This window comes from Rothia sp. HMSC061C12, assembly GCF_001815755.1.
Taxonomy (GTDB): Bacteria; Actinomycetota; Actinomycetes; order Actinomycetales; family Micrococcaceae; genus Rothia; species Rothia mucilaginosa.
Window position 1 is genome coordinate 130,686 of the sequence record NZ_KV821867.1, and the last position, 41,181, is coordinate 171,866.

The 41,181-nt window shown below is 61.1% G+C and carries 27 protein-coding genes and 1 riboswitch; of the genes, 17 read left to right on the top strand and 10 right to left on the bottom strand.

The genetic code is table 11. The annotated features are described in order from the left end of the window. Positions 1-425: 425 nt before the first annotated feature. Positions 426-1,880, top strand: coding sequence for a 30S ribosomal protein S1 (rpsA, locus tag HMPREF3055_RS05070; RefSeq protein WP_005506223.1), 1,455 nt, complete (start codon positions 426-428; stop codon positions 1,878-1,880). Between the two features lie 224 nt (positions 1,881-2,104). Here the strand turns inward: rpsA and coaE are convergent, their stop codons facing one another. Next, a complete protein-coding gene (coaE, locus tag HMPREF3055_RS05075) occupies positions 2,105-2,740 on the bottom strand; it encodes a dephospho-CoA kinase (RefSeq protein ID WP_070738348.1) in 636 nt (211 codons plus the stop codon). A gap of 58 nt (positions 2,741-2,798) precedes the next feature. Between coaE and HMPREF3055_RS05080 the strand changes: the two genes are divergently transcribed. Together HMPREF3055_RS05080 and HMPREF3055_RS05085 are read left to right on the top strand one after the other, a co-directional pair. Continuing rightward, positions 2,799-3,485, top strand: coding sequence for an IMPACT family protein (locus HMPREF3055_RS05080; RefSeq protein WP_070690205.1), 687 nt, complete (start codon positions 2,799-2,801; stop codon positions 3,483-3,485). Between the two features lie 311 nt (positions 3,486-3,796). Then, a complete protein-coding gene (locus HMPREF3055_RS05085; RefSeq protein WP_246826899.1) occupies positions 3,797-4,999 on the top strand; it encodes a 2-oxoglutarate dehydrogenase in 1,203 nt (400 codons plus the stop codon). 152 nt (positions 5,000-5,151) lie between these two features. Here the strand turns inward: HMPREF3055_RS05085 and HMPREF3055_RS05090 are convergent, their stop codons facing one another. The 3 genes from HMPREF3055_RS05090 to HMPREF3055_RS05100 all read right to left on the bottom strand — a co-directional run bounded on the left by HMPREF3055_RS05090 (position 5,152) and on the right by HMPREF3055_RS05100 (position 8,562). Further along, a complete protein-coding gene (locus HMPREF3055_RS05090; protein ID WP_246822826.1) occupies positions 5,152-6,303 on the bottom strand; it encodes an ABC transporter substrate-binding protein in 1,152 nt (383 codons plus the stop codon). Between the two features lie 160 nt (positions 6,304-6,463). Continuing rightward, entirely contained in the window at positions 6,464-7,420 is a 957-nt protein-coding gene (locus HMPREF3055_RS05095) for an ABC transporter ATP-binding protein (protein ID WP_083309167.1), read from the bottom strand. Further along, positions 7,420-8,562, bottom strand: a complete 1,143-nt coding sequence (locus tag HMPREF3055_RS05100) for a FecCD family ABC transporter permease (RefSeq protein WP_083309168.1) — start codon at positions 8,560-8,562, stop codon at positions 7,420-7,422. Before HMPREF3055_RS05100 ends, HMPREF3055_RS05095 begins: the two co-directional genes overlap by 1 nt. Positions 8,563-9,003: 441 nt before the next feature. Here HMPREF3055_RS05100 and uvrB point away from each other — a divergent pair, with 441 nt between their 5' ends. The 3 genes from uvrB to HMPREF3055_RS05115 all read left to right on the top strand — a co-directional run bounded on the left by uvrB (position 9,004) and on the right by HMPREF3055_RS05115 (position 13,769). Continuing rightward, positions 9,004-11,172, top strand: coding sequence for an excinuclease ABC subunit UvrB (uvrB, locus tag HMPREF3055_RS05105; protein WP_070629632.1), 2,169 nt, complete (start codon positions 9,004-9,006; stop codon positions 11,170-11,172). Positions 11,173-11,420: 248 nt separating this feature from the next. Continuing rightward, entirely contained in the window at positions 11,421-12,200 is a 780-nt protein-coding gene (locus HMPREF3055_RS05110; RefSeq protein ID WP_246822827.1) for an ornithinee aminotransferase, read from the top strand. 363 nt (positions 12,201-12,563) lie between these two features. Continuing rightward, positions 12,564-13,769 (top strand): TerC family protein, encoded by a 1,206-nt coding sequence (locus tag HMPREF3055_RS05115; protein ID WP_070629634.1) that lies wholly within the window; start codon positions 12,564-12,566, stop codon positions 13,767-13,769. A 115-nt stretch (positions 13,770-13,884) separates the two neighbouring features. On the opposite strand, the gene HMPREF3055_RS05120 is transcribed toward HMPREF3055_RS05115, so the two are convergent. After that, complete coding sequence (locus HMPREF3055_RS05120; RefSeq protein WP_049341330.1) at positions 13,885-15,336, bottom strand: alpha/beta fold hydrolase; 1,452 nt, start codon at positions 15,334-15,336, stop codon at positions 13,885-13,887. A 93-nt stretch (positions 15,337-15,429) separates the two neighbouring features. Beyond that, positions 15,430-18,030, bottom strand: coding sequence for a DEAD/DEAH box helicase (locus HMPREF3055_RS05125; protein WP_070738351.1), 2,601 nt, complete (start codon positions 18,028-18,030; stop codon positions 15,430-15,432). Between the two features lie 394 nt (positions 18,031-18,424). Here HMPREF3055_RS05125 and HMPREF3055_RS05130 point away from each other — a divergent pair, with 394 nt between their 5' ends. The 3 genes from HMPREF3055_RS05130 to HMPREF3055_RS05140 all read left to right on the top strand — a co-directional run bounded on the left by HMPREF3055_RS05130 (position 18,425) and on the right by HMPREF3055_RS05140 (position 24,222). After that, positions 18,425-20,305: an ABC transporter transmembrane domain-containing protein gene (locus HMPREF3055_RS05130; protein ID WP_070738352.1), complete on the top strand. Its 1,881-nt coding sequence runs from the start codon at positions 18,425-18,427 to the stop codon at positions 20,303-20,305. A 1-nt stretch (position 20,306) separates the two neighbouring features. After that, positions 20,307-22,055, top strand: coding sequence for an ABC transporter ATP-binding protein (locus HMPREF3055_RS05135; protein WP_070738353.1), 1,749 nt, complete (start codon positions 20,307-20,309; stop codon positions 22,053-22,055). Positions 22,056-22,277: 222 nt separating this feature from the next. Beyond that, positions 22,278-22,476, top strand: a riboswitch (TPP riboswitch). Beyond that, positions 22,465-24,222 carry a bifunctional hydroxymethylpyrimidine kinase/phosphomethylpyrimidine kinase gene (locus HMPREF3055_RS05140; protein ID WP_083318013.1) on the top strand — a complete coding sequence of 586 codons (1,758 nt, stop codon included), beginning with the start codon at positions 22,465-22,467 and terminating at the stop codon, positions 24,220-24,222. It overlaps the preceding riboswitch by 12 nt. 457 nt (positions 24,223-24,679) lie before the next feature. Here HMPREF3055_RS05140 and HMPREF3055_RS05145 read toward each other — a convergent pair whose 3' ends face one another. The 4 genes from HMPREF3055_RS05145 to HMPREF3055_RS05160 form a co-directional block, all read right to left on the bottom strand. Further along, the gene (locus HMPREF3055_RS05145) at positions 24,680-25,390 is read right to left on the bottom strand and encodes a YoaK family protein (protein WP_158676578.1); all 711 of its coding nucleotides are present in this window, start codon (positions 25,388-25,390) and stop codon (positions 24,680-24,682) included. A gap of 252 nt (positions 25,391-25,642) precedes the next feature. Further along, a complete protein-coding gene (locus HMPREF3055_RS05150; protein WP_005506196.1) occupies positions 25,643-26,416 on the bottom strand; it encodes a slipin family protein in 774 nt (257 codons plus the stop codon). A gap of 285 nt (positions 26,417-26,701) precedes the next feature. Continuing rightward, complete coding sequence (locus HMPREF3055_RS05155; RefSeq protein WP_005509140.1) at positions 26,702-27,544, bottom strand: transposase; 843 nt, start codon at positions 27,542-27,544, stop codon at positions 26,702-26,704. 2 nt (positions 27,545-27,546) lie between these two features. Beyond that, positions 27,547-29,964, bottom strand: a complete 2,418-nt coding sequence (locus HMPREF3055_RS05160; RefSeq protein WP_070738354.1) for a nitric-oxide reductase large subunit — start codon at positions 29,962-29,964, stop codon at positions 27,547-27,549. Between the two features lie 630 nt (positions 29,965-30,594). Between HMPREF3055_RS05160 and HMPREF3055_RS05165 the strand changes: the two genes are divergently transcribed. The 8 genes from HMPREF3055_RS05165 (at position 30,595) to HMPREF3055_RS05195 (ending at position 41,116) form a co-directional block, all read left to right on the top strand. After that, a complete protein-coding gene (locus HMPREF3055_RS05165; RefSeq protein ID WP_044150489.1) occupies positions 30,595-31,275 on the top strand; it encodes a lysophospholipid acyltransferase family protein in 681 nt (226 codons plus the stop codon). Between the two features lie 150 nt (positions 31,276-31,425). Then, complete coding sequence (gene uvrC, locus HMPREF3055_RS05170; RefSeq protein ID WP_070738355.1) at positions 31,426-33,366, top strand: excinuclease ABC subunit UvrC; 1,941 nt, start codon at positions 31,426-31,428, stop codon at positions 33,364-33,366. A 153-nt stretch (positions 33,367-33,519) separates the two neighbouring features. Beyond that, on the top strand, positions 33,520-34,725 hold the full coding sequence (metK, locus tag HMPREF3055_RS05175) for a methionine adenosyltransferase (protein WP_005506182.1): 1,206 nt from the start codon (positions 33,520-33,522) through the stop codon (positions 34,723-34,725). A 33-nt stretch (positions 34,726-34,758) separates the two neighbouring features. Next, a complete protein-coding gene (locus tag HMPREF3055_RS05180) occupies positions 34,759-37,227 on the top strand; it encodes a primosomal protein N' family DNA-binding protein (protein ID WP_070738357.1) in 2,469 nt (822 codons plus the stop codon). Between the two features lie 112 nt (positions 37,228-37,339). Further along, positions 37,340-38,362: a hypothetical protein gene (locus HMPREF3055_RS09390; protein WP_246826900.1), complete on the top strand. Its 1,023-nt coding sequence runs from the start codon at positions 37,340-37,342 to the stop codon at positions 38,360-38,362. Continuing rightward, on the top strand, positions 38,340-40,016 hold the full coding sequence (locus HMPREF3055_RS05185; RefSeq protein WP_246826901.1) for an aconitase: 1,677 nt from the start codon (positions 38,340-38,342) through the stop codon (positions 40,014-40,016). Before HMPREF3055_RS09390 ends, HMPREF3055_RS05185 begins: the two co-directional genes overlap by 23 nt. 230 nt (positions 40,017-40,246) lie before the next feature. Next, positions 40,247-40,498: a hypothetical protein gene (locus tag HMPREF3055_RS05190; protein WP_012903606.1), complete on the top strand. Its 252-nt coding sequence runs from the start codon at positions 40,247-40,249 to the stop codon at positions 40,496-40,498. Between the two features lie 375 nt (positions 40,499-40,873). Further along, on the top strand, positions 40,874-41,116 hold the full coding sequence (locus HMPREF3055_RS05195) for a hypothetical protein (protein ID WP_049341314.1): 243 nt from the start codon (positions 40,874-40,876) through the stop codon (positions 41,114-41,116). The last annotated feature ends 65 nt before the right edge of the window (positions 41,117-41,181 follow it).

Here is a 41,181-nt window from a genome sequence, read left to right on the forward strand (position 1 = left end):
GCGGGTGCCCCTGTAGGAACGAGGACGAACGCCGTCCCCTCCTCAACACCCCACTGCAAATCACAATCCAAAACCGCAAATAAGTACGGGAATTCCGGCCGCGTAACCATTGACGACACGCCCGGGATTCCCGTACACTATTAATCGCGTGTACCAACGTACAGGTTTTCTATGCTCTTTTTCTCTTCGGAGAAATGAACATGAATTGCCTGTACACCCTGCTTGAAGCATCTGCTTCCGGTGGGTGGTACACATTGTAAGTATCCGTCAGCTCGACGTTTCCTCACCTCATTCAAAGGCGTTAGCGGCCCTATGCCGTGCGCGCCGGGGTGAAAAAGTGAGCCGGTCGGCGCCTCCACTCGGGGGTGTTGAACGGCGAACCGGCAGCGTCGACCTATTAGAAATCCAATTGGAGCCCTCACTACATGAGCACCAACATCCCTCAGGTCGCAATCAACGACATCGGCGACGAGCAGGCATTCCTCGAGGCAGTCGAGAAGACCATCAAGGTCTTCAACGACGGCGATCTCGTCTCCGGCCAGGTCGTTAAGATCGACCACGATGAGGTTCTGCTCGACATCGGTTACAAGACCGAAGGCGTCATCCCCTCCCGCGAGCTGTCCATCAAGCACGACATCGACCCCTCTGAGGTTGTCGAGCTCGGCTCCGAGGTTGAGGCACTCGTCCTCACCAAGGAGGACAAGGAAGGTCGCCTGATCCTCTCCAAGAAGCGCGCACAGTACGAGCGTGCATGGGGCGACATCGAGAAGGTCAAGGAAAACGACGGCGTCGTTACCGGTACCGTTATCGAGGTTGTCAAGGGTGGCCTTATCCTCGACATCGGTCTGCGTGGCTTCCTGCCCGCATCCCTCGTTGAGATGCGCCGCGTCCGCGACCTCGCACCTTACATCGGTCAGCAGATCGAAGCTAAGATCATCGAGCTGGACAAGAACCGCAACAACGTTGTTCTGTCCCGCCGTGCATACCTGGAAGAGACTCAGTCCGCTGTTCGCTCCTCCTTCCTCAACGAGCTGGAGAAGGGTCAGGTCCGCGAGGGCGTTGTCTCCTCCATCGTCAACTTCGGTGCATTCGTGGACCTGGGTGGCGTGGACGGTCTGGTTCACGTTTCCGAGCTGTCCTGGAAGCACATCGACCACCCGTCCGAGGTTGTCGAGGTTGGCCAGCCCGTTACCGTCGAGGTTCTCGAGGTGGACCTGGACCGCGAGCGCGTGTCCCTGTCCCTCAAGGCAACCCAGGAAGATCCGTGGCAGGCATTTGCTCGCACCCACGCTCTGGGTCAGATTGTTCCCGGCAAGGTCACCAAGCTCGTTCCCTTCGGTGCATTCGTGCGCGTTGAGGACGGCATCGAGGGCCTCGTCCACATCTCCGAGCTGGCAACCCGCCACGTTGATCTGGCTGAGCAGGTCGTCTCCGTTGGTGAAGAGGTCTTCGTTAAGATCATCGACATCGACATGGACCGCCGCCGCATCTCCCTGTCCCTCAAGCAGGCAAACGAGGGCGTTGACCCCAACGCTACCGAGTTTGACCCCGCTCTGTACGGCATGGCTGCAGAGTACGACGAGGCTGGCAACTACAAGTACCCCGAGGGCTTCGACCCCGAGGCTAACGAGTGGCTGGAAGGCTTCGACGCACAGCGCGAGGCTTGGGAAGCACAGTACGCAGAGGCACAGGCTCGCTTCGAGGCTCACAAGGTTCAGGTTGCTAAGGCTCTCGAGGCTGACGCAGAGGCTGCAGCAGCAGCTCCCGCAGCAGCTGAGCCCGCACCGACCTCTTACTCCTCCGAGGAGCCCGCTTCCGCAGGTACCCTCGCATCGGATGAGGCACTGGCTGAGCTCCGCAAGAAGCTGACCGGCAACTAATCTGCCGCTCAGATGAGCACTCATCAGGCGTAATAGCCGATAGGTAACCCCCGCGTGGGGTGCCTAGAGCAGAGGAACCCCCTCACCTCCCGTTTGGGAGGTGAGGGGGTTCTTTGCGTTATTGGGGGCCGGGTGAGTCGGGGTTGGGGGACGTTGGGAGCCGGGGTACGTGCCCGGTGTTGCTGTGCTCTGTATTGCTGCGCCCCGTGTTGCTGGGGAGGATTTTAGGCGGCGGTCATCTGCTCCCAGACGGCGCGCACCTGCTCGGCGGTTTCCTCCAGCGAGCCGCCATTATCGATAATCCAGGTTGCGACCGCCTCACGCTGCTCGTCGGTTGCCTGCGCGGCGATGCGGGCGCGCGCATCCTCCTCACTCATGCCGCGTGAAGATACGAGGCGCTGCAGGCGAGTCGCCAGGGGAGTGCGCACCACGACCACGCCCTCAAAAGCGGACGGGTCGCCGGTCTCCACGAGCAGAGGAATATCCTCCAGCACCACGCCGCTAAAACCGGGTTCGGACTGCGCCTGCTCCACCAGCTGTGCGGCACGCTCACGAATAGCGGGATGCACAATTGCGTTCAGACGCAGGCGCGCCTGCTCATCATTGAACACGATACGCGCCAGGGCGGGGCGGTTGAGGCGGCCGTCCTCATCGAGCAGATGCTCACCGAACTCCGCGACCGTGCGGGCGAGCACCGCCTCGCCGGGCTCCATGAGGGAGCGGGAGATAGCGTCCGCATCCACCAGGAACGCGCCCTGCTCAACGAACAGGGAGGCGATGGTGCTCTTGCCGCTGCCGATACCGCCGGTCAGGGCGTAACGGCGCAGGGGAGTAGAAGCGGGGGAAGAAGGCTGGGACATGGACGGTGCTCCTGACGGGCTGTGCCACAATAGATAGGTACTGATTAGAGGAGGACACATGCAGGAAGAAACTCGCGCCAACCGCTACCTTGTGCCGCGCGGCGATGAGCCCTATGAGAGCCTCCTCGAAATTAAGCGTAGCGAATTTATCGGTCACATCAAGCGCGTGAGCACCGTCGAGGAGGCGCGCGCCTACATTGAGTCGGTGCGCAAGACCTACCACGATGCCCGCCACGTGTGCTCGGCGTTCATTATTGGTGCCGACCGCGATATTCAGCGTTCCTCCGATGACGGTGAGCCCGCCGGTACCGCCGGTGTGCCGATGATGCAGGCGCTGCTGGCGCGTCAGACCCGCGAGGATGGCACTACTGACCTGTCGGATGTGGTTGCGGTGGTCGTGCGCTATTTCGGCGGCATTAAGCTCGGCGCGGGCGGTTTGGTGCGCGCCTACACTGATTCGGTGGTGCAGACCCTGGACTCGGCCCAGTTCGATTCGCGTGAGCGTCTGCGCGTGGGTCAGGTGCCCAGTTCGCATGCGGACGCGGGCCGCCTGGAGAACGAGATCCGCGCCGCCGGACTGAACGTGCTGGGTACCGAGTACGGTGCGGAGGGTGCCACGATTTCTCTGGGCGTGTTTGATCGCCCCGAGGAGCTCGAACGTGCCGAGGAGCTGGTGGTGAGCCTGAGTTCCGGTGCAGCGAGCGTGACCTGGGGCGATACTCAGTGGGTGGATTTGCCGGTGTAGGTTACCGCTCCCTATATTCTCGGTCTTAGATTTCCGGTCCCAGATTTTCGGGCTAGAGCGCCTGCCTAAAGCCCCCAAAACCCAAAAGATAGTCCAACCTTAGTTAATAGTTACTCTAACCCTAGTAATTGACTGTTTTTGTTGCTAGGGTAGAAGGAGTGCCAAAAGGCTTATCCAATATCTGAGGTCGTGAAAACGTGACGCAGCCGGGAACCTACCGAGAACAAGCAGGCAAAAACTCATCAGAGCAGTCCGCGGGCAGCCGCGGCGGCACCGCAACTCTCAACCGCCAGGGAGCGCGCCTCCCCAAGATGGGCACTGCCGAGCAGCTTGAACCCGCCACCGTCGCCCAGCTACTCAACGCCTACCGCCAGCAGAACCTCGGCACCCTCCTGGGCGTGCTCACGCAGCGTCCGGCGGAGTTTGCCCGTCAGCTCGGCAGACTCTGCCGCGTCTTCCCCGAACACGTTCACGCTATCGCTCAGGCGTTCGGCGCCGTGGGCCGCGCCCTGCCCATTGACGAGCTGGTGCGCCTGCACAACCGCTACTCCAACGCCGCCCGCGGAGTTGGCGAACACCTCAGCCTGGACAACTCCGGCGTGGCGCACCTGGTTCAGAGCCCAGCACTGAGCCGTGAAGGTGCGGGCCACCTGCTCATGGCGGTTGAACTCTGCCTCGCCGGCAGGATGCGCGGGCTCACCATCGCCATGCCCTCCACCGAGGCGTTCACCCCGGCTGATCAGGCGCCGAGCCTCGGCTCCTGCAACCCCGCCCTGGACGGTGCCCTCAACGCTTTTGAACCGGCAGGCTGGGAGCCGTTCTCCCTGGACGGCAGCGAAGTGCTGCTCGCGACCGGTGTGCGCGATGTGCCCGATGGCTACGAGCTGTCCCTCTGGCTGCTCGACGACGACTACCAGTGCCGCGCCCGCATTGAGCGCGGCGCCCCGCAGGTATGCGTGGCAAGCTTCTACGATGAAGAAGTCATCACCCGCACCGTGGAAGAAACCGGGTCGGGCGAGGCCGGTCTGGTCGAAAACTACCGCGTGGAGGAGTACGCGGAACTGGACTTCCTCAACGCCATGGACCGGCAGGTACGCTACGTGGCGGTCACCGCCGCGGTGGGGGAGCCGCTGCTGTCTGTGCTGAACGAGAAGAGCGCGGTGCCGAATAGTATTCCCGACCCTGCCGCTTTTGCGAACGGTGCGAGCACCTCCCGGTTCGCGAGGAGCGCCCGCCCGGATATCCGCACCGCCGCCGTGGTCGGTAAGGGCCTGCGCACCATCAATCACCGCGGCATGCTGCCGGTGTTGGACGTGCCGAACCGCACCGTGTGCGCGGTGATTGACCTGTACAAGCAGCGCATCTGCGTGCCGGGTGTGGGCATTCCGCGCGGGCTGAGCGTGGAGGATGAAGAGCGCACCATGCAGCTGATTTTGAGCGCCCTGAACGGGTACCTTCCGCTAACGAACCGGGCGCTGATGAGCCTCGCCGGAGCCACCGTGGAGGTGCGCTAGCACTGCGGTCAACTAGCGCTGCCGTCAACTATCACTGTGGCGCCCCACGGCTACAAACCAATAAAATACCGCCCGGAATCGTGTTGTGAGCACGGTTCCGGGCGGTACGTGTTTAACGAACTAACCAATCGCCAGGCGAGCTAGTTGCCGGATTAGCTAGCCGCGGGACCCTGACCGTTGATGATGCGCTGCGCCTCATCCTCGGTCAGCTGGTAGCCGTAGAAGGTCGAGTAGAACTCGCGGGTCTCCTTCACCAGGTCAACGTCGGAGAACTTCTCGGGATGGAACAGCTTCGCCGCCCACAGAATCTGCAGAGCCTCCTCGGCGGAGTAGCGGTCCCAGTTGAAGGTGCCGACCGGGTTCTTAATAATTTTGCCGTTCTTCACCGCCGGAACGTCAGCCCACGCGGCGTCCGCCTTAATCGCGTCCACGCCCTTCTGCGCATCCGCGCCGCCAATGATGATGTACTCCGGCTGTGAGGCAATAATCTGCTCCAGGGAAATGTTCTTCAAGTTCTCCACGCCGTCCAGGGAGTTCTTCGCACCCGAAAGCTTCATCCATTCACCAATTAGGGAGTTCGAGCCGTCCACCTTCGTCAGGTCAGAACCGCCCGCAATGTGCAGAACCTTCGGGGACTCGGTGACGCCCTGCAGGCGCTCCTTGATGAGGTTCTCGTTCTTCTCCAGGTACGCCAGGTACTTCTCGGCACGCTCAATCGCCTCATCGGTGCCAATGACCTCGGCGGTCAGCTCAACGGTGCGCTTCAGATCCGCGAAGTTCTGGAACTCCACGTGCACCGCCGGGATACCCGCCTCAGATGCCTTCGCAATCTGCTCCTTCGAGGAGGCGAGTAGCACCTCCGGCTTATCGGCAAGCAGCTGCTCCATGTTCACGTCGGTGCCCTTCACCGGCGCGTCAACCTTCTCAATACCGGGGTACACCTGCTTGAACCATGCCAGGGACTTCACGGTAGAGGTGGTGGACACCAGCTTCTCAGCGCCGCCGAGCAGCAGAACCACCTGGTTGTTTGCGTGCCACAGGTCAGCGATGCGCTCCGGGGTGGTGGGTACGGTGACCTCCTTGCCGTCAATGTCCTTAATGACCTTGGTGCCGTCACCGTTATCCTTCACGAAGAAGCTGGTGTGCTTCTTCGAGCTCTGAGAGGAGGCGGAAGCGGACACCGAGCTCGAGGCGGAACCCGATGCAGAGGAGGAGGCGGTGTTCGCGGCACCGCAACCGGTCAGCGCAGCCAGCAGCAGGGAAGTGGTCAGGGCAATGCCGGTGTGGAACTTCGTAATCTTCATGATGTGTCTTTCTGTGTCGATAGGGTGGGTGAATAACCCGGCGGCGGCCTGGGTGGGGCAGGCGTGCTAGGGACACGCCTCCCACAAGACAAAGGGCACCTCTACCGTATCTCTTGTGTGCCACCCAAACCACCGCCGGAAATCTAAACGCTGCGGAGCCTCAGATATCGAGGCTCGTCATGTGCACGCTGGAACGACCCAGCTCGGGGGAGTAAGCCACCGTCAGGCCGGTATTGAAGGTGCGGGAGAGAACCTCGCTCGTGAGCACCTTGGAGGCGCGGCCCGTCAAAAGTTGAGCCGGCGCATCTGCAGGTACCTCCGGCGTTGCGTTTGGCACGGTATCGGGCATATCGCGCGCACCAAGCAGGGCGACGGTCGCATCCAGCATGAGGGCGTGATCCGGGTTGTGGGTCGTGAAGATGACCCCGTACCCGGCATCGCGCAGCTGCCGAATTTTCCGCAGAACCTTCGCCTGATTCGCCACATCGAGGGCGCTCGTCGGCTCGTCCAGAACGATGAGCGGGGCGTCTTGCACCAGGGTTCGGGCAATACCCACCTGCTGACGCTGACCGCCGGACAGCTGATCCAGCGGGGAGTGCGCCAGGTCGAGCAGCCCCAGCTCCTCCATCACGGTGTGCACCTGCTCACGGTCACGATGCGAGGGCGAAGAGAACAACCCGATATAGGGTGCGCGACCCATCAGCAGGTACTCGGTCACGGTGTAGGAGATGCCGTGACCTTCCATCTGCGGAAGGTACGCGATGCGGCGGGCACGCTCAGTCGCGGTCAAAGAATCCAGCGGCTCACCGCCCAGGTGGACGGTGCCCTCGGTGAGCGAGTGCAAACCAATCAGGGAGTTCAACAGGGTGGACTTACCCACACCGTTGCGACCCAGAATGGCGAGGACCTCACCGCGTCGCACCTGCAGGTTCACGTTGCGGAAAATCCAGCGGCTGGAGCGGTGCCCGGAACGGTGCAGACCAGCGCGGTGATCCGTGCGGCGGCGCTTGATGTGCCCGCCCCGGTGGCCGTAACGGAAGCCCGCACCGTCCAGGTGTAGCAGAACCTCGGCGCTCGCATCCGTGCGGTGCTGAGCATCGGGAATGGAAGACGACATTACTTCACCCGAACCTTTCCAAACAGCAGTAGCGCCACGTACAGGGGTGTGCCAATGAAGCCGGTCAGTACGCTCAAAGGCACCTCCGCACTGGTGAGGCTACGTGCCAGGGTATCGACGAACATCATGAACGAAGCACCCATCAGAATGGACAGCGGCATGAGCTTGGTCGTGTCACTACCGACCAGCAGGCGGCACAGGTGCGGAATGACCAGGCCAACCCAAGAAATCGGGCCGCCAATACACACGCTGGTCGCGGTGACCAGGGTTGCCAGCAGAATGGTGATACCGCGGGTGCGGGTCAGGTTAATGCCGAGGGTGCGCGCCTCATCGTCACCGAGCGAGAGGATATTGATGCGCCAACGCATCGCCAAGAGCAACAGAATGCAGGGCACCGCCACCAGCGCAAACTGCGTGAGTGCTTCCGCGCGTACGTCCTGCAGGGAACCCATCTGCCAGAACACGATCTGTGCCAGCTGAGTTTCAGGGTTCGCAATGAACTTCAACGCACCCAGCGCGGCGGTGCCAAAGCCACCCACAATCACGCCGGAGAGCACCAGCATGAGCGTGGACTGATTCTTGAGCAGACGCGGAATGCTCACGGTCAGTAGCACGGCGGCAAGACCACCGGCCAGGGCAGAACCCTGAATGGCGATGCTCGTGCCCACACCCAGTAGAATGGCGGAGGCGGCACCCACCGACGCACCCTGCGAAACACCCAGCAGGTACGGGGAGACCAACGGGTTACGGAAGACCGCCTGGAAGGTGGCACCCGCAATGGCGAGGGCGGCACCGATGAGCCCGGCGGCGAGCAGACGCGGAATACGCACGGTCAGCAGCATGTTTTCGGCGGGCTTGTAGACTTTCAGGTCCATGCCGAACCAGTTCTTACCGAGAATGCGGAAGAGCTCGTCCAATTCGAGCGGGTACCTGCCGGTGATGAGTGAGAGGTAGGTGACGCCCAACAGAATGGTGAGGGCGATGAGCAGAATCAGCGGGTACGAGGACGCGAAGAGGGTGCTGCGATGCTCGGCCTTGGCAGCTAAGGTGGCAACCGGCGCGCCGGTGGGGTTCGCCTCCGGGTTCGCTTCTGTGGATTCGTTCGGAGTTGCCTGTGAAGCTGTCTCCGTGGTCGTGCTCATGGAGTCCTTCCGTGCGCTCTTGTGGTCCCGTTCTGTCTGCGTGTATGCGCTCTAAACATATGTGAGCCACATCAAGGAGGCAAAGGGGGTGAGTGCGGAGCGCCCGTCATAAGTCTTTATGTGTTGCCGCTTATCTTCTGCGGTGCGGTGCCCGTGAGCGGCGGCGGCTGCGGGGGAGAGCGGCCACCCCTAAGAGCACTGTTCCTAAGAGCACCGTTATCGTGCGGGAGAATGCTCCCGCTCGCCTCCTGCCCGGTAGCGCAGATGAACCAGTCGAAAGACCCTTATCTTTTGCGCCACCTCTTTTATGAACTTGGGCACTTTCATGGTGATGGCTTGTTACCTGTCGTGTCTGGGCTATTGCACGTCATTGTATTGCGCCAGCAGAAAAGGGTGACCAATCCTGGGGCGCATTGGGCGGCTTTCCCCTAGGATGGATACATGAGCTACGCACCCGAAATTAACCGCATCGTCGCCCCCTTTGAAGTGGTCAGCCCCTTCCAGCCTGCCGGTGACCAGCCAAAGGCTATCGCCGAGCTCACCGAGCGTGTGCAGAACGGTGAGAAGGACATCGTGCTGATGGGCGCTACCGGTACCGGTAAGTCCGCGACCGCAGCCTGGCTGATTGAGGCGGTGCAGCGTCCGACTCTGGTGCTCGTGCAGAATAAGACTCTGGCGGCGCAGCTGGCGAATGAGCTGCGCGAGCTGCTACCGAATAATGCGGTGGAGTATTTCGTCTCCTACTACGACTACTACCAGCCTGAGGCGTACGTGCCGCAGACCGATACGTTCATTGAGAAGGACTCCTCCATCAATGAGGAGGTGGAGCGTCTGCGCCACTCGGCGACGAACTCCCTGCTGACTCGCCGCGACGTGGTGGTGGTTTCGACCGTGTCCTGCATTTACGGTCTGGGCACGCCCGAGGAGTACATTGAGCAGATGGTGACTCTGCGTCGCGGTGAGGAGATTGACCGCGACGAGCTGCTGCGCCAGTTCGTGGCGATGCAGTACGCGCGTAATGACATGGACTTTCACCGCGGCACGTTCCGTGTGCGCGGCGATACCGTCGAAATCATCCCCATGTACGAGGAGAACGCGATCCGCGTTGAGTTCTTCGGTGATGAGATTGAGGCGATTTACACCCTGCACCCGCTGACCGGAGAGGTGATTCGCGAGGAAGAAGAGATGTACGTCTTCCCCGCAAGCCACTACGTTGCCGGCGCCGAGCGCATGGCGAAGGCTATTACCTCCATCGAGGATGAGCTGCGTGAGCGCCTGCAGACCCTCGAATCCCAGGGCAAGCTGCTGGAGGCGCAGCGTCTGCGCATGCGCACCACCTACGACCTGGAAATGATGGAGCAGATGGGCTTCTGCAATGGCATTGAGAACTACTCGCGCCATATTGACGGTCGTGCCGCCGGTAGCGCCCCGAACTGTCTGCTGGATTATTTCCCGGATGATTTCCTGCTGATTATTGACGAGTCGCACGTGACGGTCCCGCAGATTGGTGCCATGTATGAGGGCGATATGTCCCGTAAGCGCACCCTCGTGGAGCACGGTTTCCGTCTGCCGTCGGCGATGGATAACCGCCCGTTGAAGTGGGAGGAGTTCCTGGAGCGTATCGGTCAGACGATTTACCTCTCGGCGACCCCCGGCAAGTATGAGCTGTCGCAGGCTGATGGTTATGTGGAGCAGATTATTCGCCCGACCGGCCTGATTGACCCCGAGATCGTGGTCAAACCGACCAAGGGTCAGATTGATGATTTGCTTGAGGAGATTCGCGTGCGCGTTGAGCGTGATGAGCGTGTGCTGGTCACGACCCTCACTAAGCGCATGGCGGAAGATCTGACCGAGTACCTGCTGCAGCACGGCGTGAAGGTGCAGTACCTGCACTCTGACGTGGACACCCTGCGCCGTGTGGAGCTTCTGCGTGAGCTGCGCCTGGGCACCTTTGACGTGCTGGTCGGTATTAACCTGCTGCGTGAGGGCCTTGACCTGCCCGAAGTGTCCCTGGTTGCGATTCTGGATGCCGATAAGGAAGGCTTCCTGCGTTCGACCACTTCGCTGATTCAGACCATTGGTCGTGCGGCGCGTAACGTGTCCGGTCAGGTGCACATGTACGCCGATAAGATTACGGATTCTATGCGCGTGGCGATTGATGAGACGAACCGCCGCCGCGAGATTCAGCAGGCGTACAACCACGAGCACGGCATTGACCCGCAGCCGCTGCGTAAGAAGATTGCCGATATTACGGATGTGCTCGCCCGCGAGGAAGAGGACACCCGCGAGCTTCTGCAGCTGCGTAAGAGCGGCAAGAAGGGTGCCCGTACGGTGAGTGCGGGTGCGAAGACCGGTTCTGCGACCTCGTCGAAGATTGCCACGAGCACCCCGGAGTCGGAGGAGCTTCTCGCCCGTGCGGAGGCGCGCGTTCGCGCCGACGGTCTGGCTGCGGCACCCGCCGAGGATCTGCTGGATTTGATTGAGCAGATGAACGAGCAGATGCGCGTGGCGGCGGAGAACCTGCAGTTTGAGTTGGCGGCGCGTCTGCGTGATGAGCTTGCCGATTTGAAGAAGGAGCTGCGCCTGATGAAGGAGGCGGGTCACGCCTAAACCCGGTGCTCTAACCCGGTGCTCTAACCCGGTGCTCTAAACTTGATGCCCTAAACACCGTGCTCTAAGCCCGGTGTTCTAAGCCTGGTGCTCTAAGCCCGGTGTTTAGGGGTCTGACTTGGGTTTTTCGCCATGAGATAATTCATTGCTCGTGAAGTTCCACTGAGTGCAGATAGATACTGTAGACTATCAAGGTGTTTTACGTATCAAATAACACCGTGATGCTTCCGAACGATAAAGAAAAATCTGTGACTATTTCGAATAACTCTTCAGACGAACACACTACGGGAGCTCGTTCCGTTACCCGCCGCAACCTCACCCGCGGCGCGCTTTGGGCTGTGCCCGCTATTGCCGCCTCTACGGCGGTACCCGCATTCGCTGCTTCGGCTGATGATTGCAAGACGGTACACGGCCCGGACTTCACCCAGGTCGGTGGCTGGATGATTACCAATCCCGCCAGTGGCGCCCTGCAGTCGCGCACCAAGAACAAGCCCGTGACTGCGCCGGAGACCGGTCAGGCGTGGTGGTCCATGGAGAACGCAACCTCACCGAACCCCGCAACGATTCGCCTCATGTCCGTGTACGAGGCGACTCACGGCCCCGAGGGCGACCTCAACCTGAACTGCGGTGAGTTCGTGATGACTTACAACGTCTCCGCGCTGGAGGCGACGACCGGCACCACGCACCTGCACCCGTCCATGGACATTTACCTCTTCTCGCCCGAGGGTAAAATCATTGACCGCCAGATTTTCACGACTGACCCGACCGGCAAGGCAACCGTTATGACCCGCAACGGCAAGACTCAGACCGTTCAGGGTCAGGTCATTCCGTTTGCGTCGAGCGTGAATGATAAGGCGACCGGCATCTCCGCGCGTTTTGCGCTGCGTGGCGATAAGCTCATGGAAGGCATGTACCAGTTCGAGGTGGTTATTACCGTCCCGACGATTCAGGAGAACGGCACGCTTGATACGAACAAGCAGGTGAACGCGATTGCTTTCACCCCGCCGACCTTCAACATGGTCTCCTAACTGAATGAAAGGTAGCCCTCCCCGTAATAGTTAACGGGGAGGGCTACCTTTATGTGGGCTTGCGGCGCGGTGTCGATCTGTGCGTGCTGATTTGCAATACACCACGTTCTACACCGCGCCTTTTTTGCGCTGTGCCTTTTTACACTTCGGCGTGCCTCGCTCCTGAAAAACCCTCCGGAGGGGCTCCTGTGCGAAAACCTCAACCTGCTGTATAATCGTTCACCGAGCAAGGGAGTATCCCACCAATCGACTCATCGTCAGCACGTTAGCCGAAGGCGCCTAACCGGTGAATCGAGCCGACCTCCATTCAGATCGGCGGGAGAGACTTGTGGTCCTGTACGCACACCACAAGAAAGGCTCCCCATGGAAGTTACCGGGTTGCAATGGTTGGTTACTATTCTCATCATCGCGGGTCTGTTGGCCTTCGATTTCGTGTTCCACGTTCGTAAGGCGCACGAACCCTCCGTCAAGGAAGCGGCCATCTGGTCGAGTATTTACATCGGCATCGCGCTGCTGTTCGGTCTGTATATTTTCGTGACGAACGGCCCCTCCGCCGCCACTGAATTCTATGCAGGCTACATCACCGAAGAAGCTCTCTCGGTCGATAACCTCTTCGTCTTCATGATCATTATGGGCACCTTCCGTGTCGCCCGTGAGAATCAGCAGAAGGTCCTTCTCTTCGGTATCGTCTTCGCGATCCTGGCGCGCGGCTCCTTCATCTTCGCTGGCGCGGCGATCATCAACTCCTTCGCCTGGGTATTCTACATCTTCGGCCTGGTCCTGCTCATGACCGCAGGTAACCTGCTCAAGGACGAAATCACCGAAGGCGACGGTGACGACGAAGCCGACAACATCATGGTCCGCCTCGCCAAGAAGTACCTGAAGACCAGCGACCACTTCGACGGCGACAAGCTCTTCACCATCGAAAACGGCAAGCGCGTCATGACCCCCATGATGCTCGTCATGGTCGCTATCGCCGGTTCCGACCTGCTCTTCGCACTCGACTCGATCCCCGCGATCTTCGGCCTCACCCAGTCCGTCTACATTGTGTTCACCGCGACCGCGTTCTCCCTCATGGGTCTGCGCCAGCTGTACTTCCTCATTGACGGCCTGCTGGACCGCCTCGTCTACCTCTCCTACGGCCTGGCGACCATCCTCGCGTTCATTGGTGTGAAGCTCATCCTGCACGCAATGCACGAGAACAACCTGCCGTTCATCAACCACGGCGAGCCCGTGCACGTCATCGAAATCAGCACCGAAATGTCGCTGATGGTCATCGTGGGCGTTCTGATCATTACCGTGCTTGCCTCGCTGCTCAGCCCCAAGGGGCGCGCACTGCAGACCATTCAGCGTGTTCAGGCGCTCTCCGAGAAGTACCTGGCACTGCCCGAGGATGCACCTGCCGCCGAGCGTGCGGACATCACCGCCCGTTGGCAGCAGGAAACCGAGAAGCTCAACGCCATTCCCGCCAAGCTGCGTGAAGAGCTGATCGAGAAGGAAGACGAATACCACGCCCTCGTGATGCGTGCCCGCACCGCACAGGATGCGCACGCTTCCTCCTCGAAGTAGTAGTTTGAGCTACTGAGCGTGCAGCCTCACCAGGCTAAACGCTAACACTAAAGCCCCTCACACCGGATCAACCGGAGTGAGGGGCTTTAGCTATATCAGAGATATTTCAGAAGAATTACTGGTTGTGAACCTCAGCCAGCATGTTCTTCAGGTGACCCAGAATGGTCAGCGAGTCAGAACCGAAACCGTCGTGGTGGTGGGTCTTCGAGGTCCACACCTGAGTGTTGCCGACCCAGCGAGCGGTCTCCATGGAGTGCTCAAAGTCCACGTACACGTCCGGGTTGTACGCCGCAGCCACCACGGGAACCTCGTTCTTGTGCAGCTGTGCGTGGTCGTACAGGCGACCCCAGTCCTTCTTCTCAGCCAGCAGGTTTGCAACCTCAGCCAGCGGACGCAGCGAGGGATCCTCCTCGTAGTACCAGGGGAAGATGTGCTCGCCGGTGAAGAGCAGACGGTCCGCATCCGGTGCGAACTCGGGGCGGGAAGCCGCCACGCGAGCAGCAGACCAGTTGGTCGGCGCGGGGGAGGGGGACAGCTCGTAGCCGGGGATGCCGGGCAGAACGCCGTCAGCGGGGCCGTCAGCGTAAATGGTCTCGTGCATCAGGGCGTACAGCGGGTTCGCCTGGAAGGTCACCTCGGCACCCATAGCGGTCAGGAACTGATCGGACAGGTGGTCGTTACCCTCAGCGAAAGCAGTCTCCAGGAAGTAGTGCAGACCGCGCTCGCGCCAGCGGCCACCCAGGAAATGGCCGGCCATCTGGAAGCGGTGATCGGTCAGACGCTCACCGGTGGGCAGGTACTCCTTGTGGGTGCGCAGGTGCTCAGCAATGCGGGTAGCGAGCTCAGCGTCCTCGGGGAACCAGCTGTAGTACTCCTCAACACGTTCCTTCATGCGGTCGAAGGTGTGCTGGTAGACGTTGTCCACGGAGGTGCGAATCGGCGCCAGGCCCGCGGTGATGCGGCAGTCACGCAGCGACTGCGGTGCGAACGACAGGTAGGACAGGGTCAGGAAGCCACCGAAGGACTGACCAATGGTGGACCAGCGCTTGTCGGCACGGTCAGCCAGCAGCACCTCGCGGACAGCCTCCGCGTCAGCAATGATGGAGTCCGCACGGAACAGCTCAGTGTACTCAGCCTGAACCTGCGCGTCACCCACAGCGGTGATGTTGCGAGCAGACAGCGGGGAAGACATGCCGGTACCGCGCTGATCCAGAAGAACCACGCGGTGAGACTTCGCCAGCTCAGCAATCCAGCCGCCAATGGAGCCGGTCTTCGGCGAACCGAAACCGGGGCCGCCCTGCAGGTACACAATGTAAGGACGCTTATCAGCCGAAACGGTCAGAGTCTCGTTGGTGCTCACAACCTCGCGGGCGAACACGGTGATGGTCTGGTCCGCGAAACGGGAGGAGAGAGCGGCATCCTTGCCCTTGGAGAAAATCAGACCGTGGGTCAGGGGAACCTGGAACCAGTGGTCGGTAATCTCGTAGCCGTCGTGCTTGACGACCGAACCCTTGCGGTACTCAACCTTGGGAAGCGAAGAAACGGTCAACGGTGAACCTTCTTTCATTCAAATAGATAGATACTCTGTATTCTAGCCCACTACGGGCAACATCGTGGCAGAGCCTCGGGCGGAGTCTCAATCGGAGTCTCAGTTGGAGCCTTAGAACTCGCCCACGCTCAGAATCTTCAGCACCGGGTACCCCGCCTCATCGGATGCCGCCAAATCAACCTCGGCACGAATACCGAAGTCAAAGTTATCTTCGGGGTCGGCGAAGCTCTGCTGAACCTTCCACACGCCCGGGTGAGCGGCGGTGTCCTCATCCATACTGACCAGGCGAGGCGAGCGCGCGTCGGCGTCCGTGTAGATGTCGTCGTAGGTGTCGAAGTAGTCGTCCATGGCGTCCGCCCAGCGGTCGGCATCCCATCCGCACCATTCGTCCAGAGCGCCCAGGGCGCGGTCACGCTCATCAGCGAAGAGCTCCACGCGGCGGAAGAGGGCGTTGCGCACCATCACGCGGAAGGCGCGCAGGTTCTTCGTCACGGCGGGAGGCTCTTCCTCCTCGATGGAGGCGTGCTCGGCGGCAATGGTCGCGGTGTCTTCGCCGGCAGCCAGCTTCTCCCACTCGTCCACCAGGGAGGAGTCGGTCTGGCGCACGAGTTCGCCGAGCCACTCGATGATGTCGTCGAGCTCGTCGGTCACGGCAGAATCGGGGATGGTGTGGCGAAGCGCCTTGTACGCGTCAGAGAGGTAACGTAGAAGCACACCCTCGGCACGTTCGAGCGAGTAGTACTGCACGAAGTCGTTGAAGCCCATTGCGCGTTCGTACATGTCACGTACGATCGACTTGGGGCGCGGCTCAAAACGTGCAACCCACGGCGCGGACTGCTTGTAGGTCGTGTACGCCTGATCAATGAGCTCCGCCAGAGGCTGCGGGTAGGTGACCTTGTCCAGCTCGTTCATGCGTTCGGTGTAGTCCACACCGTCCGCCTTCAACTGTGCCGACAGCTCGTTCTTCGCCTTGCGTTCCTGCGCGTACAGCACCTGGTTCGGTGATTCCAGGGTCGCCTCGATGAGGGAGAGCGCGTCCAGTGCGTAGCTGGGGGATTCGGGGTCGAGCAATTCCAGCGCGGCGACCGCAAAAGCGGACAGCGGCTGGTTCAGGGCAAAGTTATCCTGCAGGTCCTCGGTCAGGCGCAGGTAGGATCCGTGCTCGTCCGGGGTGTTGGTTCGCTCAATCACGCCGCCGGTCAGCAGCTCCTTGTAGATGCCGATTGCCTTGCGCAGCAGCTCGCGGCGGCGCGCGGGGCTCTCGTGATTCTCCTGAATGATGCGGTATGCGGCAATGACCGGGTTCTCCGGGCGGTGCATCAGGTTCAGCAGCATCGAGTGGGTGATGTCGAAGGAGGAGGTCAGCGGCTCCGGGGCGGCTTCTACTAGCTGGTCGAAAGTCTTCTCGGACCAGCCAACGAAGCCTTCCGGCGCCTTCTTACGCTTGGAGGACAGCGACTGGTTAATGCGCTTGGTGTCGTCACCGAACTTCGCCTGAGCCTTAGCCAGCAGACGAGCGTTCTCAATATCGTGCTCGGGTGCCTGAACCACCACGGTGCCGGCGGTATCAAAACCGGCGCGGCCGGCACGTCCAGCAATCTGGTGGAACTCGCGGGCACGCAGACGGCGGCTACGGGCACCATCAAACTTCGACAGCGCCGTAATCAGTACGGTACGGATGGGCACGTTAATACCTACGCCCAGGGTGTCGGTACCGCAAATGACCTTGAGCAGGCCCTCCTGAGCCAGCTGCTCCACGAGGCGGCGGTACTTGGGCAGCATGCCCGCGTGGTGAATACCGATACCGGCACGCACCAGCTTATTCAGCGCCTTACCGAAGCCCGGACCGAAACGGAACTTCGCAATCAGCTCTGCAATGCGTTCCTTATCTTCCTTCGAAGCAATAGCCACCGACAGCAGCGCGTTCGCCTGCTCCAGCGCCGCCTTCTGCGAGAAGTGCACAATGTAGACCGGAGTCTGCTTGGTCTGCACGAGCTCCTGCACGGTTTCCTGAACCGGGGTGGTGGAGTAGTAGAAATGCAGCGGAATGGGACGCTCGGAGTGAGCCACCAGGTCACTCTCACGACCGGTCAGCGCCGTCATCTCCTCCTGGAAGCGAGTCGTATCGCCCAGGGTTGCGCTCATCAGCAGGAACTGCGCCTGCGGAAGCTCCAGCAGGGGAAGCTGCCACGCCCAGCCGCGCTGCGGGTCAGAGTAGAAGTGGAACTCGTCCATGATGACCTGGCACAGGTCCGCATCCTTACCCTCGCGCAGGGCAATATTGGCGAGAATTTCCGCGGTGCAGCAGATAATGGGCGCCTCCGTATTAATGGCGGAGTCGCCGGTAATCATGCCCACGTTCTCGGCGCCAAAAATATTGATCAGGTCAAAGAACTTCTCAGACACCAGCGCCTTAATGGGGGCGGTGTAGTAGGAGCGCTGACCGGTCGCCAGGCCCGTAAAATGCGCGGCAACAGCCACGGTGGACTTACCGGAACCGGTCGGGGTTGCCAGCACCACGTTATGTCCGGCTGCAATGCTCAGAACGGCCTCGTCCTGGGCGGGGTACAGGGTCATGCCGCGGGTCGAAATCCACTCGGTGAAGGATTCATAGATTTCTTCGGCGGTGAGGGGGTTGCCCTTAAAATCGCGTCGATTGTAGTCGCCGGGATTCTCACCCAGCGTGGGAGAAAGAAAATTCAAAATACTCATGAGGATTCCAGTCTATCGGGAATAGGGCGGGCGCGGGGGCGTTATCGTTACGAGGGAACAACTCGGCATAGGTGCAAAGTCGCGTGCTCTAATGCGGGAAAACCTAAAGTTCAGGTAGGGTGGAATAAAGCGTTTTAGATGCAGTGATGCACAACCTGGCGCTCAGAAGGTCAAAGGCACAGGGCTCCACACTGCAGAGCCTCACACCGCAGGGTTCCATGCCGCATAAATTACCGCCTAGGTTCAAGTCCGCCGATTGATGCCGGACCATACTGTGCGGTCGATACACGCCCCAAAATAAGTTGCATAAATGACGACACGCCCATCTATTGCGTAAATAGTGTTGCGTGCCACATTGATAAAGGAATAGGGTAAGAGAAAGGAGAGACGTTGAATGACTGAATACAACGCTGACAAGGCACAAGAAAACGCCGCGCGTGAAGAAGCTACGCATGAAGAATCCATGCATAACAAAACCACGCAGGAAAAAGCCGCTCAGAAAAAATCTGCACCGGAAATAACCGGCAGCGAACTGCGCAAGGCCGAAGAAGAAGCCCTCAAAAAGCGCCTCGCCCTGCGAGTCACCGCGCCCGGACACAAATACCCCTGGCACCGCTGGGCAATCCCCGTCGCGGGTGAAACCACCGCGGGTACCGGTGCGATTCTTATCCCCGTCATGGTGGGTCAATTCATCAACCAGCACATCGCCGGCAAAGCCCCCGACGCCTGGCCCATGTTCTGGGTGGTCGTCGCAGCCATCACCTTCATCGTGATTAATGAGTTCTTCGGCTGGGGCACCTCCATGACCCTCAGCGCGGAACTTAGCCGCGACTGGCGTATCTACATCAACCGGCTCATGGGGCGCACCCGCGCTGGCGTAGACTCCGGCGAAGCGGTCACCGTCATGAACAAAGACGTACGCCGCATTACGGATGTCTACTTCTCGTTGCCGCTATTCGTCAACGCCATGATCATCGCGACCCTCGGTGCCGTGCAGCTCTGGCTCATCAACCCCGTCACCGCGGTCGTCACCCTTATCGGCACGCTCATTGTGGTCGGCGTCATCGCCTGGTACTCGACCTTCCTCGAATCCAAAATCGGCGAATACCGTGAAAAGGACGGCGAAGCCTCCTCACGCGCCTCCGACATCGCCACCGGTCTGCGCACCATCGCCGGCCTCGGCGCCGAAGAACAGATGCGTGAACGCTACCACCGCGGTACCGACGAAGTTTTCGACAGCTACATGCGCTACGAAAAGACGCACCGCTGGATGTTCCTCATCCGCGCGCTACTCGGTGGCGCCGTGACCCTGCTCGGCATCGGCTTCGCCCTCACCGGCCACGTCGAAAACGGCCGCTGGGTATCCGATACGCCCGCCGCGTCCCTGGTGACCGTCGCCTCCATTATCGCGATGATGGGCGGCCCCATCTGGATTACCCAGAACTTCCTCACCGCATGGCGATACGCCAAGATTGCGCTCGCCAAGGTCGCCCGCCTCGAAGGTCACGCGGGCGTACGCCAGGGCGTGCTGAAGAGCCCGCGCACCGACGAAGAAATGGCGCAGCTGGCACGCGCCGAACAGGCAGTCGAGGCGAGCACCCTCGAGGTGCCCGTACCCGTCGCCCCCGCCGGTGCAAGCAACCCGCGCATCGTGTACGTCAACCCGCGCGACTACAACCTCACCGCGCAAGACTACGCCGAGGCGCTTGCCCGCACCCTGCGACGCGGGGGAGAGGACCTCAAGGACGCAACCGGTCGCCGCGTGCTGCTGAGCGAACCCAACCCCATGATTTTCGCGGGAACCCTGCAGGAGCACCTGCGCTTGGGCACCGTGCCGAACCCCGACGAGGAGCTGGCACAGGCAAAGGATGAGGAACTGCTGAAGATTACCGACTCCCGCGAAATCGCCTACCGACTGGGCGGACGCAACCCCGAAGACTACTTCGCCGCCCGCATCACCAGCGAAGGCGCGAACCTCTCCGGTGGTCAGCGTCAGCGTCTGGCGCTCGCCCGCGCACTCGCACAGGACGCGCAGGTGCTCATCCTGACCGAGCCGCTGAACTCCGTGGACGAACCCAGCCAGCGCTACATCTACGATGCGATGGAAACCCAGATCGGTAGCGACCGCCTGCCCGTCGGCTACCCCGGCCTGCTACAGGATTTGGAGCAGGTCTACGTTGTCTCCACAACCGCGGAGACGACCCGCCGCATGGAACGCGACGGCTACCCGGAAACCACTCAGTCTGAAACCACTCAGAATCAGGAGGTGAACTAGCATGGCAAAGCAGCTCCCCATCGAAACCCCCGCCTACGTGGCACGCCGCATGTGGAACTACCTCGCGGCGCATAAGGGGCGAGCCCTCTACACCTTCGTCATCTACATGGTCAGTACCCTCATGGGTGCGGTGGTGCCCCTGCAGATTGGTGCCACCGTGGACGACGTGGTGGCGGGCAAGTTCTCCAGCTACCCGTGGCAGCCGATTCTGATTATCCTGGCGGCGTTCATCGTGCAGGCAATAACCCTCATGGTCTCCTCGTACAGCGCGGCGCGACTGGGTGCGCTCGTCACCCGTGACGCCAACCAGGACACCCTCGACGGCACCCTCGACCTGGACGCACGCACCGTGGAAGAAGCCGGCAGCGGCGACCTGCTCACCCGCGTGACCGACGACCTGTCCTCGGCAGCCAAGTCCGTCAGTGAGGACCTGCTCGGCGCGATTTACGTGCTGCTGTACTTCCTGATCTCCACCATCTCGCTAGCGGTTGTGAGCCCGGCTATGGGCCTGATTATGCTACCCATGATTGCCGGTCTTGCCCTCATCATGTCGAAGATGCTGCCGCTCATGGCGGCACGCAACCAGACCACCCAGGAGCGCGTGAGCGACCTCAACAGCGTGCTGACCGAGAACATTCGCGGCACCTCCACGATCCGTGAGCTGGGCGTTCACACCGCCCGCGAAGACGCCTTCGCCGGCGAGAACAAGCGCCAGTTCGCCGCGCAGCTGGGCATGGTGCGCATCCGCCAGCTGTACTTCACCGTGGACGCTATCAACGCCTGGATCCCCACGGTTCTGTGCATGCTCTGGGGTGCCGCCTGCGTGGCTCTCGGCTGGGCAAGCTGGGGCGCCGTAGCGACCGCCTCGGTCATGGTTTTCAGCCTGCGAACCCTCGCCGACATGCTGAACCACCACGTCAGCAGCCTGCGTATCATGCTCGTGAACATGGGCCGCGTGTTCGGTGTGGTCTCCCTGGCGAAGAAGCAGCGTGAGGCGCGTGCACAGCACCGCGCCGAAGCGTTCGCCGCCGTGTCTGATGAAGCCGTGAAGAACCCGGAGTACGCCATTGACTGCACCGACGTCTCCTACGGCTACTCGCCGGACGCCCTCGTTCTGGAAGGCATCAACCTGAAGATTCGCCGCGGTGAGGCGCTTGCCCTGGTGGGTCGTTCCGGTTCGGGTAAGACCACCCTGGCTCGTCTGATTGGTGGTTCGCTGACCGCCCTGGACGGCACCATCACCGTGATGGGTCGCCCGGTCGGTCACGGCGACTTCCCGACCGATGCCGCCGCCGACGGCCGCCCGCGCCTGCTGGTCTGCACCCAGGAAGCGCACGTCTTCTTCGGTACTCTCGCCGATAACTTTACGGTGGTCGTGCCGGATGCAACCGTCGAGCAGATGCGCGAGGCGCTGGACGCTATCGGTGCCCGCTGGTGGCGCGACCTGCCGCAGGGCATGGATACTGTCGTGAGCGGCGCGGATTCGCCGCTGACTCGCGATCAGATTCAGCAGCTGGCACTGGCACGTATTGTGCTTGCTGACCCGCACGCCGTGATTCTGGACGAGTCCACCACCCAGCTGGAGCTCGCGGACGCAACCGAGTCCCTGAGCGCCGTGCTGGCGAACCGTGCGGTGCTGATCATTTCGCACGATGCGCGTATCGCCTCGCTGGCTGACCGTGCGGTCCTGCTACACGAGGGTAGGATCATTGCGGAGGGTTCACCGGCAGAGATTTTCGCCCTGACCTAAGCTCTGACCTAAGCCCGGAGGAGAAGCCCGGCTGATAGTGCCCGGCACTGCGTGAAGCGGTGCCGGGCACTACGTGTTTAACGGGTGGTTTCCGTACAAGGGTGCACTGAAATCGGCGGCGGGGAGCCCTTGCAGTAACGCAGGACTCAAACGAAAATTTCGGAGAGATTCACTTGTCACCCGCAAAACTTTCAGTTACTAAGAATCATTGTGATAACCTGGCAGAGCGATATGGGGTGCCTTGAGACGCCCGCGACCCGCTAACCCGCCCAACTGACCGCCCAACGAAGGGCTACGGCACAGCGAAGAGCTACGGCACAGTGGGCGCACGAAACGGTGTAAGAACACTCAAGGCTGAGAGAATCACCCATTGAACCTGCTCTAGTTCGAACTAGCGAAGGGATTATCGATGATGGCAGAGCAGCCTACCGCGCCCGCGTGCGCACCCACTACCAACCCTGTACCCGGCGCGAGCGCCTCCGGAACCTCCCGGGCACCCCAGACAGCTCAGGTACCTCAGGCAGCTCGGGTGCCGAGGGTTCTCTCCATTGCCGGAACCGACCCCTCCGGCGGTGCAGGTATTCAGGCGGACCTCAAGTCCATTGCCGCATCCGGCGGTTACGGCATGTGCGTGACTACCTCACTGGTCGCCCAAAACACGTGCGGGGTTCGTGAAGTATTCACCCCGCCCCTGGAATTTTTGACCGCGCAGCTTGCCGCCGTTTTTGATGACGTCACGGTTGACGCCGTGAAAATCGGCATGCTCGGCGACGCAGACACGATCCGCACCGTCCGCACCTGGCTGAGCGAGCATCCGGTGCCCGTGGTTGTGCTCGACCCGGTCATGATTGCTTCCAGCGGTGACCGCCTGCTGCAGGCGGAAGCGGAGCAGGCGCTGCGCGATCTCGTGCCGCTCGTGAATGTGATTACCCCGAACATTCCGGAGCTTGCCGTGCTCTGTGAGAAGGAGCCCGCCCAGACTTTCGATGAGGCGCACGAGCAGGCGGCGAACCTTGCGGCGGCGACCGGAACTACCGTGATTGTGAAGGGCGGCCACCTGTGTGGTCAGGACGCCGGTAACACCGCGGTCTTCCCGGACGGCACCTGCGCGCACGTGCGCACCCCGCGTCTGGACAGCCGCAATACGCACGGCACCGGATGCTCCCTATCCTCTTCGCTGGCAACCCGCCTGGGAGTGGAGCTGCTCCAGCACGCCGAAGTCGCAGAACACACCGCAGAGCAGAGCGTTCTGACCAGCGAAGACACCCACCGCGCCCTGCAGTGGAGCACCCGCTGGCTCCACGAATCCATTGCCGCAGGTGCCGGGCTACAGGTCGGCTCCGGTGAGGGCCACGGCCCGGTGGACCACGCCGCCCGTGCCCGCCGCCTGGAGGCTGCCGCCTCCGCATACCCGTGGCATCACCTGCTCGCCACCACCGACTCTGAGGGCAATACTCTGGACGGCACCAGCCCGGAGCGTCTGCTGCCGGTCAGCCCCGTGCCCGCCGGTGAAGCCGTCGTAAAGCCCGCCGGTCCCTGGACCGCCGCCCTCTGGGCAGCCGGTGGCGAAACCTGGCACCAGATCCTGGACCTGCCCTTCGTGCGTGCCCTCGGTGACGGAACCCTCGACGAGGACCTGTTCGCCTTCTACCTGGACCAGGACGCCCTTTACCTGCGCGACTATTCGCGTGCGCTCGCGACTCTCTCGGCACGTGCTGATGCCGCTGAGGCGCAGGTGCACTGGGCCGCCGGTGCGCATGAGGCGATTGCCGCCGAATCGCAGCTGCACGAGGGCTGGCTGGCGAACCGTGCGCGTCTGGGTGGGCCCTCGCCGATTACGATGGGGTACACGAATTTCCTGCGTGCCTCCGCCGCTGGTGATGATTACGTGGTCGGTGCCGCCGCTATCTTGCCCTGCTACTGGCTGTACGAAGAGGTGGGCGCTGTGCTCTCCTCGCAGAATCATGCGGACCACCCGTACGCGGAGTGGCTGAGTATGTACGGTGGCGAAGAGTTCGCCGCCGACGTGGCGCGTAGCCTCGCGGAGGTGGAGCGTGCGTTTGAGGCGGCTTCACCGGCTCAGCGTGTGCGTGCGGCGCGGGCGTACCTGTCGGCGTGCGTGTACGAGCGTGAGTTCTTTGACCAGGCACACCGAGCATTGCGTTAGTTCGTCGGGCGCTGCGCTAGAGGCTCGCGCGGGGTTTGGGACGCCGGTGCTTTAGGTGCCGATTTTGGGGCTGAATACCGCCCCGGCATGGCGTGAGATGGGTGATTGATGCTTCACTCAACCTGCCGCCGGTTCGGGTGCCTTGCCGGTTATGCTTAAGGCGTCGGTGAAAACCGTTAGCGGCAGGATTCCGGCCCTCACCCAACTGGCTGATGTACCTGCCGCGCCCGCACCTCTACGGCGTGTAACCGACCAGTTTGGCCCGTCGCAACCACCTCATCCAACCCCCGCGGCGGGCCAAACGCCTTCCTTCCCAGTTTTCGGGGCTTCGTTTGAAAGCGTGTGGCGTGTAAATCCCGCATAGAAATATCCCGTGCAGATACTCTCATCTGCACGGGATATTTTGCTGTTCTGTTTTCTGCTCTGCCCTCGTCTATAGCCGCAGATTGGGTGAATCTTATGCGCCCTGGTTCTCACGAACCTCTTTCTTTTCCGCCTGGTAGCCGAAGCAGAACGCAGCGCCCGCGATCAGCGCCGCCAACCAGATGGAAAATACGCCAAACCATCGGGTGACAAGCGCCATGAGAATCACGCCAGCTATGAAAGAGGCGACTACGAGAGAGTAATCAATGGCTTTGAGCAGAGCCGTACGGCGCTGTGCCTTCGCCTCATTTTTTGTGTCTCCGTCGGGGGTTTTCCGCGTGAGGTACAGCGAACCGGCGGTGTACCAGGCACTGAGCATTTTGCGCCAGTTGCCGCTGGTCATGAAGAGCGAAAAGGGGTTTTCGCCAATGCGTGTATCCGCGAGGGCGTGAATCATCAGACCGACGGTGAACGCCAGCGCGCCCACCTGAAAGCTATTGCTCAGAGTTCTATCCATGAAGGGTACCGCGAAGCAGACCAGAAGGAACGGCAGGAGTGTGCCGATGCGCCAGTGTCTCATCCGGGCACGTTGACCGAGTAGATCATGAATGAAATGCCCTGCCAGATACCCGAAGCTGAAAAGAATAACGGAGAGCCAGCGCAGGTGCACCACATGCGGTGCGTCACGGTGCAGATCGGCGATGAGCAGAATAAAGTTACCGGTCTGCGTGGCAACGAGCGCTTCATAGTGGATGTGCGAGAAGACGTCCACTGCGCCGCCCAGGGAGGCGAGGAGCAGAGCCATGACGCGCCCGTAGCGTCGAGGTGCTGGGATGCGGTGTAGCATCTCGCGGAGGTGGTGTAGCATGCGCCTTCTCTCACGGTGGGTGGGTCTGTGCGTAGCAGTAATGCCGCTGGTTCCATGCTACGGCATAAGTCAGCAGGGTACCGGAGAGGATAAGCACCCCGCCGGGTAACCCCTGTTAAAGCGAAGGCCCCGAGCAGGTGTCTGCTCGGGGCCTGCATACTATTCGGTTTTTAGCTCGGGGAGAGTAGCTTACTTGCTCTCGCCCTTGAGTGCACCCACGAGCGGACCAATCACGTCCATGGGCAGCGGGAAGACCACGGTCGAGTTCTGGTCGGCACCCAGCTCCAGCAGGGTCTGCAGGTAACGCAGCTGCAGGGAGGCGGGGGACTGGCTCAGAATGTCGGATGCTTCCTTCAGCTCGCTGGAGGCCTCCAGCTCACCGCGTGCCGAAATGATCTTTGCGCGGCGCTCACGCTCAGCCTCAGCCTCGCGAGCCATGGCGCGCTGCATAGCCTCGGGAATCTCAACGTCCTTGATTTCGACGAGCTCCACCTGAATACCCCACGGCTCGGTGCGCGAACCGATGATGGAGCGCAGGTCCTCGTTCAGGTCCTCGCGGTGTGCGAGCAGGGTGTCCAGGTCAACGCGGCCGAGCAGGGAACGCAGGGTGGTCTGCGCAATCTGGCTGGTGGCAATCGGGTAGTTCTCAACCTCAAGCACGGCGTTCTTGGCGTTGGTCACGCGGAAGAGGACCACGGCGTTCACGCGGGCGGGAACGTTGTCCTTGGTGATGACTTCCTGCGGGGGAATGGTCAGGGTGATAACACGCATATCAACGCGCTGCAGGGAGTCGACGAGGGGGAAGACGACGTTCAGGCCGGGCTTCAGCTCCGAACGCAGGTGACCGAAGCGGAAAGAGATGCCACGCTCGTATTCGGGGATGACGCGGAACATACGAATCAGAATAAAAAGAACAATGACGGCAACTGGGATGAGGATAGTTGCCAAAGTGACGGGATCCATGGTTTTCCTTCACAAATATTGGGGGAGGACGGTATGTGTGCCCACCTGCCCGCGCCTCGTACGGTGCAGGTAGTAGGGGTGCCCGGTACCGGGCTAAGTTTTAGGGAGTTTGGGGAGGGGAATTTTCCGTCCCGGCGCACATCGCGGCGGTCGGTGCTTTAGCGGCACCCCGCATGGAAAACTCAAAAGAGGAATAAAAGAGAAATCCACACGGGGTCGCCGCCGAAGCTAACAGACGGGACCAATCAACCGGTCAGCCGCCGGAACGGAAAAACTTGTGCAGCGCTACTTCTTCGCCATCTGCTCTGCCAGCTTTTCGGCAGCCTCAACCTCAGCCAGGTTCTGCTCCTGCAGGACCTCATTCGTGGTCTTGTGCAGTCGCTTAACCGAGGTGCCGGTACCGCTCCATGCGGGGCGGTCCGGGTCGAGGGCAGAGGTACGAACCGGCAGGGTTGCATCCGCAATCATCTGCTTGCGGGTCTGCTCGGTACGGCGCTTACGCTCATTCGAAACGCCACCCCACTTCGCCGCGAAACGGTCCATCTTCACGTTCACCGATTCGTCAGCGGTGGATGCGTGAATATGCTTCGGATCGTTCTCGAAGTTCGCGGGGGAACGCATGAGCTTCACAGCCAGCGGGTAGGTCAGTGACAGGCAGACCACCGCGGCGGCACCCTCCACCAGAAGCTCCAGCGGGGAGTGCCAGACGATGGCGGCACCAATCAGGATGACCACACCCAGCAGCGAGACAGCAACCGCCAGTCCGCGGTGGAAACGACCCGACTCGGAGTAGGGCCATTCATCCACTTCGCGGGTGAGCTCGCGGCCGTTCGCCGAGACGGTGCAGCTGTCCTTAATCGGGCAGGTGTTGCACACGCTGGGCTTGGCGCGGTAACGCATCACTCGGTTATCCGAGTCGAATGCGGTCGCCCACAGCCACTGGTCTTCGGGGCAGAGCCACGCGTCGCTCTCTTGGTGGTAGGTGAACCCGAAGGTTCGCGCCGCCACCATGCGCTGGCTGGTGCGCTTGGCGAGAATATCGAAGCCCCAACCCACGGCGACCAGGCCGAGCGCGTACACGCAGGCCAGCCACACGAGGAAAGAAACTCCAGCAATCTGCTCAGGCATGGTTAGCCTCGACGATCGCTACGGTAGGGGCTGGTCTGCTCGGGCAGTTCCTCGGCAGCCTTAGTGCCGGCGAACTCTGCGATGCGAGCGTCCTCAACCACCTCGTACAGCGGCGGTTCGGGCAGCTCCAGGACGGTTTCCTTAGCGTTCTTGGAGAAGATCTCCTTGATACCCAGCAGCGCCAGCTTAATCAGCGGGATAATGCCGACCAGGAAGATCACGTCACCGGGCATACGCATCCAACCCATCACGGCGGAAGCACCGTCGTGAATGAACGCGAAGGAACGAGCCTCGTAGTAGCCCTCACCAACGGACTTGTACAGCTGAGCAATACCCAGCGGCAGCAGCGAGATGAAGGACATCCACAGCAGACCAATGTTCAGGGTCCAGAAGGAGAACTTCAGACCCTTCTCAGGCCACTTGTTCTCCGGGAGCAGGTAGCGCAGACCGAACACCGCGAACGCGATCGCGAGCATACCGTACACACCCATCATGGATGCGTGTGCGTGGTTTGCGGTCAGCGCGGTACCAATCTCGAAGTAGGACACGATCGGCAGGTTGATCAGGAAGCCGAACACGCCCGCGCCGAGGAAGTTCCAGAAGCCCACAGCAATCAGGAACATAACAGCCCAACGGTGCGGGAAAGGCTTGGTGCGGTTGGAGTACTGGCGAGCACCCAGCTGCATGAAGCCCCACGCCTCAACGGTCAGGAAGGTCAGCGGGATAACCTCAGCTGCGGAGAAGAACGCACCGAATGCCATCTGCTCGGAGGGGGTACCGACGAAGTAGGTGTGGTGCAGAGTACCGATCACACCACCGACGGAGTAGAGCACGGCGTCCATCATGATGATGGAGATCGCGATGCGCTCGCGGACCACGCCGAGCAGCACGAAGATGTACGCCACCATGACGGTGGTGAACAGTTCGAGGAAGTCCTCCACCCAGAGGTGAACCACCCAGAATCGCCAGAATTCGGCGACGGTCACGTGGGTACGCTGACCTGCGAGCAGGCCGACCGCGTAGAACATGGGGATGGCGAGGCCGGAGAAGAGGAACAGCCACGGCAGGGAGGTCTTCTTCGAGCCCTTCAGGCGAGCGGAGAGGGTACGCCAGACGATGACGATCCAGATGAACATACCCGCGGTGAGCAGGATCTGGAAGAATCGCGGCAGGTCCAGGAACTCCCACTGCTGCGAGAAGAAGCCGGTGAATTCCTTGGGGATGAGGCCCTTCTGAGAGAACCATTCGTTCAGCAGCGAGCCGAGGACCACGAAGACCACGGCGCCGATGAGAACGTAGGTGAGCAGACCCTGCTTCTTGGGTTCGCGGCGGGTAATCAGCGGGGCGATGAAGATACCGCCCGCCAGGAACGCGCCTGCGGTCCAGAAGAGGGAGAGCTGAAGGTGCCAGGTGCGAGATACCGTGTAGGGCAGCAACTGGCCCATGTCGATACCGAAGAATCCGGTGAGTTCTTCACGGTAGTGCTCGGTGAGCGCACCCACCAGAGCCTGCAGCAGGAACAGCACCAGGATCGTTGCGAAGAGCATGCAGGCTGCCTTCTGCGAGGGGGTCAGGCGAACTTCGTCGGGCTGACGGAAGTCGAGGACGGGTGCCTCTTCCGCGTGCCAGCCGATAGCGCGGGACCAGCGGCCGTAGATGGCGAACATCAGACCGGTACCACCGATGAGGGCAATCAGGGAGAGTGCCGACCAGACCATCAGATCCGCGGTGGGCTTGTTGTCCACGTTGGGTTCGGAGGGCCAGTTGTTGGTGTAGGAGTAGGGCTGGTCGGGGCGGTCTGCCGCCGATGCCCATGCGGTCCAGCCGAAGAATGCGACGATGTCGTGCAGTTCTTCGTCGTTCTTAATGGCGTTGGGGAACAGGCCCTGCGAGGTGTCACCCTTCATGAGGGTTTCGCGGTAGTGCTTGAGCATGAGCTGGTAGCCCTTGGTCTCACCAGCGGACCAGGTGATGGTCTTAGTCTGCTCGTCGTACTTGTTCTCCTTGCGCCACTCGTTCTTGACGAGTTCGCGGGGGTCCTGCTTGCCCTGTTCACGGTACTCCTTGACGGCAGCATCGGTGGTCAGGCGCAGGTATTCTGCAGTGTAGTCGGGGCCGAGGTAGGCACCGTGGCCGAGGACGGATCCGTACTGCTGCAGGCCGCGTCCCTGGAACAGTTCCTGACCGTGCAGGATCTGTTCTTGGGTTGCGATAGTTTTGCCGTCGTTGCCGACGATTTTATCGGGGAGCGGCATGGAGAGTGCGTAGGTGCGCATTGCAAGGACTGCCATGATGGTGAAGCCCAGGAGCATCACAAACGCAACAGCCTGTACCCAGCCTTTTCCGGCATAGGCACCGACCGTGTCTGAGCGGCGGGCAATCTTTGCTGCCTGCGCACGCGAGACGGGTTTTGTAGCCATAGTGTATGTCTCCAGTGTGCGTGGAATTTGTAGGTGGAGTGGTCCCGACGCACATCCGCTGGAGGGGCGGCTCACTATGTTCAGGGTGAATCGTCCTTGAGGGAGGTGCGACAGCCCACCCTGCTCTCATTTTTGCATATTAAATGCGCATTTACGAAACTTTGCTGACGTAGCGTCATAATGTGACACGGCTATTTGGTGGGGAAATCAGTAATAATCAGGCGGAAAACCTGAAATATTACGTTGAGGTTGAACCCTTAGCTTCCGTGCCACTTCCCCGCCTGTAACGGGGGAGGATGCGCCGGGGTGGAAGTTGTGCAGGTTCCCTCTATCGGGGGTTCTACTCGGCTCCTACTTGAGCTCCTGCTGAGGTTCTCGCTGAAGTCGTTGACGGGAGGCGCATCCCAGCATGTGGAAGGGGAGCGCGGCACCCCTCACGTGCCTACACTCGGGTGTGGAATAATAAAACCCGACGCTACTAAACACAGTACAAATTTTTTGCGGCACAGGTTACCGCAGTACAGATTTTGTGCTCTTTGGCGGCGTATATTCAGAAGGGGCCACTCACCCCGCATCCACGGCGGACCGCCGCCACAGCCCGCAATCTATCGGCACCTCAGGAGAGTTCACGTGCTTCTCTACAAATCCACCCAGAAAGCAGTCACCGGAATCCTGCGCACCGTCTTCCGCGCCCGCGTGACCGGACTCGAAAACTTCCCCGCCACCGGCCCGGTGATTGTCGCCTCCAACCACCTGTCCTTCCTGGACTCCATCATTATTTCTGCCATGATGCCGCGCCGCGTTGCGTTCCTCGCCAAGGCTGAGTACGTGAACACCCCCGGCCCGCGCGGCAAGATGATGAAGGCATTCTTCGAAGCCGTGGACATCATTCCCGTGAACCGCTCCGACCGTTCCGAGTCGCTCAAGGCGCTCGACATTGCCCTGGAGAAGCTGCAGGAGGGTAAGGTCTTCGGCATTTACCCCGAGGGCACCCGCTCCCGCGACGGCTACCTGTACCGCGGCAAGATTGGTGTGGCGTGGCTGGCGCACATGACCGGCGCACCCGTGGTTCCGGTTGGTCTGATTGGCACCGACCGCCTGCAGAAGCCCGGCTCGAACATGATTTACCCGCGCCGCTTCACGATTCGTGTAGGTAAGCCGCTCTACTTTGAGAAGACCGGCGAGAAGATGACCGGCAAGCAGCGCCGCGTCACCACCGACACGATCATGGACGAGATTGCTCAGCTGTCCGGTCAGGCGCGCAAGCATGAGTACAACGTTTCGCCCTCAGCCGCACGTGACGCAGGCTAGGGCACACGCCACCTGAACCGCGTAGACTTAAACCGCGCATTCACGCACCAACCCCCGCGCATTGGGGAGATGGGTGTAGGATGCGCGGTTTGTCGTATGCGCGAGCCTGAGATGACCCCGGCAGCCCAGTAGAGCGAGGAGAAAGTACCCATGGCAGAGCCTTCCAGCTACCGCCCCGCCCCCGGCGAAATCCCCACCGACCCGGGCGTTTACCGTTTCCGCGATGCCGACGGCCGCGTCATCTACGTGGGCAAGGCGAAGAACCTGCGCAACCGCCTCAACAGCTATTTTGCGTCCCCGCAGACGCTGAGCCCGAAGACCTACGCTATGGTGCATACGGCGGCGAGCGTTGAGTGGACCGTGGTGGCGAGCGAGATGGAGTCCCTGCAGCTCGAATACACCTGGATTAAGGAGTTTTCGCCGCGCTTCAACATTGCGTTCCGCGACGATAAGTCGTACCCGTACCTGGCGATTACCGTCAATGACGTGTACCCGCGCGCCATGGTGACCCGCGGCGAGCGCCGTAAGGGCGTGCGCTATTTTGGCCCGTATTCGCAGGCGTGGGCGATTCGTGAAACCCTGGATGCGCTGCTGCGCGTCTTCCCGGTGCGTACCTGCACGAACGGCGTGTTTAACCGCGCAAAGAATAGCGGCCGGCCGTGCCTACTCGGCTATATCGATAAGTGCGCGGCGCCGTGCGTGGGCAAGATTAGCGCCGAGGAGCACCGCAAGTTGGCGCGCGGGCTGACCCGGTTTATGGGTGGTGGCGCTGAGAAGCATATCGCCCAGTTGACCGCGGAAATGAAAGCCGCCGCAGCTGATATGGACTTTGAGCGCGCCGCGATTCTTCGTGACGATATTGCCGCGCTGACTAAGGCGTTTGAGCGTAACGCCGTGGTGCTTGGCGCGACCGTGGATGCCGACCTATTCGCCTACGCGGAGGACGACCTGGAGGCGTCCGTTCAGGTGTTCTTCGTGCGCGGCGGCAGGATTCGTGGCCAGCGCGGCTGGATTGTGGAGAAGGTCAACGACAGCACCGACGCGCAGCTCATCGAGCAGCTGATCGCGCAGGTGTACAGCGATATCGCGGCGAGCCTCGCCTCCCAGAAGGACGCCGAGAAGAGCCTGAACAGCTACGATATTCCGCGTTCCGTGCTCGTGCCGGTGGAGCCCGAGAATAAGGAGCAGCTGGCGTCCTGGCTGGCGGAGGTGCGCGGCGGGCCCGTGGAGATTAGCGTCCCGCAGCGCGGCGACAAGGCAGAGCTCATGAAGACGGTCGCCGAGAATGCGCGCCAGTCGCTGACCTTGCACAAGAGCCGCCGTGCCGGTGATTTGACCACCCGTAGCGCCTCCCTCGTGGAGCTGCAGGAGGCGCTGGAGCTGCCCGACCCGCTGCTGCGCATCGAGTGCTACGACATTTCGCATGTGCAGGGCACGAACGTGGTTGCCTCCATGGTCGTCTTTGAGGACGGCATGCCCGCGAAGAACGCCTACCGCACCTACAGCATTACCGGCGACGCCGCGCGTGACGATACCGCCAGTATGTACGACGTCATCACCCGCCGATTCAAGAGGCATCTGGCGCAGCAGGCGGAGCGCGAAGCAGCCCCCGTGCACTCCGGCGAGATTGACGCCTCCACGCCCGAGCCGGCGAAGTTCGCCTACCCGCCGAACCTGGTGCTCGTGGACGGCGGCCCGCCTCAGGTGGCTGCCGCCTCCGCCGCGTTGAGCGATTTGGGCATTACGGATGTGTACGTTGCCGGCATCGCTAAGCGCCTGGAGGAACTGTGGCTACCGGACGACGACTACCCGGTCGTGCTACCGCGCACCTCGCAGGCGCTGTACCTGGTGCAGCGCATCCGCGATGAGGCGCACCGTTTCGCTATCACCTTCCACCGTTCCAAGCGCGGTAAGGCGATGGTCGCCTCCGCCCTGGATGAGGTGCCCGGTTTGGGCGAGGTGAAGCGTGCCGCGCTGATTAAGCACTTCGGGTCGGTGGCTCAGATTAAGCAGGCGAGCGCCGAGGAGCTGACGGCGGTGCCGGGTATTGGTCCGGCGTTGGCTCAGAAGATTCTGGCGGCGCTGACCTAATCCTCTGGCTGGCGCTGAGTGAAGGCCCGCCCGGGGTGTGAACGCAGCACCCCGCCTCGTAATGGCGCTTAACAAACGTGTCATAATTGAAGGAAACCGTCATCATTACGAGCGCGCTATCTTCGCGCGCCCTCAACCAGTAGAGTGGAAACCGTGAGTAATAACCATCTGCGCCTATTCACCAGCGAGTCGGTGACTGAAGGCCACCCCGATAAGATTTGTGACCAGATTTCTGACGCCATCCTTGACGGCATTATTGCCCAGGATCCCGCAGCGAACGTTGCTGTGGAGACCATGGTAACCACCGGTCAGGTGCATGTTGCTGGTGAGGTGACCACCTCCAGCTACGTCGAAATCCCCTCCATCGTGCGCGAGACCATTCTGGGTATCGGCTACGATTCCTCTACCCGCGGCTTCGACGGTGAGTTCTGCGGCGTGTCCGTGTCCATTGGCGAGCAGTCCCCGGACATTAACGCCGGCGTGTACGAGTCCCTCGAGGTTCGTCAGGGCATTGCTGCTGACGAGTACGACCGCCAGGGTGCGGGCGACCAGGGCATCATGTTCGGTTACGCATCCAACGAGACCAACGTGCTGATGCCCGCCCCGATTTGGCTGGCGCACCGCCTCTCTGAGCGTCTGACCAAGGTCCGTAAGGACGGCCTGCTGACCGAGCTGCGCCCCGACGGCAAGACTCAGGTGACCCTCGGCTACGATTCGAACAACGTGCCTGTCTCCGTGGATACCGTGGTTGTTTCGAGCCAGCACACCGCAAGCTACGACCTGGCTGACCTGCGTGCAGACATTGAGAAGCACGTTATCGCGCCGGTTCTGGGTAGCGTCGAGCTGGATTCCTCCAACGCCAAGTTCATTGTGAACCCCGCTGGCCGCTTCGTTCAGGGTGGCCCCGTGGGTGACGCGGGCCTGACCGGCCGCAAGATCATTGTGGACACCTACGGCGGTTCGGCTCGTCACGGTGGTGGCGCGTTCTCCGGTAAGGACCCGTCGAAGGTGGACCGTTCCGCAGCGTACGCAATGCGTTGGGTTGCGAAGAACATTGTGGGTGCCGGTCTGGCTGACCGCGCCGAGGTTCAGGTTGCGTACGCTATCGGCCAGGCAGCGCCGGTCGGTCTGTATGTTGAAACCTTCGGTACCGAGAAGGTCGACCCGATCAAGATTGAGAAGGCTGTGCGTGAGGTCTTCGACCTGCGCCCGCTGGCAATCATTAACGAACTGGATTTGCGCCGCCCGATTTACAAGAAGACCGCAGCTCACGGCCACTTCGGTCGTACCGAGCCGGAATTCACCTGGGAGCGCCTGAACCGCGTGGATGCACTGCGTTCGGCAGTGTCCTCCTCCTAATATCTGTCAGGGTAGAGGAGCACGCAGATTCGGGTGACTCAGAGCAGTTCTGAATCGAACTCTTCGGCACCGTTGGGTGCTCAGCAGGAATCCCTGCAACAGCTTGACCTGTTGCAGGGATTTCCTGCTCTTCGTGATGCCCTGATTCCGGCTGCCCCGGAGCCGGTGAACGTTGCCGCCGAGTTGGAGGCGAGCGGCGTGCCGAACCCTGTGGCGCGTGTGCGCGTGGATAGCACCCTGCCGCAGGTGGACCGCACGTTTGATTATCGTGTGCCCGCTGAGCTGAGTGAGGATGCGGTGCCCGGCGCCCGCGTGCGCGTGCTGTTCAACGGTCACGAGCTGACCGGTTACATTGAGGAGCGCGCCGCCACGACTGATTGGACGCGTACCTCGCTACTACCGCTCAAGTCGGTGCTGTCGCGTGTGCCGTCTGTTGCGCCCGAAATTTTTGCGCTTGCTGAGGCGCTTGCCGACCGTTACGCCTCCACGGTGGCGAACGTGTTGCGCCTGGCGGTGCCGCCGCGTATTGCCGCGCTGGATAAGAAGTACGCGCCGCTTCTGCCGGGTTACGAGTCGGCGTATTTGGGTGATTCTGCCCCGGTAAGTACTTCCAATACCCCCGAGAACACCCCGGAGAACACTCCCGAGATGACCCCGGCGAGCGCGGGGGAGAAGTCGCAGGAAAACGCCCCCGAGAACGCGGCTCTCGAGGCCGCGGAATCTGAGCACACGGCTCCCGAGTCTTCTGCCGTCTCCGCCGCCTCCAGCACTGCCGACCCGTACGCCTGGCTTGCCACTCCCGGCGCGCTCGCACCCTTCGTGCTGGACCCGCCGGCGCTGAACCCGGATGCGCCGGATGCCGCCTCCGTCTTCTCCGATTACGAGAACGGCGCGGAGTTCATTGAGGACGTCGCCGCCGGTGCCGCGACCCGCGCCGTGATGACGGTCCTTCCCGGCCACCTGGAGCACACGTGGGCGGATGTTTTGGCGACCGCACTCGCGGCTGCTGCTGCGAGTGGTCGCGGCGCTATTGCGGTGGTTCCGACCGCTAAGAACCTGGATCTTCTGGAGGCGGCGCTCGCCGAGCGTCTGCCCGCTGATTCGTTTGTGCGTTTGAGTTCTGATTCGACTCCGCATACTCGCTATCACGGTTTTGTTAAGGCTCGCCTGGGGCAGGTGCCGGTGGTGATTGGTACCCGCGCTGCCGCCTACGCGCCGGTGGCGAACCTGGGCCTGGTGGTGTGCTGGGATGACGGCGATTCTTCGCTGGTGGAGCAGCGCGCCCCGTATTGTCATGCTCGTGATGTGTTGCTTCTGCGTGCTTCTGCTGAGAATACTGCGGCGCTGTTTGCCGGGTTCAGTATGAGTAGTGAGGCGGCGCGTCTGGTGCGTACCCGTTGGGCGTCTCATGTGCGTGCGCCGCGTGCGTTGGTGCGTGATTATTCGCCGCGTATTTTTTCGACAGGTTCGGAGTTTGAGTTGGCGCGTGACCCGTTGGCGGCGATGGCGCGTATTCCGCACCTGGCGTTTGAGCATGCTCGTCGGGCGTTGGCGCGTGGTCCTGTGTTGGTGCAGGTGGCGCGTAGCGGTTATATTCCGTCGTTTTCGTGCGAGCGTTGCCGCATGCCGGCGCGTTGTGGCGAGTGTAGTGGGCCTTTGTCGGTGGCTTCGGGTTCGTCGGTTCCGTCGTGTTCGTGGTGCGGTCATTTGGCGCAGCAGTGGCGTTGTTCTGAATGCGGTTTTACGCATTGGCGTTATTCGGCGGCGGGTGCGACTCGTACTGCTGAGGAGCTGGGCCGTGCGTTCCCGAATGTTCCGGTGATTTCTTCGGCGGGTGACCATGTGCGGGCGTCGGTTGGTCCTGAGCCTGCGTTGGTGGTGGCGACTCCGGGTGCTGAGCCGGTGGCTTTTGGCGGCTATGCGGCGGCGCTTCTTCTGGATGCCGATAAGATGCTTCGTTTTGATTCGTTGCGTGCCCCGGAGGCGGCGTTGCGTCGCTGGTTGAATGCGGCGGCATTGGTTCGTCCTGCGGCTCTTGAGGGTACGGTGGTGACGACTGCTTCGCCGTCGCCGGTGGAGCAGGCGCTGGTGCGTTGGGATCCGGCGTGGTTTGCTCGTCAGGAGCTGGAGGAGCGCGCTCAGACGGGTCTGCCTCCGGCGGTTCGTACGGCTGCGGTGACCGGTGCGGAGGCGGATGTTCGCGCCTTCATGGAGGAGTTCTTGGGCTCTTCTGCGTTGCCGGAGCGGGTGCGTGAGCAGCTGCGTATTGTGGGCCCGGTTCCTCTGGATCAGGGGTATTTTGCCTGGTCGGAGTCTCTTGAGGAGGATTCTGAGGAGGCGCCGGTTCAGGGCGATTGGCGTACCCTGATGTTCTTCTCGTACGGCATTGCCCAGCACGTGACCCGTGAGTTGCGTGCTACGCGTGCAACGATTGCGGCGTTGAAGAAGAACGTGGGGGAGCGCCCGGTTCAGATTCGCTGTGACGGCTTGGACGTGCTGTGATTTTCTAGTCGTGCTGTAGTGTTCTAGTGAGGGGCGGTTTTTGCCCCGGGTTGGGCGTTGAGCTACGCGGGTTTGCGGGCGCGCTGTGCGCAGAGGCGAGGAGGTGAGAGGCATGTCGAAGGTGCCTCATCTGCTGAAGGGTAGTGCGCTGCCTGACGGTGAGCAGCAGCGGCTAACGAAGTATGCTTCTGCGCATCCGAAGAGTGCCCTGCACCGCAAGGGCCAGCATCATGATGCGGCGGTGCTGCTGGTTCACGGTATCGGCTACCAGAATCACGGGGAGACGCTCGCGTATTTTGGCAAGCCGGTGGCGCATAGTGTGCAGACTCTGCTGGCGCTGAACACGGATTCTGTCGCGCTCTCCGAAGAGAACCCCGCTGAGGAGGCTTCTGCGCGGGTTCGTGTTGAGGTGATTCCTGACGGTGATACCCTCCCGTCTGCCGCTGAGGTGAACCCGCTGAGCCACCATAGCGAGTTGACGTATTCGTTGACGATTGAGCGCACGGAGTACCCTGCTGACCCGGTTGAGGAAAGCCCGCAGGTTGAAGAGAACTCCGCGCAGGAAGAACCCGCCGAAGCCTCCGAGCCCAAAGAATCTACAAGAATCAGTCTGCCGAAAGTTGAACTTCCGAAGGTAGAGCTGCCCAAAGTGGAGTTACCCAAGGTAGAGCTGCCCAAGGTCGAGCTGCCCAAGGTCGAGCTGCCCAAGGTTGAGCTACCCAAGGTGGAGTTGCCAAAGGTAGAACTTCCTAAGGTGGAGCTCCCTAAGATTGATCTGCCGAAAATTGAGCTTCCCAAGGTAGAACTCCCGAACATCGATTTCCCGAACATCGAGCTGCCCAATATTGAACTTCCGCGCCTGCCTCAGCCGAAGCCGCGTCCGGTTCGCACGGTCACTCGCCGTAGCCTCCTCTTTCAGGAGGGTTTCTGGCGGCCCAGACATTACCGCCCGTTGAAGGAGCATTTGCCCTGGTTGGCGTCGGTTTTGCCGCTGTTTTTGATGTTCTGCTTTTACTATGAGCGCCCCGGCACGACCTGGCGTGAGCGTGTCGGGCACCTGCTACGTTCTACGGCGCGGTTTGTGAACGTGGCGCTGTGGCTGGTGGGCGGCTATGGCGCTCATGACGTTCCGTGATGCTTTTGTGGCGTCTCTGGGTACTCCGCAGGGTGCATTTACGGGTCTGGCGGCGGTGCTCGGCCTGGGTATTGTGGGCTGGGTTTTGGCTCGTCGTGCCCGTGAGCTGTGGGCGCTGGTGAAGGCTATTCCGACGCAGCTGATTCAGACGGCGACCAGCCCGGAGTCGCGCGATTTGGAGCGTATTTATGCGCGTCTGGATCGTCAGCTGGACGATTTGAGTTCCCGTAGCGATGCGGTGGGCATTATTGCCCATTCGCAGGGCGGGTATTTGAGCTATGAGTTGCTGCGTCGTCGTGCGGCGGCGGGTAAGAAGCCGATTCGTTTCTTCTACGGCCTGGGTAGTGGCGTGGTCCCGATTAGCATTATCGCTAGTGACCGCAACGACATTCCGGGGCACCTGGATGCCGCGGGCGGCTACCGTAACCGCGCCATGCTGCTGTGGGTGAGCGCGGTTGCGGCGTTCTCCTGGCTGGTGGAAGCGTCCCTGCTGTTTGGTCCGTACCGTTCTCTGCTGCACTATACGATGCTGGTACCCCTAGCGTTGAGCGTGGTACCCCTGGTTGCGAGCGTGCCGGGTGCCTTCAAGGGTAGGGCGCGTATTGGCTGCAAGAGCACCCGGGAAAGCGCCTCCGCAACTACCTCGGTAAACACCCCGGTGGATGTGCGCCTGTTCAACCCGTACGGCACGCGCGCCTACGTGAAGTGGCTGATTCCGCTGCTCTTCGTGCACGGCGTTTTCATGCTGTACGCGGTGTTCATGCTGCTGCTGGCTCAGTTGCGTGTTGAGGGCGCGGTCCCTGAGCTGACCGCTACCTCCGTGGCGTTTTGGGGCGCGCTGATTCTGGTGCTCATGATGTCGGTGCGTAGCGCCTGCCACCTGTATGTGCGCGCCTACGCGCCGATGTTGCAGGATCTTGATGTGGCTGACCGGTGCGAGATTTCTGCTCGTGGTGACAGCATTGGCAGGTCGAATATTACTCAGCCCGCCGATGTGGACGTCAGCTTTGTGACCCTGCCGGGCCCGTCGGTGAATAGTCACATGCAGTATTTTGATGCGTGCTCGCCGGTGCCGTTGATGCTTGCGCACCGCCTGGTGCCGCACATGATGCCGGAGGGTGAGCAGGCGCAGAAGGCGGAGGCTTTCACTGATATTGGTACGGAACTGAACCACGGTTTTGCGCGCGTGAAGAAGTGGATGCGCACTATGCATTACGGACTGTATGCGGTGCTTCTGCTGATGCTGTCGGTGCTTCTGAATGTGGTGTCGCCGGTGAGCCTGTCCACGTTGACGGGGCTTGATACGTCGCGCCTGCATTCGGAGGGCTTTGACCGTCTGGTGGCGGATGCTCAGCAGCTGCGTGAGCAGGCGGGTTCTTCGGATCTGCTGCTGTGGATTCTGGTCGGCATTTTTGTGGTGGAGGCGCTGCTGATGATGGTGCTTTCGCCGTGGACTCAGAGGCGTTTGCAACGTGCATTCATGATGCGCAAGGTGGACCGCACGGGTCAGCTGAGCGAGTTCAATCCTTTGCCGATGGTGACGGCTCTTCTGGGTCTTGACGGTGAGGATGAAGACGCTGAGGATGCAGAGGAACATAACCTCGCAGGGGAGAAAAAGCAGGAGAGTAAAGCAGGGCAGAGCGCTATAGCTTAGGCGCTTAGGCGGTGCTGTTGGAAGGTCACTCCAGCATTTTTATGCATTCGTGTGCATCTAAGATTTGCTGGGGTTTGGCTGATTCTAATTGGCGTAGTCTTCGTATCCACGGTAATATATTCAGCACTGCGGATACTATTTTGGCGCTTGTCGAGGTGGTATTGGCGGTATCTATCACTCAACTCCGCGTGCGCTTCACAACCGCACGCACCTAAGAAAGATAAATACTGATGACTCAGACTCTCATCACCCCCGCATACGAACCTGCATGCGGCGGGTCTGCTTCTGTACACAATTACGGCGTCATGCACCCGGACCCCGTGTTGCTTTCCGACATGACCAGCGCAGAACGAGGAGCTGTTTACCGCTACTTGGCGCGCTTCGCTGAGCTGGATGACGCAAAGATTTTCTACGCGTACGGTCACGCTTACGAACTGGCTCGTAAGGATGCTGAACGCGGTCTCTACGCAACTATGGCGTAGCCTGCATAATTAGCTTTGGAAATGCTGCTGCACTCCTCGTGAGTGCGGCAGCATTTCTGCTTTTCGGACTGGCTTTCACGCTGGCTTTCACATTAGCTTTCGGGTGGGCTTTAGTTCGGTTGGGAACTCGGCGGTCCCATGCCGCTATGGTGCCCCTGATTTCTTCCTGACAACCGGGAACGTGTCCACTATGGGGGCGTTCCCTGATGGTTCTTGAACATTGATTAGCTCTTGGGTAGTTTAGAGGTATCACAACCACTACTGCGAAGAGACTTCCGATGATCTCCGTAGGTTCTTTTCGCGGTGTTGCCTCCGGTAGCGTCTGCATTGTTGCGGCGCTCCACTAAGAAACGCCCTAAGGAAAGGTACTCACCGATGAGTTTCACCAATATCACCTCTGATTACGAGCCCGAGTTCGGTAGTTCGGCACCGAGCCGCGACAACGGCATTACTCACCCGGACCCTGTTCTGCTGTCCTCGATGACGAAGGCTCAGCGTGGCGCGGTGTGCCGCTACCTGGCTCGTTTTGCTGAGCTGGATGACGCGAAGATTTTCTACGCGTACGGTCATGCGGATGAGCTGGCCGCGAAGGAAGCGGCACGCGGCGCGTACGTGTAAGGATTCCTGCTCCGGTGTGATGCGGTGAGGCTGCGCCTTCCGGATGCGCCCTCAGGGTGCCCGAG

What these genes read in the sequence shown, in the direction of transcription:
- rpsA (WP_005506223.1), top strand. Translation starts at nt 426, where the DNA reads ATGAGCACCAACATCCCTCAGGTCGCAATCAACGACATCGGCGACGAG.
- coaE (WP_070738348.1), bottom strand. Translation starts at nt 2,740, where the DNA reads ATGTCCCAGCCTTCTTCCCCCGCTTCTACTCCCCTGCGCCGTTACGCC.
- HMPREF3055_RS05080 (WP_070690205.1), top strand. Translation starts at nt 2,799, where the DNA reads ATGCAGGAAGAAACTCGCGCCAACCGCTACCTTGTGCCGCGCGGCGAT.
- HMPREF3055_RS05085 (WP_246826899.1), top strand. Translation starts at nt 3,797, where the DNA reads ATGGGCACTGCCGAGCAGCTTGAACCCGCCACCGTCGCCCAGCTACTC.
- HMPREF3055_RS05090 (WP_246822826.1), bottom strand. Translation starts at nt 6,303, where the DNA reads ATGAAGATTACGAAGTTCCACACCGGCATTGCCCTGACCACTTCCCTG.
- HMPREF3055_RS05095 (WP_083309167.1), bottom strand. Translation starts at nt 7,420, where the DNA reads ATGTCGTCTTCCATTCCCGATGCTCAGCACCGCACGGATGCGAGCGCC.
- HMPREF3055_RS05100 (WP_083309168.1), bottom strand. Translation starts at nt 8,562, where the DNA reads ATGAGCACGACCACGGAGACAGCTTCACAGGCAACTCCGAACGAATCC.
- uvrB (WP_070629632.1), top strand. Translation starts at nt 9,004, where the DNA reads ATGAGCTACGCACCCGAAATTAACCGCATCGTCGCCCCCTTTGAAGTG.
- HMPREF3055_RS05115 (WP_070629634.1), top strand. Translation starts at nt 12,564, where the DNA reads ATGGAAGTTACCGGGTTGCAATGGTTGGTTACTATTCTCATCATCGCG.
- HMPREF3055_RS05120 (WP_049341330.1), bottom strand. Translation starts at nt 15,336, where the DNA reads ATGAAAGAAGGTTCACCGTTGACCGTTTCTTCGCTTCCCAAGGTTGAG.
- HMPREF3055_RS05125 (WP_070738351.1), bottom strand. Translation starts at nt 18,030, where the DNA reads ATGAGTATTTTGAATTTTCTTTCTCCCACGCTGGGTGAGAATCCCGGC.
- HMPREF3055_RS05130 (WP_070738352.1), top strand. Translation starts at nt 18,425, where the DNA reads ATGACTGAATACAACGCTGACAAGGCACAAGAAAACGCCGCGCGTGAA.
- HMPREF3055_RS05135 (WP_070738353.1), top strand. Translation starts at nt 20,307, where the DNA reads ATGGCAAAGCAGCTCCCCATCGAAACCCCCGCCTACGTGGCACGCCGC.
- HMPREF3055_RS05140 (WP_083318013.1), top strand. Translation starts at nt 22,465, where the DNA reads ATGATGGCAGAGCAGCCTACCGCGCCCGCGTGCGCACCCACTACCAAC.
- HMPREF3055_RS05145 (WP_158676578.1), bottom strand. Translation starts at nt 25,390, where the DNA reads ATGGCTCTGCTCCTCGCCTCCCTGGGCGGCGCAGTGGACGTCTTCTCG.
- HMPREF3055_RS05150 (WP_005506196.1), bottom strand. Translation starts at nt 26,416, where the DNA reads ATGGATCCCGTCACTTTGGCAACTATCCTCATCCCAGTTGCCGTCATT.
- HMPREF3055_RS05155 (WP_005509140.1), bottom strand. Translation starts at nt 27,544, where the DNA reads ATGCCTGAGCAGATTGCTGGAGTTTCTTTCCTCGTGTGGCTGGCCTGC.
- HMPREF3055_RS05160 (WP_070738354.1), bottom strand. Translation starts at nt 29,964, where the DNA reads ATGGCTACAAAACCCGTCTCGCGTGCGCAGGCAGCAAAGATTGCCCGC.
- uvrC (WP_070738355.1), top strand. Translation starts at nt 31,426, where the DNA reads ATGGCAGAGCCTTCCAGCTACCGCCCCGCCCCCGGCGAAATCCCCACC.
- HMPREF3055_RS09390 (WP_246826900.1), top strand. Translation starts at nt 37,340, where the DNA reads ATGTCGAAGGTGCCTCATCTGCTGAAGGGTAGTGCGCTGCCTGACGGT.
- HMPREF3055_RS05185 (WP_246826901.1), top strand. Translation starts at nt 38,340, where the DNA reads ATGGCGCTCATGACGTTCCGTGATGCTTTTGTGGCGTCTCTGGGTACT.
- HMPREF3055_RS05190 (WP_012903606.1), top strand. Translation starts at nt 40,247, where the DNA reads ATGACTCAGACTCTCATCACCCCCGCATACGAACCTGCATGCGGCGGG.
- HMPREF3055_RS05195 (WP_049341314.1), top strand. Translation starts at nt 40,874, where the DNA reads ATGAGTTTCACCAATATCACCTCTGATTACGAGCCCGAGTTCGGTAGT.